The following is a 50788-nucleotide window of genomic DNA, read 5'->3' on the forward strand; positions in this document are numbered from 1 at the left end:
CCAGCTTGTATAAGTGTGGCTCCAGAACGTCGTCCACCAAGCATGGTTCAGCTCGTCCAGCGAACTGTACTTGTCCTTCAGCCAATTCCGGTAAGCCTCCTGGCAGTAATCGCAGTGGCAGTCTCCGCCGAACTCATTGGAGATATGCCAGCCGATAACCGCCGGATGATTCGCATAACGCTCGGCCAGCTTGGAGTTCATGATGCTCACCTTCTCCCGGTATACCGGGGAAGTGTAGCAGTGGTTGTGACGGAAGCCGTGCAGGTTGCGGACCCGGCGGTCATTCACCCGGAGCACCTCCGGATATTTCTCCGACATCCAGGCCGGACGCGCGCCGCTCGGCGTTGCCAGCAGGGCATAAATTCCGTTCGCAGCAAACCGGTCCAGCAGCTGGTCCAGCCATTCGAAAGTAAACACGCCTTCTTCAGGTTCAAGGGATACCCAGGAGAAAATGCCGACTGACATTACATTGCATTTCGCCAGCTTCATCAGCCGGATATCTTCTTCAAGTACATGCGGGTAGCGGAGCCACTGCTCCGGATTGTAGTCAGCGCCGTGCAGCATGTGCGGCACTTTGGAACTGATTGGCGGGAATTTGAGTTTAGAGGTCATTGCTATATACAGCTCCTTCTCTGGAATTTTCATTATTAATAATCATTGAAGTTAAAAAGAAGTTAAAAATCTTTGAACAACGTCAGTACGGACAACAGCCGCAGTTAACGCGGAAAACTTAAGCGCTGCGGCAGTTGTTCGAACACGATTATTCTTTTACAGAACCAAGCGTCATGCCTTTTACAAAATATTTCTGCAGGAACGGATACACAATCAGCACCGGAGCAGCGCCGATAAAGATTTGGGCTGCGTTAACGGTAGTCTGGGACAGCAGCTCCATTTCTTTCGGACTCATACTCATCGAGCTCATGTCCTGTTGAATGATGACCGTCTGCAGGAAGGTCGCCAGCGGGAACTGGTTGGAATTGTTCAAATACAGCAGGCCGTCGAACCAGGAGTTCCAGTGGTACACCATGCTGAACAAAGCGATTGTGGCAATGGACGGCAGGGATACCGGCAGATAAATGCTGAACAGCGTCCGGAAATGTCCTGCTCCGTCGATCAGCGCCGCCTCTTCCAGCTCTTTAGGAATACTGCGGAAGAAGTTCAGCATCAGAATGACCAGGAAGGTGTTCACTGCACTTGGCAGGACGAGTACCCAGAAGTTATTGATGAGGCCGAGTTTTTGAATGACGATATAGAAAGGAACAAGACCACCGTTAAACACCATGCTGAACACAAACAGCCAGGAATAGAAAGTGCGGCTGCGGAATACGCTGCTTTCCTTGGACAGCGGGTAAGCTGCCAGGAACGTGATGAGCAGCGTCAGCGCTGTACCCAGTACCGTTCTCAGCACCGAGACCCACATGGAGTGCAGGAACAGCGGATTTTTCATTGTCTTCTGATAAGCAATTGTTGAAAAATCTACCGGCCAAAGTCCGACCAGATTCGCATCGGCCGCCGATTTGGCACTGAACGAAACCGCCAGTACGTGGATCAGCGGAACAACGCACAGGATAGAAAGCGCGATCAGGAATACCGTATTGATTACGTTGAAGATGCGGTAAGGCACCGTTTTATGATACATGTCTCTCCCTCTTTTCCTTCTCTTAGAATATGCGGTACCCGGCCCACTTGTAGGCCAAGCGGTACGAGATCAGGATCAGAATCATGCTGATAGCGGATTTGAACAGGCCGATCGCGGTGCCAAAGCCCATCTCGCCATTCAGTATCGCTGTGCGGTATACGAAGGTATCGATAATGTCGCCTTTTTGGTAAACCAGCGGGTTGTACAGGTTGAAGATTTGGTCAAAGCCGGCGTTCAGGACGTTGCCCAGTGCCAGTGTTCCTACCACGATGGTGATTGGAATCAGGGATGGCATCGTAATGTGCAGCGTTTGTCTCCAGCGGTTCGCGCCGTCCATTTCAGCGGCTTCATACAGCGATGGGTTGATGCCCGCAAGCGCTGCCAGGAAGATAATCGTGTTGTACCCGAATTCCTTCCAGACGTCCGACACAATGACCGTGAACCGGAACCAGTTATTGTCCCCGAGGAAGAAGATCGGGTTAATGCCGAAGAATCCGAGCACGCGGTTGGCAAAGCCGTCCACAGCCAGCAGGTCGATCAGAATCCCGCCGAGGATAACCCAGGACAGGAAGTGCGGCAGATAAACCAGCGTCTGAATGGACCGCTGCAGCCCGACCTTGCGGATCTCATTCAGCAGTATCGCGAAGATGAACGGAACAACAAGGTTAAAAATCATTTTTAGTACGGCAATGATGAGTGTATTCCAAATGACCTGCATACTGTCCTGACGTTCGAACAGGTAGCGGAAATTGTCCAGCCCTACCCACGCCGAGCCGCTAAGGCCGAGCCACGGCTTATAGTCCTGAAACGCCATTACGATGCCGCCCATCGGCACGTAGCTGAACACGATCAGGAAGATGAGAGCCGGCAGCAGCATAACGTGAAATGGCCAGGTCCGTTTTAAACTTTTCATATTTGTTCCCCCCGTTACTGATCTAAACAAGCGCGGATCGGGGCAGTTCCCCCAACCCCCACGCGTTAATTGCTCTATACTCAAATTATAAAAGCGCAGTCATTTAGCCAGTAGTCCACAAAACCAATATTCATGGCATAAAACAAACCAGTTTAAATTGCTTATGCATAACCACTCTGTTTGGCGGAGGGCTCCGGTCCGAAGGTTCCTTCCATCGCTGTTAATTTCCGGTTTCCTGATGGAATAAGGTAAGGGTGAAACCGGAATTTAAAGGCGAACGCTTCGCTTGTACGGAATCCTTTCGGCCCTGCGCCAGCAGCGCTGGAGCAAAGCCTGACTGCGCCTGCAAACGCCTGCAAGCGGTGCTGGAGCAGGCAAACAAAAGCCCCAGCAGGATGGGGCGGCTTAACGGCCGCTTTGCCTAGCAGGGGCTTCTTAGGGTCGGGGGAGCTTCTAGTCAATGGCGGCGGACGCATCGACGGATGCTTTCAGTATTTGTTTCATGGCGTCATCAATCGCCGGATACTGCACTTCATCCCGCAAAAAAACACCCGCCGCGCAATCTGCGTGGCGGGTGTTTCCGTTACAGCCGAACTATAGATGTTCTCCCCAAGTCCGTGTTATTCCTTAATCCTTTTACTATTATTTAACGCTGTCGTACCATTCGTTAACTTCTGTCGTGATTTGGTCGCCGCCGCCGGCTTTCCAAGTTTTCACGAAAGTATCGAAGGCATCGATCGGCTGTTTGCCGTAGATGATTTCGTTAAACGTTTGGTTCTCGATCTTCAGCAGGTAGTCCCATTTGGACTTCATAGTTTCCGTAGTTGGGCCAGTGAACATATCCTTGTAGGAAATGTCTTTCTGCTCCAGCAGGACTTTCGCTGCTGCAGGTGTATCTTTACCATAGTTTACAGCTACGTCTTTCTCAAGGCGGGTTGTAGGTGTTTTGCCGTCAGCCAGGTTCAGCAGAGCTTCCATTTGAGCGTCAGGAATCCGCGCGCCGTCGCGTACCAGCAGGTAACGTACAGCATTTACATATCCGCCAGCAATTTTGTCATTTGCTACCATGTTGCCGCTAGCATCCAGGTCATAGTCATAACCTTTGAACAAACCGTTTGCGAAATCCGTATTCGTTGTGTCTTGGTTAGCAAAGTTGTCGAACAGGTAGTTCTCATAAGTGAAGAATGCTTCCGGATGTTCCATGTCTTTCTTGATCAGAGTTACGCCGTTTGTATACTGTGTACCATGACGCATAGCCGTTCCGTTAGGACCTGTAGGGATCTTGATTGGTGTCCAGACCGCATTCGGAGAGTTCTTAACGGTATCCTGCAGCGGCCAGCCGCTCATCCAGTAAGGACCAGGAATAATACCGGCAGTTCCCGCTACAGCAGGCTCGGATGTTTTGTTCTCATCCCAAAGTGCCGCTTCTTGAGGAATGTAGCCTTTGGTCAGCCATTCGTTCAGCTTCTGAAGGCCCTGCTTCATGCCGCTGTTGATGGAGCCGTATTCCAGCTTGCCGTCAGCACCAACGTTCCATTGCTGCGGCAATGTGCCGTATGCGCCGAAGATCCAGGATGGGTCGCCCATCCAAGTGTTCATGGAAGTTTTGAAGCCGATGCTCAGCGGAATAACTTTGTCCGGGGACAAGCCGTCAGGATTGTTGTTCTTGAAGGCGTCCATAACTTTTTCCAGATCATCCATCGTTTCAGGAGCTTTCAAGCCCAGCTTGTCGAGCCAGTCTTGGCGGATCCAGAGCACATAGTCATGGTTATAAGCAAAGTCGAGTACCGGAATACCCATTTTCTGGCCGTCGCGAGTGTATTGGTTCCAAACGTTTGGATCCTGGTTCATCGCAGCTTTCCATGTATCGGATGCGTATTTATCAAAGAGGGTTCCTACTTCACCGTACATACCGGAGTCGATCAGGTCCTGCGCCAGTGTCGCATTCTCTGTACCCAGTGTCAGCACGTCAGGCATTTCCTGTCCGGAAGACATAGCCAGACGCAGCTTTGTTGCAAATGCGCCGTTGGTATCCGTTACGGACCACAGCGATTTGATGTTGATGCCGAACTTCTCTTGCGCCCATTTGGTCGCAACGTTATTCTCGATCGTTTCACCGTTCTTGAATTCCAGCGTAGGGTCTACGCCCCAAGCGGTCGTGATCGTAACTTCAGGATCATATTTTTCTTTGTAGACGTTTTCAGTGCTGGCCGACGCAGATGGCGCACTGCCTTCGTTTGAGTTATTACCGCCGCCGCAGCCTGCAAGAACGCCGGTCATTACTACCGTTAAAGCAAGCAGAGATATCCATCTTTTTTTCGTCTTGGATCTCATCTTGTTCCCCCCAAAAAGATTAAAGTGATTACGTTTTCATTATAGGGGGCTTTGCCTTGCCATCCTATGTCATTAAACGAAGATTTCTGCACCTTTGCAAACCTGTTGTTTGATTTCCGCCTTGGCTTTATACCCTATTGGTCCCGGAATTCGTTTGGTGTCATGCCGTAATGCTTGCGGAACATTTTGCTGAAATACTGCGGATTCTGGTAGCCCAGCTCGGAGGTAATCTCGTAAATCTTCTTGTTGGAGTTCTTGAGCAGGTACGCTGCTTTATCCATCCGCTTCCGGATCAGATAATCGCCCAGCCCCTCTCCTGTCTCGGCTTTGTAGACTTTGGACAGGTAGACGGGATGCAGGAAGACCTGGTCCGCGATCGTCTTCACCGACAGCTCATGGCCGTGATCGGCTTCGATCATGTCCTGCACCTGCTTGACAATGTGGCTGCGGGCTCCGGCTTCTCCGGCAGGCGTTTCATTCTGCAATTGATCCAGCATGCCCAGGGCCCACTCTCTAAGCTTCGGCACGGAATAGATGACTTTCGAGGCGGCCATGAGATCGGAGCCAAGTCCTGTCTGGTCGACATGGGAGATAAGCCGTCCCTGCTTATGCGCCATATACATAAAGGCATTGTTGACCGTCAGGAAAAATTCCACCAGGTGCTCGCGCGAATGCCGCTGTCCGGCCAGTTCCTCCAGAACGCTTTCGATCTTGGCCTGAGCCGCTTCCCACTGCTTGGATTCCAGCAGGTGCAGCACGGTCGGCGGCCGGTACAGGCTTTCAAGCGGCTTGACCGTCACGCCTTCGGCAGGAGACTGGTCTTCCAGAAACATCAAGTCCGCTCCATGGCCGATTCCTGCGCTGTACATGTAGCTGATTCCTCTGCGGTAAGCCTCAGCCGTCTCGTCAGGGAAAGAGAAGCTGTCCGTCACCACCATCGAGATGTGGCCGCTGAGATATTTGTGGACAAGCTGCTGCAGGTTCAGCAGGGCCCCCTCCAGCAGGTCTCTGGAAAGGGGCGCCGATGCTGGCGACGCCGGCTGTGCAGCCGCCTTAGTAAGGCCGGAAGCGTGTGATCGGTGCTGCAGCATCAGCAGCAGACAATCGTGCGGCGCTTTGCCGAACCAGGAACGGAACTCGTCATAGAGCGCTTCCTCCGCAATATTGCCGATCGCATATTCATTCAGCTCCAGCGAGCGCATATCCATAGCCGCAAAATGGCTGCCGGGCTGAATAAACACCATAACCGTCTCCTCATCCGGCTTGAGGCTGACGTCATATTCCGCAAGCCGCTCATACAGCCTCTGCTTCGGCAGGCCGCTGCCGAGCGCGAGCTCATGGAGCAGGTTCATCCGGAGCTGCTGCAGGTCGGAGCGTCTGCTGTACAGCAGCTGCTGATATTTGTTGGCAGCCTCCCACTCTTCTTTGAGGGAAGCTGCGGCCGACGCCACGCTTTTGACAAATTCCTCATCTTCAACTGGTTTCAAAATATAATCAACCGCCTGCAGCCTGACGGCCTGCTTCGCATATTCAAAATCGGAATAGCCGGTCAGCAGGATGCACTTGATGCCGGGCCAGCGTTCCGAGATCACCTTGATAAGTTCCAGACCCGTCATTTCCGGCATGCGGATGTCCGTGACGACGATATCAATATCATGCTCTTCGAGCAGATCGACCGCCTGAAGCGCGGAAGCCGCCTGATACACATTTCCAATATCCAGGCTTGCCCAATCTATGGTTTCTGCCAGACTTTCTGTCACGTAGCTTTCATCATCGACTAACAAAATCTGAATCATCGTTCTTCCTCCTTAATCGACCAGAACAAGACTGCTCTCACGCCGCCCAGCGGTGATTCCGCAAAGGTCAGCCCTGCTTCCTCGCCAAATCTCAGCTTCAGCCGCTGATGCACGTTCCAGGTGCCGCAGCCCATTTCCTCGCTCATCGGCCCCCGCAGGCTCTCCCGCATGGATTCCAGCTTGTCCTCGGTCACTTTGCCGCCGTTATCGTCAACTACGACCTGGATTTGACCGCCATGCTTCGAGACCATAATCTCTACCCGGTCAGCCTCCGCATGAGGCTCAATGCCGTGCAGAACCGCGTTCTCGACAAGCGGCTGAATGACGAGCGGCGGAATGCTTAACTTGCGCAGCTCTTCAGGAAGACGGATGTCGTAAGACAGCCGGCTCATCCTCATCTTCTGAATTTCCAAATAATTGGTTACGAAATCCAGTTCCTCCGCCAAGCTGACCAAATCGCGCTCCTGTCTTGTGGTATATCGGTAATATCGCGACAAGCTGTGAGACATGGCGATGACAGCGTCGTTTCTTTTCAGTTTAGCCATGCTGGTAATAAAGGAGAAGCAGTTATAGAAGAAATGCGGATTGATCTGGGACTGCAGCTGCTTGAGCCTGGCTTCGCGCACCCGGAGCTGCTCCATGAACACATTCTCAAACAGCTGCTGAATCTGCTCCACCATCGAGTTGAAGCGGAGCGACACATAACCGAATTCATTGTCGCCCTTTATATTCATTCTCACCGTATAATCGCCTGTCTTAAGCCGCTGAAAGCCTCTTACCAGCTGCTTCAGCGGGAGCTGAACCTGCGAGAAGAGAATGTAAGCGACCATTAAGCTCATGAGCAGCAGGGCGCCGACGGAAGTATAGAACAAGCGGTTGGAATCGCTGATCGGCTTCATAATTTCGGATAATGGCAGATAGTCGATCAAATACCAGCCGGTTGCCGCGGAACGGTCGATATATACCCGGTACTGCTGCCCTTCAATCCGGACGGTGCGGTTCTCGGCGCCCTGAAGCAGCTCAGACTGGTCTTCCAGATCCTTCACAAGCTGTGAGGTGAGCTTCTTGTCCGCCGAACGATTGAGAATCTCTCCGTACACAGGGTTGTAATAGAAAGGATCGCGCCGCCCGTCGCTCTTGAACCGGTCGAGAATATCCTGGATGTTGCTGCTGTCGAATTCCACTTTGACAATCAGGCTCGCTTCCCCGGGCGATGATAAGGAGGAGAACGGACTGACCGTATACCAGGAGAAGCGGAACCGCTTTTCTTCCCCGGATTGATAAGGCTCTACCTGCCAGCCGCTCCCGAGCAGAAGCTCAAGCGCCTTCTGGTCATAAGAAGAAGTGTCCGATTCGGTTACGAGCCGGTTTAGTGAAGGCGAGTAGACCGAGAGGGTGCTTTTCCAATTGGACGAGCTCTCCTGAAGACTCAGCTTGTTCTGAATCCGTTTGACGAGATTGATCTGATCCAGATTGAGGTAGTGATCCTGCAGATAGATATCCTGAAAGCTCTGCACATCCGGATCATGACTGAGCAGATTGGGCCAGGAAGCCACAATATCCAGATTCGTATCCACCTGGCTTTGGAAGAAGGCAAGCTGGTTGGCGTTCGATTTATTCAGCTCGCTTCCCAGCACATTTTTCGTGGTCCGGTTGGAGTAAAAATACAGCACGATGATGGGGATCAGCATCACTACGATCAGCAGTACGATTTTGGTAAAAAAGTTCAGTTTAAGCAGCTTGCGCATTTCTTCATGTCTCCTCCGGGCTTCGTTCTGGGACATATTATAGCCTAGAAAAATACAGCTGCAACAGAAAGATTATGTAAGCACGGCCGGAAGATTAGGCTAAAGCCGGCAACTTGAGAGCAAACAGAGTACGGCCCTGCTGAAAAAAAGCCAGGCCGGGACGCATCTGTCCCGGCCTGACAAGCCGAGGATCTGCGGCGAAGGGGCGTTAGGCGCCTTTGCTGCAGATCCTCTTCTTTTAATCAAAACAAATCACCATGCTCCCGGCGGATATGCCCTAGAAGCGCCTTGCACCCCAGAGTTACCAGCTCGTAGGTCTCATCAAAATTCCCCGTGTAGTAAGGGTCCGGCACTTCCTTGCTCTCCGCCTCCGGAACGAGATCAAGCAGCCTGATCACCTCAGTCTCCCTGCCCTTCATCAGCTTCCGCAGGTTGCTTACGTTGGAGTCATCCATCGCAATGATATAGTCGAACTCCGCAAAATCATCCGCCGCCACCTGTCTGGCGAACATGCCTTCAAAGGAAATGCTGTACTGCTTCAGAATGTTCTGCGTCCCGTGATGCGGCGGTTTCCCCGTATGCCAGTCACCGGTGCCGGCCGAATCAATGCGGAATTTCTCCGCCAGCCCCTCCTGATTGACCATATGCCGAAATACGGCTTCCGCCATCGGAGAGCGGCAGATATTGCCCAGACATACAAATAATACGCCGATAGGCTGCTTAGTCGTCATTTATACGCTCACCTCAACCCGATAGTACATGAGAGCCTCTATTCTGACAAGCCGCCGGCAGACCGCAGACAATAAAACCTCCCCCTGCTGGCCATGCAGACCGCAAGAGGAGGCAACATTTCTTTCAAGCCCGTTCAGCCAATTATGCTGCAAAAAGCCGCTGCTGAGCCGTTATTAATGGTTAATATCGCATTTGTTCATAATAAAGTTAATCTGGTTCTCGAGCCGGTTGATCGTCTCCTGGGTCTTCTTGTCCTTGGCCCCCTGTGCCTGCAGGGCTTCCAGCTCCTGCTTCAGCTTGGGCAGATCTCCGCCCGCATTGGCACAGTCATAGCTGCTTTCCAAATTTTCAATCATGAAAAATCCTCCTTCTCTCGGGTGTACCCTCCTATTATGGAGAATTCGCTTCCGGTTCATTCAGCCGGGCAGCACCGTTTGCATCGTCCTGCCGGGTGAAATACACTAAAGAATACCAGGACAAGAATGACGAATGCGCCTGCGAACCCACTCTTTTTTAGAAGGAAAGGATGGAGAACTCAGATGCAATATGTAAGACTCGGCAACACCGGCATGCAGGTATCCCGCCTTGCGCTTGGCTGCATGAGCTATGGAGACCCTGACCGCGGCAATCATGCCTGGACGCTGAATGAGGAGCAGAGCCGGCCGTTTATCAAGCGGGCGCTCGAGCTCGGCATTAACTTCTTCGATACTGCCAATGTTTATTCTGACGGCACCAGCGAGGAGATTGTCGGCAGGGCTTTGAAGGATTTTGCCAATCGCGACGAGGTCGTCATTGCCACCAAGGTGCACGGCGTAATGCGTCCGGGTCCGAACGGCGGGGGCTTGTCCCGCAAAGCGATTTTGTCCGAAATTGACCACAGCCTGAAGCGGCTGGGCACCGATTATGTGGACCTGTACCAGATTCACCGCTGGGATTACAGCACTCCGATCGAGGAGACGATGGAAGCCCTGCACGACGTGGTAAAAGCAGGCAAAGCCCGCTACATCGGCGCTTCCTCCATGTACGCCTGGCAGTTCCAGAAGGCGCTGTTCACCGCAGAGCGCCACGGCTGGACCCGGTTTGTCAGCATGCAGAATTATCTGAACCTGCTGTACCGGGAGGAGGAGCGCGAAATGCTGCCGCTGTGCCAGGCCGAAAATATCGGCGTCATCCCGTGGAGCCCGCTCGCCCGCGGCCGCTTGACCCGGGACTGGGAGGAATCCAGCCTCCGTTCGGAAAATGACAACTTCGCCCGGACATTATACACGGCGACGGAAGAGGCCGACCGCAAGGTAGCGGCCGTGGTGAAGGAGATCGCGGAGGCCCGCGGCGTGCCGCGCGCGCAGATCGCGCTCGCGTGGGTGCTGCAGAAGCAGCCGGTGACCGCGCCGATCATCGGCGCCACCAAGCCGCATCATCTGGAGGATGCCGTGGCTGCGCTGGATGTGGTCCTGACTCCGGAGGAGATCAAGCGGCTCGAGGAGCCTTATGTGCCGCATCAGGTAACGGGGTTTGCGTGATTGACTCTGATTGACTGTGATTGACTGTGATTGACTGCAATTGATTCCGATTAAGGGAGCTGAACTTATGCCTGATCTGTTTAATTCACCTGGCGGCAATTCAAATGATCCCTATGCCCACAAGGCCAATCATGATGTGAACCAGCAGAAGCTGCAAGAGGAAGGCCCCCGGGGATTTTGGCGGCAGATTACGAATCAGCTCATCGTCTGGGGCATTCTCGCCGCCGTTGCGGCGGTTATGATTTTATTAGCCCGAGTATTTTAAAAAGAGCAGAGTTAACGCGTATAGCGGACAACCCGCCCGGCAATTCCCGAAACATCCGGCTGCCCGGCAATTTCATAAACCCGGCTGTCCGCCGCCTTCGACCAAAGGAATCCTTCCTTTGGTCTTTTTTTTTGCGTTCCGCCGACGCTGGAAACCAGCTGCATTTTTAAAATAATCCTTGCCTCAGCCTGAAAAATGTCATTATGATGATATAGGCCTGCTGGCTCATCTGATATAGATAAACAATAAAAGTGGAGTCTACCTACTGGACAGAAAGGTTGAAGATCATGGCCCTCACTCAGCCACAGCCGTTAACGGCGAAGCAGGTCAGGAAAGAGCCTTTCCCGGTTTCGATCCTATCCCTGACGGTCGGCGCATTTGCGATTGGCATGACGGAGTTTGTCATCATGGGCATTCTGCCCAATGTCGCACAGGACTTGAAGGTCAGCATCCCGACAGCCGGGCAGCTGATCACGATGTATGCGCTTGGCGTAGCGGTCGGCGCGCCGATCATGACCATCCTGACCCATCGTATCCCGCAGAAGCTGCTGCTCTGCCTGCTGATGGGCATTTTTATTCTCGGCAACGGCATTGCGGTTATCGCGCCGAATTACGCCTTTCTGATGGGCGCGCGGCTGCTGACTGCCTTGACGCACGGGACCTTTTTCGGAGTGGGAGCCGTTATTGCCTCCAATCTGGTCAGGCCCGATAAGAGGGCCGGAGCCGTGTCCCTGATGATGTCCGGGCTGACGGTCGCCAATATTATCGGGGTCCCGGTCGGCACGTTTATCGGCCAGCATCTGGGCTGGCGGGCTTCTTTTGCCACGATTGCCCTGATGGGCGTTATTGCTCTGCTTGGGGTGCTGATCTTTATTCCAAAAATCAAACCGGACGACACCGGCAGCATGCTGCAGCAGGTCGCCGCCCTGATTAAACCCAAGCTGCTGCTCTTTCTGCTGATTGGAGCGCTCGGCAATGCCGGACTGTTCGCGGTGTTCACTTATATTACGCCTTTGTTAACGCAGATTACCGGCCTTACCGAGGGCAATGTCACCTGGATTCTGGTGCTCTTCGGCTTCGGCGTTACGATCGGCAATTTGATCGGCGGCAAGCTGGCCGACTGGAAGCTGATGCCCTCCGTTCTCGGCATCTACCTGGCTGCCGGCGTGCTGCTCGCCATCCTCACCTTCACGATTCACAGCCAGTTCGCGGCCGTGCTGACCGTGTTCCTGTGGGGAGCCGCTTCCTTCGCGGTGATGCCGGGCATGCAGATCCGCACCATGAGCCTTGCCCGGAGCGCGCCCGCGCTCGCTTCCACCTCCAGCCACTCCGCCGGCAACCTCGGCAACGCAGCCGGGGCCTTTATCGGCGGCTGGGTCATCAACCAGCTTTCGATTGCGGCCCTGCCCTGGGTCGGCGCCCTGCTGGTCGGCTCAGGCTTTGCGCTGGCGGCGGTCTGCTATTGGGCAGAGCGGAATAAGGCAGCGGCCGGGGCTTAGGCGGCCTTTTCTCAGACCGCCGCTCCGTGCTCCCAGTCACGGGCCCGCAGAAATAAGGACCAAAGGAGCCGCGCTCCCTTGGTCCTTGTTCTCTTTTTCCCGGCCGGCGTTCTGGGTTAGCTCTGCTCGTCTTCCGTTCCGTCCAGCGGCTCCGGTCCCTTCACGATGACAGCTCCCTCAAACACCGGGTCCTCCGGTGTGTAATAGCTGGCCGCCAGCCACTGATAATGAGGCAGCCCTACCGTTTCCGCGAACAGGTAAGCCGGCGGCTCCTCAAAGGCAAACGGCTCTTCATGTTCATTCTCTTCGTCCAGGATTCTCTTCAGCTCACCGGCGTCACGCCCCTGCTCTTCAGCAAGCTGCTGAATCACTTTCAGATCATACAGCTTCTTGTGGACGATCATGTCCTCTTCCCATTCGCATTCGTAATCAAATACAAGCTCGGCTTGATTAAAGACCTGCGCGCCCCAGCCATGATCCTCGGCATAGAAATAATAGACCAGCAGCCCGGGGTTTAAAGACACAATAGCTTCATCTGCGATAAACTCCGCGTCCTCCACAACAAACGTAACCCAGCCGCTCCTGGCCGGAAAAACGATCCCGCCTTTACCCGCTTGCTCCAGCAGCTGTACGGCAGCCGCAGAGTCACTCGACTTCAAATGATAGCTTTGGCTGAATTCGCTCATCTTGTTCTCCTCCAAATAATCTGATTCCAAAGAGTATTGTGAACAGCGCAGCGGCATACAACACGGCTACATCTTGATCAAGCCCTGCTCGATGGCGGTGGCCACCGCCTGGGACCTGCTGTCCACGCCAAGCTTGTTGTAAATGCTGGTTAAGTGCGATTTTACCGTCCGTTCGGAAACTTCCAGCTCATAAGCGATTTCTTTGCTCTTGAACCCCTTGGCAGCGCACTGCAGGATATAGGCTTCCCTGTCGGTTAACAGCCCCGGCTTTGCTGCTGGGGGAGGCGCTGCCTTCCCTTCTCTAGCCGCAATCACTTTCTCCATCATTTCGGCAGACAGCAGGGTTTCTCCTCTCATTGCTGCTTCTATGTTCCGAAATAAATTTTCCCGGCTGGTATCCTTAAGCAGATAGCCTTTGGCCCCCAACGCCAGGCCGTTGATCATCAGCTCATCCTCATTGTAGGTGGTCAAGATAATAACGGGGATGGAGCTTTGCTTCTCCTTAAGTGCCTTCATCGTTTCGAGCCCGCTCATCACCGGCATGTTCAAATCCATCAGAATGACATCCGGCTGCAGCTCTTCTATCAGACGTAAAGCTTCTTCTCCGTTCCCGGCTTCCCCGGCCACCTGAAACTGCGGTCCTGTCTCCAGAATCAGCTTGAGTCCGTCGCGGACGAGAAAATGATCATCGACGATCAGAATTTTTATCCTATTCATAAAGCTTCTCCCTCTGCCTCAATTAATGGGATCTTAACCGCAATGGCCGTCCCTTCCGGACCGCTGAGTACCTTCAGTTCTCCGCCAAGCAGCCTAACCCGCTCCTGAATACCAAGCAGCCCGTAATGTCCGGCATCTTTGCCGATGCTGTCTGTTCTGAATCCGACTCCGTTATCTGCAATCTTAATCCAAAGCTGCCGCTCCTCGTTAAACAGCGCGAACGAGACGTGGCCGGCCTTGGCATGTTTGGCGACATTGGTGAGGCATTCTTTAATCATATGAAGACTATGCTCCATCACCAGCCTGGATAGGCGCTTCGTCAAGCGGAGATCCGCAGTGACCTGGATGCCGGTAGCGTCTTTGAAATGCCGTATTTCATCCTCTAACGCCTCTCTAAAATCCATGTCAGACGAAGACTTCATCCTAAGATTGTCGATGGCCCTTCGAGCCTCAGCCAGCGTTCTCCTGGCCTGGGACATTGACTGCTGAACAATGCTGCGGGCCCGCTCCGTGTTCCCCTGCCCCAAATGAGCGTCTGTAGCTTCAAGCTGCATAATCAGCCCTGCCACCCCCTGGGCCAGCGTATCGTGCAGATCCCGGGCCATCCGCTGCCTTTCATTGGCGAGTGTTAATTCTTCTACCTTCTTATGCGCCTCCTGCAGGTCCCGCAGGAAATTCTGTATCCGTATCCGCTCCTGAACCTGCCGGTAGAATAAGACCGCGTAAGCCAGCACGATACTTAACATTAATAGAAAGAGAGGCAGAAACAGAATAAGCTCTTTCCTCTCCCCAATGGTAAGCGCCGAATCAAAGAAAATAACTGCATTAATAAGCGTAACCAGAACTGCCCTTTTAATCCGGAAGGAGAAACCCAGGCTTTGGGCAATCAAAATAGGGAGAAGGCCAATCAGCACCGGCTGGTAGGCGTCCTTCATCAGTATGGCACATAAATAAATCAAAGCCTCCTGAAGGGAAATATAGATCCAGAAATAACGTTCTCCAAACCGGTCAGCGTTCCAGTGCAGGAGCCCGTGAGCCGTAAACAAGACAGCAAATCCGATGCTCGGAATAATTAGCGGAGCCGTCAGAAACTGCATCAATACCGCTGCCACAAACACAAGCGACATCCATATGATAATGGGCACTCTGGAAGCAGACAGCTGGCCTGCCTGTTCCCTTTCTGTATCTGTCTCTCTCAAGCTGTCCCCCTCCTCATTTCTTAAATATGTCCTTCTTCTAGTAAAAAGATTGTATGGGATAAAAAGATTGTATGGCAAAAAGCCCTCTCTCACATCGTCCAATGGTACATCGGCATCTGCCCTTTCGGGCAGATGCCGATTTTACTATACCCCAATTTGCCCGAATGGGCATGCCCGATTGGACGTTATCGGGATTTCCCTTCCAAGGTAACATGAGATTCATGATTCAGAAACAGAAAGTGGAGGGAAATCTACAGATGGCAAAGTGGTTATATCAAATTGGAAAATGGTCGTTTCGCAGCAAAAAAACCGTTATAATCGGGGCCATTTGCTTACTGGTTCTAGCGCTTGCTGGCGGAGTAAGCCTGGGCTCCGCGTTCAGCGGAGGATTAAGCATTCCCGGCACCAAATCCGAGAAGGCCATGCAGGTCATGGGTGAAGCGTTCGGTGACCAGACCGGCGGAGGAGGCACGATCCGGCTGATCTTTAAAGCTCCGGAGAATCAGACGCTGCAGTCGGATACCGTCAAGCAGATCATTCAAGCAACGGAACAAGAAGTCAAGAAAGATCCGGAAGTAGCCTCCGTTCAATCGGTCTACGAGGCCAAAACCATAGGGAAGAACGAAATCGGCTACTCTACCGTGACCTATAAGGAAGCTGCCGGAGATGTTACGCAGAAATCCATAGATCACGTACTCCAGACTATTGAGACTCCCAACGCGAAAGGACTTCAAACGGAGCTGGGCGGTACAGTTACCATTACAAAGGTAGAAGCCGGCGGGCCTGCCGAAGCTGTCGGCATCGTTGCTGCCTTCGTCATTCTGCTTATCACCTTTGGTTCCTTTATCGCCGCTGGCCTACCCATTCTGACAGCCGTTATTTCCTTAGCGATCGGCATTATGCTGATCTTCTTAGGCTCCCATTATATGGAGACTCCCTCCTTCTCGCTGTCGCTGGCAGGTATGCTGGGGCTGGCTGTAGGGATTGATTATGGGCTCTTTATCATCTCCCGGTACCGGCAAAATCTGCAGCAGGGGATGGAACGTGAGGAGGCCGCCGGCTTGGCTAACGCTACAGCGGGCAGCGCCGTTGTGTTTGCCGGCCTGACGGTCATCATTGCCCTCTCCGGTTTAACGGTCACGGGCATTCCTTTCCTGGGATCAATGGGCATCGCAGCTGCTTTGACCGTATTCCTGGCCGTCATCTTTACTTTGTTCTGCATTCCCGCTTTTCTGGGGTGTTCCAAGAAACTGTTTGTCCCGAAAAATCCGGCAAGGAACAATTCCAGTCCATACGCCAGTCAGCAGCCTCAGGCGCCGGAGTCCAACTGGTGGGGCCGTTTTGTCACCAAAAATCCTGTTCCGATTCTTCTGGCAGCCGTTCTGCTGCTTGGGGCAGTAAGCCTTCCGGCCCTGCATATGCATACCGGCCTTCCGGATAACGGCTCGAAATCCGCTGATACAACGGAGCGCCGCGGATATGATCTGTTAGCTGAAGGATTTGGCCCTGGCTTCAATGGTCCTTTGGTTGTAATCGCCAAAGCTGAACCGTCGGCAGGTGACAAGAAAGCCGCCATTACAGAGGCAGTCAAGGGGTTAAGCGGTTTAGCTAATATCGCTGCTGTTACTCCTGCGCAAATGAACAAAGCCGGCGATACGGCCATACTTACCGTTCTGCCGAAGACAGGACCTCAGGACACCATGACAGCCACGCTGGTGAAAACGATCCGGCAGCAGGCCGAATCCGTCCTGGAGCAGGAGCACGTTGAGTTAATGGTCACAGGCTCTACAGCCGTTAATATCGACATGTCGGATAAACTTAATCGAGCTTTACCGGAATTTGCCGGTCTCATCGTCGGCTTGGCCTTTATCCTGCTGGCTATCGTCTTCCGGTCCCTGCTGATTCCAATCAAAGCCGTGCTGGGTTACCTGCTGACCCTTACAGCAACCCTGGGATTCGTCGTATTTGTCGTGCAGGACGGACATCTTATTGATTTCTTCGGCATTCCGGAACCTGCTCCTGTCCTCAACTTCCTGCCTGTACTGGTAGCCGGCATCCTGTTCGGGCTTGCGATGGACTACGAAGTATTCCTGGTCAGCGGAATGCGTGAGAAATACGTGCATGAGCGCCACGCGAAGAAGGCCGTCCTGTTCGGCATGAAGACAAGCGGCACAATCGTTCTGGCGGCCGGCCTGATCATGGTCTCCGTGTTTGCCAGCTTTATCTTCGGCGATGACACGATGGTCAAATCCATGGGTCTTGCACTTGCCTTCGGCATCGTGTTCGATGCCTTCATCGTCCGGTTGACCATCGTCCCTGCCGTCATGACGCTGCTCGGCAAGTCCGCCTGGTATTTCCCGAAATGGCTGGACCGTATCCTGCCGAAGCTGGACATTGAGGGCGAGTCGTTCCAGAAGAAAGCGGAACATGCCGATGAACTTCCGCTAACCCTGAAGCAAATGGAACATGAATAATGCCATAAAGAGAGACCCCCGGCTCACAGCTGTCTGTGGCCGGGGGTCTTTATGGTGTTGAAAGAACTGCTGGCAAGGAGCAGCAGCGGTCGCAGGAACCTTATGCGTACTTCTCTTAGTTAGAATTCTTAGTTAGAATTCTTAGTTAGAATCCGGCAGCTGCTCCAAATAACTGTTGGACATGAGCAGCAATTGCTGGGCCGCATTGAACTCGGCCTCTGTGGAGCCATTTTTGATGATGCTGTTGTCGGTCTGGCTGTAGTTGCTGCCGTCGGTATAGCCGTCGCCGGGCACGAAGATGCTCTTGTCGTTAATGAAAGAGCCCGTCGGCAGGAAGTGCCGGACCGGAAGCAGGTTGTGCGTCTGGTTGAACAGATCCTCGCCAAAATGCAGCTGCTGATCAACGGACACCCCGAGCAGATTAGCGACGGTCGGCAGAATGTCGACCTGGCCGCCTGTGCCGCTCATAACAGCCGGGAGCTGGCCGCTTGGCGAATGGACGATAAACGGAATATTGAACATGTCCGTATAGCCGTATTCATGTCCGATCAGGGAAGCGATCTGATCCTTCTCACCGCTGGACAGCGTGTACATCGGCAGGCCCTGGTGATCGCCGTAGAACACAATCAGGCTGTCGTCCCACAGCCCGCTTGCCTTCAGCTTATCAATGAACTGTCCCATCGCGTAGTCGGCATAGTTCTGGGCTTGAATGTAGTCGCCGAGCAGCGTCCCCTGGTATTCCTCAGGGAGCTTCATTTTATATTTTTCCTCCGGAATGCGGAACGGGTGATGCGCGCTCATTGAAATAACCATCGAGTAAAAAGGCTGCGACTGGGCGTCAAGCTTGGACAGCTCCGGCACGGTTTTGGCAAACAGCACCTCGTCGGACGAGCCAAAAGCGATATGATCGTCATCCCCGAAGAAGCTCTGGTCATAGAACTTGTCAAAGCCTACCGCTTTGTACAGGTCCTTCCGGTTCCAGAAGTCTACACTGTTGGTATGGAACGTAGCAGTGAAATAACCGTTGTTCTCCATCAGCTTCGGAAGGCTCGGCAGAGACTTCTTCATATAATTGGAGGAAGTCGCCGGCTCATTCTTGGGCGCAAAGAACGAGGTGTTCACGACAAACTCGGCGTCCGAGGTCGTTCCCGAGCCCGCATTGGTATAGAAGTTGTTGAAATACGTCGTTTCCTTAACCAGCTTATTGATGTTCGGCGTAACTTCCTGGCCGTCAATCTTAAGGCCGATCAGGAAGTTTTGGAACGACTCCATCTGCACCACGATCAGATTCTTGCCTTTATCTGCACCGAAATACTTTGGTGAAGCCGGTTCAGTGACACCTTTTACCTGATCGATGGACTTCTGAGTAATGCTGCTGGCATCAATAATCTCCTCCGGTTCGGTAGAGTCGGCCAGGATGGAATACACTTCATAGTTCAGGATCCCCATGCTCTCCGCTTTCTTGAGCTCATTCATGCTGGAGTGATTAGGCCAGATATTGAACACGCAGAGCGCAACCGATACAGCGGTAATGATCATCAGGGCGGTCGTGCTCATTCGCTTCATCCCTTTGATCTTCCACTGGCGGATGTACTTCGGCCGGAACATGAAGAGAATGAAGAAGATCAAGTCAACAAAGATAAACAAATAGTAAGGGGCAATCAGCGAATACGTGCTTTCTCCTACGTGCGTGATCTTGTCTGCCTGCTGCAGCGTATGATAGGTAGGAATTACGCCGTAGTATTTGTAATACATCAGCACCGCAAAATAGATGAGCGAAATCAGAAGATTCGCCAGCATATAGTACAGAATCTTTCGTTTGGCGGCCAGCCACTCGATTAAACTGAACACGATCAGGAAGAAGGGAATCTCCGTCAGAATCATGCTCCAATTCGGCCCGTCGCTGAAGACGACAAACCAGGCTACTGCGCTTTTTATCAGCAGAATAATGCTGAAGATAATCAGGTATTTCCCTTTGGCGAGCGATAATTTTTTCATTGTTCTCATTTCCCCAATATTTTCTATTATCTGATTCTTGCTAGTCTATTTTGAATCAAATGCTTCCTATTTACAAGTTTCTATTACCCTAAGTTTAAAAAATAAACCCTCCACGGCATCCAGCCGCTTCTAATTAAGCCTTGCAGCGCGGGATTTCAGGTTCGCCAGGCCATTCCCTTCTTCTTCATAAAATGATTTCTTTGGCCGATATAGAACTACGGATGTTCGGCAAAATAGTAGGATATTCGACATAATTCAAATTCATGGTAGTAGGATCTGAACAAACGGACATTGATACCCTTTAGGCATTGGCACACAGTCTTGATTAATCCCGGCATACAAATAGAACAAAGGGGCGCCCGAGGGCAGCCCCTTTGTTCTATCCCAAAATCTGATCCATCCAGGCAAACAGCTCATCCAGATCATAATCCCCGCCATGTCCTTGTCCCCAAGGCAGCGCAAAGTCAACGTCAAACCCCTGATTCTGCAAGCAGGTGGCCAGAATGACCGGAACGGCCAGAGACGTATCGCGGTCAACAGCTCCGTGCCGGATCCGCCAATGCTGCGCGGTTACATTCTCCTCATTTCCGATATAGTTCATAGGATTCATCATTTTTACTATCTGCGGTTCTGCAAGCTCGCCGCCTGCGGTGCTGTGATCGGCGCCAAATGCAGTGAAATGCCGGGCTTTGATCAAAGCGGTTCCAAACAGCTCGTTCTCCGGGGTGCTCAAATCCACCTGATCGAAAGCCAGGGCTGGCTTCATTCTGGCCGCATACTGCACGTATTCATCAAAGTCGATGTCCGTGACAGTTCCATTCTCCATGGTGATCCAGGTTAAGCCGGACAGGTCTGCTCCCGTCTCCAGAGCTTTCTGAGCCGAGGACACTACATAGGCTTTCACCAAGTCCTTGAAACTCCCCTCACCGTCTGCATCCAGCCCAAGCGCAGTATTGCCGGTGCCCTTTAACCCTAATCCATTCAGATAAGCAGGAAATAAGGCTTTCACTTTACCGGACAGCTCCGCCTGCTCTGCGGTCATTCTGCCGCTGACCGGCTTAAATTCCATCTGCTCGCCATTTCTGACCCTCATCATTCTGTGGAATTCAAGGAGACCGTTATACATCCACTCATAGGCGGCATCCGCATGTTCCAGGTTGGTGATTGGACAGTAGCAGGAGGCGGCTAAGATATCATCCCGCTCTTCGGCTGCTCCAAGCTCCTTCAAATAAGGCTCATAGTCCTTATGGTTGCCGGAAGCTCCCAGCAGCGAGGACAAAGCGCCTCCCGCACTCGTGCCGTTCGAAATGATTCGGTCCGTATCTCCGGGAACAAGCTGCCTGTTATGCCGCAGATACCGGACTGCAGCCTTCAGATCGACGATGCAGGCAGGCGCTGTTCCGGTGTACCGGCCCTTATCGTCCTGCAATGTGCGCCCCCGGGCTCCAGGAGCCGCCACCACATATCCCCTGGCTAAAGCTGCGAATGCGGCGTTAGTATGGCCGCTGAATTTGTTTCCCCCCGGGATCTCAGGCATCCCCGGCATATAGCCGCCAACCGTATTAGGCATAAAGATCGGGGCATTATCGGCATTAAACCTTCCGATTGATTTCCCCTCATAATACGCTTCAGGCACATAAAGATTCAGGATTTGATGGGCAGTGTCGACTGGATTCTTCACATAAACGATATTCTCAAATGCCCGGAAGGTAATGGTCCGCCCTTCCAGGGTTACCGTCTTGACCGTATAGCTGCCGGTGTCGAATGCTAAGCTGTATTCCAAAATGGATCACCCTTTACAAGTTTGTGGTTTCGCCGGTAAGAGATTAAGCGGCCGGTATAAGACGCTGGCTTCCGCTTAGATCAGCTTATATCAGCTTAGATCAGCTTAGATCAGCTTAGATCAGCTTGGTTAAGCTTAATTCCGCTTGGTTCAGCCAAACTCCTCTATCCTTCGGAAGAACGTCTCGTTTCACCTTCATCTTAAATAACCCGTTCGCCCTTTTCCCGTCCTTTTATGACCATTTTAAGGTCAATATCTGATCAGCCGGCCAAGGTCAACCCCGGCTCCGGCAGAGCCGGCAAACTCGTCAGAAATTGACCGTAAACAAGATAGAAAATGACGGGCTAAGACGGCAACGGTTCTCTACAATAGGCTTTGTAAACGTTTACTAACAGATGGACGGGAGGAACACTGATGAATAAACCAAAGAAATTTTGGAGCTACGAAAACAGCCTGCTTTTAATGCTGTCCTTTGGTTACGGAATGATTTTTATGGATCGGTTCAGTATCACTTACTTGTTTCCCAACATTGCTTCCGAGTTTCATTTAAACAACGCCCAGCTGGGCTTGACGATGTCCGTGGTCGGATTTGCCTGGGGAGTCTCAGCGATCATCTTCTCCTATATCTCCGATATTATTAAGAAGAAGAAGTTCATGCTCATTCTGTTCTTAATGATCTTCTCTTTGAGCACGCTGTTCAGCGGGTTGGCTACCGGCTTTGTCGGATTAATCTTATCCCGGGCAATTCTGGGGATTGCCGAGGGCCCATCCGCTCCGCTGATTCAAACCTCTATGATGACTGAATCGACCCCGTCAAGACGAGGTTTAAACACCGGGATCATCATCTCCTGCTCTTCGATTCTGGGGAGCTTAAGCCCGCTTCTTATGGTGGCCATTGCGAACTCCATGGGCTGGCGTTATGCATTCTATATTATTACGATCCCTGGAATCATCGTCTCTCTTCTGCTCATGAAATTTATGCGCGAGCCTAAAACGACAGCAGAAACAGAGGGACCGTCCAAAATCCGTTTGTCCGATGTAAAGATCGTATTAAAGAGCCGGAATATCTGGATTTCTATCGTGGCAGCTATTTTTAATGTCGGATTTATGATTACCGGATTCAGCAGCTTTGCGCCAACCTTCCTTATGGATGTCGGTCATTTCAGCCAAAGCCAGTCTGCACAGATTATGAGCGTGTACGGTCTTGTCGCTTTTATCTGGAATATCTCCATTCCTTGGCTGTCTGATCGGATCGGCCGTAAACCTACTGTTCTGATCGCTGGCATTATGGGAATTTTGACACCGCTTTCCTTTATCTTCTTTCATTCCAACTACACGATGCTTATTGTCTGCATCACACTCTTCGGTGCTGGCCAGGCGCTCGGATCGCTGTTATTCTTCGTCATTCCCGGCGAATCCGTGCCGATTGCACTAATGGCGACAGCGACGGCCATTATCAATTTTGTGGGTGAAGTTGTTGGAGGGACGATTGGGCCGGCATTGGACGGCGCGCTCGCCGATCAATACAGCCTGTACTGGACGATGATCTTGACCACGGGCGCAGCCGTCATCGTATTCCTGGTGAGTCTGGGGTATAAAGAAACCGCACCCCGGCAGCGGCAGCCAGTGAAGAATAACCAGGCAGCCCTTAGAAATGAGCTCATCGGATAACGATAGTAAAAATACGAAAGCCCGCTTGAACCGGCGCTTTACAAAAGAAACACCTTCACCGCATGCATGCCTATCGCAGATAGGACGGCAGCTTTGAAGGTGTTTTTACTTGTGTGCAAAGATTGGGCAAAGCTCCGACAGAGTCCTGGCAGAGATCCGGCTCAGGCAGGGAGCTTATCCTTTATATTTTTTCCTGTATTCATTTGGGGTTAATTGATAGGCGGCTTTAAACACCCGGCAGAAGGATTTTTCGTTGGGAAACCCATGTTTAAGCGCAATATGCGTAATGGCCAGATCGGTATTCATGAGGTCCCGGTATGACTTCTCCAGGCGGACAGCATTGATGTAGTTTAACACGGTCATCCCGATATGCCTTTGAAAGAAGCGGGAAAAATATTCCGAAGAGAAGCCGAATGCCTTTGCCATCTCGTGGATCGTAACGTTCTGGTCATAGTGCTGTTTAATATAGTCGGTAATCTGCGTTAACCGGTCCAGATATTTATTGGATTTGATGTGCGCCGGACTGTTCGTCTCTGCCTTAAAATACTTGAGCAGCAGATAGATCAGCTGGTACGAAAGCGCCTTGATCTGAATGTTCGCGAGCGGATCCTGGTCCATATTCAAGTGAGCCTCCAGCATCCTGTTAAAAAGAGCCCGCAGCTCCGCAAAACGGTCCTTCCTGCCTTCATCCTGTTCCTCAGCTGACAGGCATATAAATGCCAGCCTGCCGGTCTGGGGATAGTTGGACGTTATAAATTCAACCGGGATTAACAGGGTCATCGCCCGCTGGTCTTTCCCTGTATGGACCGATACCGAATGAATATGATTTGAATTGATCAGTACAATATCTCCCTGTTCAGAAACATAGTGGGCGCCCTCGATATAAATATCGTCGATCTTCCCGCTGAGCACATAGGAGATTTCAATGCACTCATGCCAATGTCTCGGCACATAATCCGTATCGTCGGAGTCATGGTAAATAATTTTGACAGGCAAATCACTACTGGTCGTTACAACTTCATATTTATAGTCCATATCGCACCCTCTAAGAATATCATCCAGCCTTTATTAGAAAAAAAAGAGGAGCCTTCAGCATGACAGGCCCCTCCTGATCTCTTTTACCCCTTACCCTTCACAGGCCCCTTAGCTGCCCGATGTGCTGATAGCGACTGTATTTGACCCGCTGTCCACCTGCACCTCAAGGTTAAGAAGCGCTGCAGCATCGCTCAGCTTCACATAGTTGTTCCCGGCGATCGTGTATGCGGAGAGCTGAACCTCCTGCCCGTCGAGATAAAGCTTTGCATTGCTTAATGCAGCCTGCTTGGACGCCGAAGCCGCTAATGCACCGGACAATTCGCCGCCTTTAGGCGTGTAGGCCTTGCCGGAAACGAGCTTCACGGCTTTCTCGGCCGCGTCCCAGGTCACTTCAAACTGACGGTCCGTTCCGGACACAGCCATGGCCAGGTCTCTCAGCTTCACATATACTTCGCCATTCAACGTATAGGCTGCGGCTGCTGTGTCCTTGTCGTTTACTTTCACCGCCGGATTAGCGGAAACAGCGGAAGTTGAAGTGGAACCGGAGGTCTGCGAATCCGTAGAACCGGCCGCAACGACCTGGTCCGCCCAGGCGAACAGCTCATCCAAATCGTAGTCGCCGCTGTGCGGAATATCCCAAGGCATCGAGAAGTCTACGTTGTAACCTTTGTTCTGCAGCGTTGTCGCGAGAATCGTCGAGACCGCCAGGGAAGTGTCGCTGTCCTTGGTGCCGATGCGAATCCGCCAGTATTGGGAGGTGCTTGCGCCATCGGCATCAATGTAATTCAGCGGGTTCATCATTTTGATAATCTGCGCGTCGGCCATCGTGCCGCCTGCCGTATCATTTTCCAGGCTGTACTGGGTAAAATGCTGCGCGTCAACCGTCTCCGTACCGAAGAGCTGGTTCTCGCCGTTGCTCAAATCCAGGCCGTCAAAGGCCGGAGGCGTCTTCATCCGGGTCAGGTATTGGATATATTGGTCATAATCAATGTCGGTAACTTTGCCGTCTTTAATCGTAATCCACGTCTTGTCAGACAGGTCTGTGCCGCTGTCCAGCGCCTTCTGCGCCGAAGCCACTACGAAGGATTTAATGTAATCCTTGAAGGTGCCGCTGCCGTCCGCGTTCAGTGTCAGTGCGGTTCCGTCCGGAGCTGTCAGCCCCAGGCCGTTTAGATATGACGGGAACATGGCGCTCAGATCGTTTGAGACCTTAATCTGGTCATCCGTCAAAGGAGTCGGCGTGCTTTGGGCTTGTCCGCCGTCCATTAAGCCGCCTAAGCCGCCTGCCATTGCGCCTTCCGGCAGTTGTCCGGCTGGCAGCTGTCCATCCGCGCTTTGCCCGTCTGCTGTCTGCCCGGCAGCCGCTTCTGCGTCAGCTGCTTGTACGTCAGTCGCCTGGGCATCAGCCGCCTGTTCAGTCGTCTGGCCGTCCGCTGCTTGTCCGCCAGTCGGACCGCCCTGTCCTGCGGCAAGCCCGAAGGATCTCGGCGTTACCGTGTTCACCCCGTTAAACTGCCACTCATAGGCCATATCGGCATTTTCCAGGTCTGTAATCGGCGTGTACACGGCTGCGGCATAAACATCGTCCCGCTCATCCGCTGCGCCCAGTTCTTCCAAATAAGGCTCATAATCCGCGCTGTTGCCAGTAGCGCCCAGCAGTGCGGACATGGCGCCGCCCGCGCTCGTTCCGTCGGAGATAATCTTCTCGGCGTCGCCCGGCATAACTTCGTCGTTATAACGCAGGTAGCGGACAGCTGCTTTCAAGTCCACAATATCGGCCGGCGCTTTGCCGGTGTAGGTGCCGTCTTCGTCCTGGGTTGTGCGGCCGCGCGCGCCCGGTTCAGCTACAACATACCCTTTGGACAGCGCAACGACAGCGTTCTCCCCTCCGCCCATGCCTGCGCCCGGGCTTCCAGGTTCACCAGGCAGGTAGCCGGCGACCGTATTCGGGAAGTAGATCGGCGCATTCTCTGCCGTGTAATTGTTGATCGTGCCGCCTTCGAAGTATTCTTCAGGGATATAAATGTTCATGATTTCATACTTCGTGTCTACCGGATGCTGCACGTATACTACTTTTTCATAAGCCCGGTATTTAATCGTTTGACCGTTATAGGTCACGCTCTTCTCCGTGTAATTCGCTGTGTCAAAGTCCAGACTGTACGTTGTTGTCTCTGTGCTTGCAGCCGCGCTTACTGCGCCGGCCAGCGGCATGCTCATAAGGGACGCTGCCAGCAGGGAGGCAGCCCATTTGTTAGTCTTCATGCTCAGTCTCCTTTAAGTTGATTAATAAATAAAGCTATTAAAAACTTATCCGGTGACTATTCTAGCAAAACAATGTGGCGGAAAATGAACGAAACCAGCCGCAAACCGGACTTTTTTTATACAAATGCAGAATGAAGAAGGCTTTATGTTTCGGCTGTTCTTGTTCCGGCTGTCCTGCTTAAAGTGAAGAAGAAGCGGGTCTCCCCATTTTCAGAGGCGGCCTCGATCGACTCCCCCAGCTGGGTCATAATTTGTCTGGCAATAGAAAGCCCCAATCCCGTGCCTGAACCGGACCTGGACTTGTCACTCTTATAGAAACGGTCAAACAAATACGGCAGATCCTCCTCCGGTATTCCGGCCCCTTCGTTGATCACCGAAACTGTCACTTTCTCCGCATCCCATGAGGCATCGACGTATACCCTGCCCTCCTCACGGGTGAATTTGAAGGCATTATCCAGCAAAATAATCAGCACCTGCTCGGTACGGTCGCGGTTCCCGTAGAAATCCGGCATCTTCAGGGCGCTGTCTGTAATCTGAAAAGAAATGTCCAAATCCTCGGCGATGATTTCGAACCGGTCTTGAATGGCACGGATGAGCGGGGCGGCTTCTACCTGAGACTTGAGGATCGAAGCGGAGCCGGACTGCAGGCGGGAGAGCTCCAGCATGTCGTTTATCAGGCGCTGCAGGCGGACCGATTCATGCTGGATCAGATGGTAGAAGCGCTGCTGCTCCTGCTCATCGCCAAGCATCCCGTCGCACAGCGTCTCGCTCATCGCCCGGATTGCCGCAATTGGCGTGCGCAGCTCATGAGACACATTCGCCACATAATCACGCCGCGTCTGCTCCAGCCTGGCTGCCGCTTCTTCGTTGCTCTCCAGCCTGGACGCCAAAGTGTTCATCGAGGCGGCCAGCAGGCCAAGCTCCGCGTACCCGTCCTCGGGGACACGAAACTGATAATTCCCCGCCGCCATCGCGTTGGAAGACACTGTCATGGCATAAAGCGACCGGCTCATGCGCTGCAGCACTTTATAAATAACCGTTAGAATCAGAAGCAGGGAGAGGGTCGAGGCCAGCAGAAAAGTCAGATAAAAGCCTCTCTGCGCGCTGTTATAATCACTGGCCAGCTTCAGGATAAATACCGCGCCAATCTCATTTCCGTCCCGCTTCAGCGGCCGGCCGATCAGAACGGTTTCGCCTCTGAGGGCTGTCAGTCTCCCAATCTTTGTTACAGATTCACCTGCCAGAACCCTGGAAATATAGGGATTCAGCGCCGTCCGGATATCCTCTTCTGTAATGGGAACCCTGCCTTGAACAGTGGGCGGAAGCTCCTCATGGGTAAACACACTCATCTCTTGATTATTCAGATCGTAAGCTTTCAAAATAAAGCCAAGATCCGTTAACCGCGTTGAGGTATGCCCAGTCTTGCTGATATCCTCTGCGATCGAGTCCAGCTGAGGGGCCAGCTCCAGCAGGCTGTTTCTTAGAAAATAAGCATCCAGCGCCCATTTACCAAGTAATGCCGCCAGGATGTATGCCCCGACCAGGATCGCTGAGATGGTCAGGAACAATTTACGGAACATCCCGGTTCTCAGCAGACCGGTCCTCACCAGGCGGGTTCTAAGGCCGGTTCTAAGGCCGGCTTTCATAAAATGACCTCGAATTTATAGCCCACGCCATAGACCGATTTGAGGCTCCAGCCTGAGCCTTCTTCGGCAAGCTTTTTCCGCAGCCGCTTGATATGGGTATCCACAGCCCGTGTATCCCCGTAATAATCGTAGCCCCATACGGTCGATAGGATCTGCTCCCGGCTCAGCACTTTGTTGCAGTTCGCGGCCAGCAGATACAGAATTTCAATCTCCTTCGGGGTAGCGGGCAGGATTTCGCCGGCAATTGAAATTTCGTACCGCCCCAGATCAATCTTCAGCTGGTCATAGACGATCACCTTCTTCGGCTCCTCCGCCTTATCCGGACCGGTTACCCGGCGCAGCACCGTTTTGATTCTGGCTACCACTTCCCTTGGAGAGAACGGCTTGACGATATAGTCATCCGCTCCGATCTCCAGACCGAGAATCCGGTCCAGCTCTTCCCCCTTGGCCGTAAGCATTATAATCGGAACCTGGCTCTGCTTCCTGATCTCCTTGCATACTTCCGTACCGAATAGTCCGGGCATCATCAGGTCCAGAAGAATCAAATCCGGGTTCATTTCGTCAGCCAGCCTGAGCGCCTCGTGGCCGTTATAAGCCGAGGAATAAGTCATGTTCTCTGCCTTCAGATAAGGGCCTATTGTATCGTGAACAGCCGAGCTGTCATCACAAATCAAGATATGTACAGGTTTATCCAATTCCATAGGGTGCGGCCTCCTTAACATAAACACTGTGAATAAGAACTGCACACATTATAGCAGACTTGCCCCGCCGCATTCAGTCAAAAAGCCGGCTCCAGCAAGGAAAGCATGACCCTGCCCGGACCGCCGGATCTGCCGCTGCCGGGTCTGACGGATCTGCCGGAAACGGAACGGAATGCCCTGAATAAGAGCAGCCCCAAACTGGAATTCTAGCCAGTAGCTAACACCCTAATTCCGGATAGAAGGAGACCATCATGGCTTATAAAGACTTTCGTGAATTTCTGGACAGGCTGCGGCAGGAAGGGCAGCTCCTGACCCTTACCGATAAGGTAAATCTCGAGCCGGATGTCGCAGCCGCAACGAGAGCCGTCAATAATCTGGGCGGCAGCACCCCGGCACTTCTGTTTAACAATATCCATGGCTGCACGAATGCACAGATTGCGATGAACGTAATCGGTTCCTGGCCCAACCATGCGCTGATGATGAAGATGCCGGCCAACACGCCGCTGAAGGATCAATTCTTTGAATTTGCACGCCGCTATGCGCAGTTTCCGGTTCCTGTCCAAAGGGAGGAAACGGCTCCTTTTCATGAAGTAGAAATAACCAGTGACATCAATTTATTTGATATTCTGCCGCTGTTTCGCCTGAATCAGGGGGATGGCGGATTTTATTTGGACAAAGCGTGCGTAATCACCCGCGATCTCGAAGATCCGGAGAATTTCGGCAAGCAGAATGTCGGGATTTACCGGATGCAGGTCAAGGGCAAAGACCGCCTCGGCATCCAGCCTGTCCCGCAGCACGATATTGCCATTCATCTTCGCCAGGCCGAGGAGCGCGGCATTAATCTTCCGGTTGTCATCGCTCTTGGCAACGAACCGGTCATTACAACCGCTGCTGCAACGCCGCTGCTCTATGATCAGTCCGAGTACGAAATGGCAGGAGCGCTTCAGGGCGAGCCTTACCGTGTCGTGAAGGCCAAAACGGCAGATCTGGATATTCCCTGGGGAGCCGAGGTGGTTCTGGAGGGAGAGCTGCTGACCGGAGTCCGCGAGTTTGAAGGTCCTTTCGGGGAATTTACCGGGCATTACTCGGGCGGCCGCAGTATGCCGGTCATTCAGATCAACCGCGTCTACCACCGCAAGAATCCAATCTTCGAGCATCTCTATATCGGCATGCCATGGACGGAGACCGATTATATGATCGGGATCAATACAAGCGTGCCGCTGTATCAGCAGCTGAAGGATTCTTTTCCCAATGAAATTGTAGCTGTTAATGCCATGTACACCCACGGCCTCGTCGCGATCATTTCAACCAGGCGCCGCTATGGGGGATTCGCCAAGGCTGTCGGCATGCGGGCCCTGACCACTCCGCACGGGCTCGGCTACTGCAAGCTCATTATCGTTGTGGATGAGGATGTCGATCCCTTTAATCTGCCGCAGGTGATGTGGGCGCTGTCTACGAAGATGCACCCCAAACACGATGCCCTGATCATCCCGGATCTCTCCGTGCTTCCGCTGGACCCGGGATCGGAGCCGGCCGGTATCACCCACAAGATGATCCTGGACGCTACTACTCCGCTGGCACCGGAAACCCGGGGACACTATTCCCAGCCGCTGGATTCCCCGCTGGATGTCGAGAAGTGGCAGGCCATTATTCAAGACATGCTATTAAAAAAATAGGAGAGTGAGCCATGCATACCTGTCCCCGCTGTGAATCCAAGACCGCTTCTGTCGTTGCCGTGTCACCCGTTAAAGGGGTTTGGGAGGTTTATCTCTGCCCGGTGTGTATTTTTACCTGGAGGTCCACGGAGCCTGAAACGATCACGAATCCGGAAAAATATAACCCTGCCTTCAAGGTCAACCCGGAGGAGATTCCCTTTGCGGCACATGTTCCTCCAATCGCCCGGCGGCTGCATTAAAACAGTGTTCTGCTGTCCCGGTTTTATTTTTGCAGCCGATAGGAAGATGGATCAGAGCCGAAGCCGTTACACGATATGGGATTCAAAACAGAATATCCAGAATGAACAGGAAACGTTCGGCTTCACGAAAGACATGGTCGGCAAGCAAAGGATGAATGATGCTTTTGATTCGGCACTCTTCTATTAAATCCCGCGCCGTTTTCTTAAAATCACGCAGTGATTATACCGAAACCCGATTCTCATCAACAAATTGGCTTAACAGCGGGTGGGTGTAATATCATGCTTCCCGAGCTTATGGAATCGGCTTGTTTCAATATGACACCGGCCTAATAATTGTGCCGTTAACGTTTATATCCCCTTTTATTGGCAAGCATGAATGATAAAACCTTTGAAGGGGCGTTTGGGCACTATGGATTATAAAGGGATTGCTCCCCTGATCTGGAATTCCTTCTTCTGATCGGTGTTCTTTCTCTCGTATTCAGCGGCCCTGGCATGTTCTCCATCACCAAAGGCCGTAATCCGCTTCCGGCAAACCGGGAGCGTGTGTAGTTAACAAAGTAACCAATCCGGTAACCGCAGGAGTGTTGCCAGCAGCCTCATAAGTTCCGGGGTTATCGGCATACTCCTCTCCTCCATCAATCTTTTCCACAATTACAAAAGTCTGGCCCGGATTTATGGTCATGTCTCCCAAGTCAATAGAGCCGCTGCCGGCGGAAGGTTCAGCTCGGTTCCATTTACCTCTACCTCTACGGTCACCACACCTTCATCCGTTGTGGCCCCCGATCCTCCAGTCTGACTACAACTTTCAGGGATTCGGATATCCAACCATCCTAAAAATTCCTATATACTATATAGACTGAACTATAGAAAGAAATGCCGAGGGAACAATCAGGAGGAGATAAGATGGATAACAGCAGATGGACATCCGGGCAAATTCCAAGACTAGATGGGAAAATCATTTTAATTACAGGCGCAAGCAGCGGACTTGGACTTGAAGCCTCGACGATTTTGAGTGCAAAAGGCGCAAAAGTGATCATGGCAGTCCGTAATCTTGAAAAGGGAAAAACCGCGGCTGCAGCTATAACAAGTAAAATTAAAAATGCAGATATCGAATTGATGCAGCTGGACTTATCTGATTTCAGTTCCATTCATAAGTTCTCAGAAGAATTTCACGGTAAATATGCAAATTTAAATATTTTGATCAATAATGCGGGTGTTATGTACCCTAGAACCCGAGAAATAACCAAGCAAGGATTCGAAACTCATTTTGGGACGAATCATTTGGGCCATTTTTTATTGACCGGCTTGGTTCTGGATGTCCTTAAGAATACACCTCAATCCAGAGTGGTTACTCAAAGCAGTGCGCTTCATAAATATGGCGGCGATATTCATTTTGATGACCTGAACATGGAGAAGACGTACAGCAAAGCCAAGGCGTATGCGCAAAGTAAATTAGCAAACCTGTTATTCGCTTATGAATTAGACCGGCGCTTCAAAACTCAGAAACAAGACAGCATTTCCACAGCGTCACACCCTGGCTATACAGCTACCGCTCTCCAACGGTCACAAGGGCTGCTGGTGGCAGCTGCCAACAAATTCATTGCTCAAAGGATTGAAATCGGAACCCTGCCCGTTCTAAGAGCGGCAACAGAAGAAAACTTAGCCGGGTCTGAATATTTTGGGCCAACGAAATGGCTGGAGACCCGCGGCTATCCTCAAATAGTGAATTCAAGTGACAAATCCTACGACGCCGGGTTGGCTAAGGAACTCTGGGAAGTATCTGAGAAATTAACGGGGTTTAGTTACAATTTTTGATTATGGCTGCCCCCAGATCCTGGGGACAACCATCGAATATCACATCTTATAAGCCCGCATCGCCTTGCCAAGCTCCTTCAGCGATGGGCGTTTGCCGTACAGGAGCACGCCGGTCCGGTAGATTTTGGCCGACAGCCAGCCGAATAACAAGGTAGCCGCCAGCAGAATAGCGAGGGACACCGCGATCTCCCAAGGCGCCACCTCGCTTACGCCAATTCTCACCAGCATCGAAATCGGCGCAGTGAACGGAATATAGGAGGCAATTTTGATGAGCATGGCGTCAGGCGTTGCAATGCTGAAGATCCCGATATAGAAGGACACCATCAGCATGAGGGTAATCGGCATGATCGCCTGCCCCAGCTCTTCCGTCCGGCTGACGAGGGAGCCGATGGCTGCAAACAGCGTGGCATACAGGAAGTAGCCCAGGATGTAGAACACCAAGCCATACAGGAACACATCCAGGCTCAGCTGCGTGATGTCCACGCCAAGTCCTTTGATTGCGTCAATATTATGCGGCATGGAGAGGTTGATTCCCACGACGGCAGCAAAGAACGCAATCTGCAGCAGACCCAGCAGGAACATTGCGATGATCTTGCCGAACATCTGCACCAAAGGAGACACGCTCGTAATCAGAATCTCCATGATCCGGGAGCTCTTCTCCGCCGTTACCTCGGACGCGATCATGCTGCCGGTTGTGGTATTGATCATCAGGAACAGAATAATCAATACGTACACGTAAATGTAATTCGCTGCTTCTGAAGCTTCATTGGATTTAGCGCCCGCTTCCCCGTCCGCACTTCCTGCCTTCTCCGCATTCAGCGCCACAGGGGTCGCCAGCTCCGCCAGCTGGCTGTCGCTCAGCGAGCCTCCGGCGATGGTCTGCATCTTGACCGTTTGCAGCACATTTTGCAGGGCAGCCGCCACGTCCTGGTCCGGATCGTCTCCGGATTTGGACACATAGGTCACCTCGGGAAATCCGCCCGCGGCCTCCTTGCTGAACTTCAGATAAGCATCCAGCTTCTTGGATTTGAGGTCCTGCTGCAGCTGGGAATCGGAGGTCTGCTCCTTATAATCAACAAAGTGATAGCCCGGGCTCTTCAGCTGATCCGACACCAGGCGGAGCTTCTCCGCAACCTGCGGCTGCGGCTCATACACCAGTCCGATGTTCAGCGGCTGGTCGTCTTTGTTCATATACTTGTCGAGCAGGTAGGGAACATTAGCGAGGACCGTAATGAGGACGGCAAGCACAATCATGGTGACCACAAAGGATCTCTTCCGGATCTTGCTCATAAAGGAAAAGCGGATTACCGTACCCAGCTTATTCATTGGATTCCCCCACTTCTTTAATAAAGATTTGGTTCAGCGTCGGCTCCTGAATCTCAAAATGCTCGACTTCGCTCTGCTCCACTGCTGCCGACAAAATCGCCTTGGCCGCCGAGATCTCGGAAATGGCCAGCTGATATCCCCGCTCCCTGCGCTCTACGGCTGTTACGCCCTTGATCCGCTCCAATCCCTCTACCGGGCCGGTTGTCCGCAGAAGGACGGATTCCCGCGGATACCGCTTCTTGATCTCCTTCAAATCCCCCTGCAGCACAGGGTTCGACCGGTGCAGAATCGTAATATTCCGGCACAGCTCCTCCACATGCTCCATGCGGTGCGTGGAAAATAAAATGCTCGTTCCTTCGTCTCGCAGCATCTTGACGTTCGTCTTCAGCAGCTCTACGTTGACCGGATCGAGTCCGCTGAAGGCCTCGTCCAGAATCAGAATTTTGGGCTTATGCACAACAGCCGCGATAAATCCCATCTTCTGCTGGTTGCCCTTGGACAGCTCTTCAACCCGCTTGTCGTAATACTCCGGGACCTCGAACCGCTCGAGCCAGTATTTCAGGCTTTGGTCGGCCTCCTTCGCAGACATGCCGCGCAGCTGGGCCAGATAGGTAATCTGTTCACTGACCTTGATCTTGGGATACAACCCGCGCTCCTCCGGCAGATAACCCATTTCATGCCGCTGAGCCGGGCCGTAGGGCTTGCCGAAATAAGAGATCGTTCCGCCATCCGGAAAAATAACGCCAAGCACCATCCGCATCGTCGTTGTTTTTCCGGCGCCGTTAGCGCCGAGCAGTCCGTAAATCTCCCCCTGCTCAACCTGAAGTGAAATGCCGTTAACTGCCGTTTTGTCCCCAAACTGTTTGAATACATGGCTCAATTCAAGCGGTTGTCCCATTACAGCGTCCCCCTATTCCATTTTAGGCCTTCAGGCAAATGCCCCTTGATCCACAGCTCCAGCGCTTCTTCCATCTCAATGCTCCTTCTCCGGAGCACCTCAATCCGTGCTGCTTCGGCCAGCTTCTCAGCCTGGACCGGGTTGACAAGCACTTTGACCATGCCCAGGCCCGGCTCCGTCTCCAAGGCCCCCAGCCGGCGCGCTTCCTCCTGACCGCCGCGGATCCACCATTCCTGAAAGCAGGCCAGCAGAGCATCCTTCTCCACCATGCCGTAGTTCCGGCCGTCCCGCATCAGTATGACGTAATCGGCCAGCTTCCTGATTTCATCCACAATGTGGGTGCAGAGCACAATCGTAATCTCCTCCTCCGCCAGAAGCGTCCGGAGCGCTCCAATCATCTCCCTCCAGGCGAAAGGGTCAAGACCGGAGGACGGCTCATCCAGCAGAAGCAGCTTTGGGCGGCATGCCAGCGCCGCGGAGATCTCAAACTTGCGCCGCTCTCCCTTGGACATCTTGGACAGCCGGATCCCGCGCGGAACGCCGAAACGGTTAAGCAGCTCCTCAAAATGCGCGGTATCCCACTTCGGATACCAGTAGCCCCGAAAGGCGCCGGCCTCTTCGGCGGTCATGCTGTTTTCCTCATAGATAGAAATCTCCGGCACATAGCCGATATGCTGCTGCAGTTCAACGGGAAGACTGCGGTCATGGTGCTGGCCGAACCACTCCAGGGTTCCGCCGTCAGGATGGATGGTCTTCATCATAAGGTGAAGCAGCGTGCTTTTTCCGGAGCCGTTAGGCCCGACTACCGCTGTCACATGGCCCGCCGGAATTTCAAGATCGATCGGCCCGATTATTTTTCGCCGTCCGGATTTCATAACACCGCTGAGCTTAACTGCCAAATCTGTCATTTCGCATTCCCGCCCTTCCCTGCAGCCTTATATTTCTTCTCTATCATTTCGAGGAATAACGCCTGCAGCTCCTCCTTGCTGTATTGAACCGCTATCGCACTGTCAATGGCTGCCTCCAGCGCTTCCTGTACCAGCGTCTGTTTGTACGTTCCGCGCTGCTCCTCCTCTACTTTGGATACAAAGGTGCCGGTTCCCTGCTTGGTCCGCAGCAGCCCTTCGTTCTCCAAATCCTGATAAACTCTCCGCACCGTAATTGCACTGCAGTTCAGGCTGCCTGCTAATTCACGTATAGACGGTAAAAGGGTGCCTTCGCCAAGCTGACCGCTGACGATCATCGAACGCAGCTGTGTTTCAATCTGGTGATAAAGCGGCTCTGCGCTGGACTCATTGATTTGTATGGGAATCCACACTCCCGGCACCTCCTGTCTCCTGCCAATTCCATCACTAATTCGTTAAACCATATCTCTGGCTGCAATCTTTCGGGTAACGAGCCGGCCGGTCAGAACCAGCACCAGACCTCCAAGCAATAAGCTGCCCCACATTAGCGGGGACAGAAAGCCGAAGCGCTCCGAAGCCTCAATCGTATACAGCAGCACGTTCCCGTGGTACAAGGCGACGACTGCCGTGATCACCGCACAGCCGCCCATATGCACAAAGGACATCCATAAATAAACTTTTCCGCTGCTCAGAAATTCAAAATAAATGTAATAAGCGTTTATGATCAGCCCGTATCCGGCCCAGGTAAGGATAAAAGGGAGATAAACCGCCAAACCGACAGCGCCATTCAGACCATCTGTAAAAATATAAATCAGCGTATATAGAATCACGCCATTGATCAGCAGGGCGCACAGTCCCTGGATGATCCGCGACAGCACTACCGAGCCGAGCGGGATGGGAAGGATCTTGAAGTAGAACAGCTTCTGGGTATAGGAATCCTCCTTCAAATAGCGGAGTGAGCTTCGGCAGAACCAGATTCCTGACAGCGGGGTCATCACCAGAAACATAAAGTCAAGCACGGCCCCCATCGACCGCTCCGCCTCGCTGTCATTCATCGAATACACCAGCAGGCTGATACATCCTGCCGTATAAGCCATAAAGAACAGATTCCAGAACCAGTACTTCCAGTCCGTGTGCATCTCCTTCTTCAGCAGAAACACACTGTCCCTCCAAACGCCGCCCATTATCCACTCATCCTTTCCTGTCAGGGTTCGCAAACACTGTTATACTGTGTATATCTTTATACACAGTATATGAGCACTGTGCCGGATTGTCAACTATTGGAAACCCAGCTATGGAAAATATTATTAGAATATATTATTAAAGGCATCAAAAAAAGCCGGCTGAACGCCGGCTTGCTTGCAGAGCTGCTGCTCTTCAATTGCCTTTGCCTCCCGGCACACTCCGCCAGGCTAATCCGCAGTCCTCGATTTGCGCTACTGCGCAGTCAGCAGCTCCGCTCCCCGGTCGGTTATCGCCAGCGTATGCTCAAACTGCGCTCCCGGCGTTCCGTCCGCCGACCGGATCGTCCAGCCGTCGTCCTCCCACAGGACCGCTCCGCTCTCGCCGAGGGTAAAGACCGGCTCAATGGTAATCACCATGCCTTTGCGCAGCTTCAGGCCTGTTCCCGGCCGGCCGTAATTCGGCACATCCGGCGGCTCATGCATGTGCTGGCCGATTCCGTGTCCGACCAGCGGCTTCACGATGCCGATGCCCGCATCATTGGCCGTCTTCTGGATCGCGTAGCTGATATCCCCGATCCGGCTGCCCGGCACGGCTGCGGCAATGCCGCGTGCCAGAGCCTGCTTCGTTATTTCGTATAAGCGCCTTACCTCCGGCGACGGCTCGCCTACGAGATAAGTCCAGCCGGAATCGGCCATCCAGCCGTCCTTCTCGACTACGATATCAATGGTTACAATGTCACCGCTGCGCAGAAGATTTGCAGTAGGAAATCCGTGGCAGACCACATCGTTGACCGAGGCGCAGGTCGCGTAGGGAAATCCGCGGTATCCCTTCTGCGCCGCTGTTCCGCCCCTCCGGGTGATAAACTGCTCCACAAACTGGTCAATCTGCATGGTGGAGATCCCGGGAACAATCGCCTTCTTCAAAGCCTGATGGCATTCCGCCAGTATGCGTCCCGCTGTCCGGATAAGCTCGATCTGCTGGGCGTTCTTAGTTACGACTTTCGGCATGGGCAACGCCTCCTTTATTTTTCGACAACCGCCCTCTCCGGACCTGTCCTTTCTACGCTGCCGGCTTCCGGTGTTCTAATATATGCCGGTATAAGGATGAAAAAAACCGCCCTCCGCACAAATCGCGGGAAGACGGTTAGAAAGAGTCCTATATCGAATATGATAGCGGCCGGCCGTCAGAGGTTACATCAAGAAACAGAAGAATTCAGCTTACCCATTTCCATTTCAACAAGATGGGTCAATTCTTCTTCATAACCGCCCATGATGCGGTACTTGCGAACATATTCCCTGACAAACTTCTTGGGATCCTTCGGCCTGAAAATCCTTGTCATCTCCCGCAAACTTTCCTTTACTTCGTTATGACCTTTCGTTGCCATATGATTCCCTCCCAGAACGCTTATGGTACTGCTTCCGTTATTGAGAAACGCCGAAAAGATCCTGCAAGTAATTCATCTAGAAGTGGTTAGTTTGTCCCGCTGGCTCAGCAGGTTCTGACATTATACATACCCGGCAAGGTTTGCCCTGAATCAATGCTTGCTGTGTCAGCAATGGCAATGTCAGTCACCCGTAGCAGTATATGTATGTCCGGATATGAATGGAACGGCCTCCTATCTCTCTATATTGTAGCATATTCAGCCGCCCGTTTCAGCTTTCACCTTTTTTGGATATAGATTTGCTTCTTTAGATATATTTATCGGATATTGAAAGGGTTAAAATAAGAGGGAAGGAATTCTTTCCTCCGCCGGCAAATTCTTCTATAGGGCAATCCGACATATATACTTATCAGAGAACAGATCTATTGATCAGCAGATCGAAGAATTCACGCCGAACGGACACCATTCCAACAGGCCAACCAGGAGGAGGCTGCAGATGCGAAACCCGAAGATCATGATCGTCTATGCCAGCTATGGAGAAGGCCATTACCAGGTCTCTAAAGCGATGGAAGCTTCCTTCCATGAGCGGGGCATTACCAATGTGGTTCTGCTCGACCTGATGGCGGAGGCGCATCCCCTGATTAATGAATTGACCAAATTTGTATACATGCAGAGCTTCAAGACAATCCCGTACCTGTATGGCTGGGTGTACAATTCGACGCGTCGGATGCAGCCGGGCCGGCCGCTGTACAGTCTGCTCCACTCCTTCGGGCTCAGGAAGCTTGCGAAGATTGTCGCCGACATCAATCCCGATCTTGTGATTCATACTTTTCCGCAGCTTGTCATGCCCAAACTGCTCAGACGCACCGGTCAGACGATTCCGCTGGCCAACGTGATCACCGATTTCGACATTCACGGCCGCTGGGTCCATCCGTCGGTTAACCGCTATTATGTGGCCACACAGGACTTGAAGAATGAAATGGTGGCCAGAGGCGTGCCGGAAGAGAGGGTGATGGTCAGCGGCATTCCGCTGCGGCCGGGCTTTGCCGCTGCCGCTGCCGTACAGGCGAAAGCCGGAGATTTAACCGGCAGGCCGGACTCCGATCCGGGTTCACGTCCGGATCCGGGCTCGAACCAGGGGCCGGCCTATTCGCTCCCGCAGGACGGCAAGCCGGCTATTCTGCTGATGGCCGGAGCCTACGGGGTGATGCAGAACATCGCCGATATCTGCCGCCGCCTTACGGCTTCCGGGGAACGCCGGGTCATCGCGGTCTGCGGCAAAAATAAAGAGCTGCTTGCGCAGCTCCAGGAACAGTTCAAAGGGCACCGTGACGTGCAGGTTTGCGGTTTTGTCCAGAATATCGCCGAATTAATGGCAGCGAGCGACTGCATTATTACCAAACCCGGCGGCATTACGTTATCCGAAGCGCTGGCCAGCCGCCTGCCCATGTTCCTCTTCCGTCCTGTCCCCGGCCAGGAGCTGAATAACGCCTTGTATTTGAATAAGAAAGGCATCGCCTTCATCTCGAACCGTCCGCGCGAGCTGGTGCGGCAGATCGAGCAGTTCTTCAGCAGCAGGCAGCCGGGCGGCGAGCTCTACCAGGAGCTGGACAGCCTGCGGCGCCCGGACGCCGCAAATGAAATCGCCGAAGATCTCCTCCGCCTGTTTATCTGGCCGGCAGAAGAAGCAGGCCGCGTTACCGCAGCCGGGCCCTACTAGCCTGAGCCGTATGATTGGAGCCGTACAGCATGCAGCCGTACTGACTGCAGCTTCACTGGCCGAGCCGTCCTGCCCCGGGCGTACCGGCCGCAGCCTTACTCCCCGGGCTCGTTCTCACCCCGGCCGGCTTGTCATACATTAGAAGGGAGGAGGGGCTTCCCCTTCATCCTTAGGCTCAAGAAGGTGCATGTCCGTGTCTCCATTCCGTTCTTCCACAGGCCTTCCGGAACATCTGGCCGCATTTTTGTGCCATCTGATCCCCTTTGCGGGGGGCATAGCTTTTCTGTTTATTGAAAAAAGAAGCCGGTTTGTGCTGTTCCACGCCCTGCAATCCGTTCTGCTGTTCGGCGGGCTCATCGTGGGACATACCGCAGCCGGATTCATCCCGGTGCTCGGGCTTCTGCTGGCTCCCCTGCTCAGCCTCTTAGGCGTAGTGCTGTGGATCGCGCTTATTGCCGCTTCCCTGCAGCGGAAGTGGCTCAAGCTTCCGTGGATCGGCGATTTTGCTGAACGGCAGATCCGCAGCTGGTAAAGGCTACACGCTTGATCCCGGGAGAAGGCCTGCGGCCAGCCAGTGCTTCCGCACAGGGCGAGCGGTCTCTCCCGCTCCGGCTCCGGATTCAGCTTCGGCCCGAGCTTCCGCACCAGCTTCCGCACCAGCTTCGGCTTCGGCTCCTGTCCCGGCATCAGCCACGGCCACGGCTTCGGCCCCGCCGCCTTCAATCTGCTCCAGAATTAAATCTACTGCCCTTTCGCCCATTTCTTTATACGGAACCGCCATCACCGACAGCCGGGGAACCAGCTGGTCGCTGACCCGGTACGTATTGTCGGCAGACATCACCTTCACTTCCCGGCCGACCTTCAAATCCAGCCGGGCTGCGGCTCTGTACATCTCCAGCGCGCCATCCATCCAGTTGGAGAGATACACCGCCGGCTGTCCGTTGGCCAGATCATACTCCAGAATCGCCTGAACGTGCTCCGGCTCCAGCTTGTCCACTTTCTCTACTCTGGGCGTCCAGCCGCGCTCCGCGCAGAAATGCTCATACGCATCCCTGCGGGCCGTCTCCGCCCAGTTCTCGGGCCAGCGGCGGTCCTCCATCTGCAGGTAGGCCGCTCCCCGCACCCCGGACTGCTCCAGGTATTCCATCGCCGTCCGGACGCTGCCGTAATAATCGGCCATTACCGAATAAATGTCCTCCGCTCCCGCGTAGCCTTCAACGGATACGTACGGAACTTTATGCTCCCGCACCTGCGCCGCCCAGTCGGGGTCCTCGAATCCCAGATAATCCAGGCTGATAATGCCATCGACCCTCCGCTGGAAATACAAGGAAATCAGCTCCTCCCAGCCGGTCATCCCATCACCACGGCCGACCAGCAGCACATGGTAGCCCTGTCTCAGACAGGCCTGCTGCAGCCCCTCCAGCAGCTGCAGAAACAGCGCATTCGACGTATCCCCGAAGGCGGCGACACAGTAGCTGCGCCCCGTCTTCATCGCGCGCGCCCCCGCATCAACATGATAATTCAGCTCCCGCATGGCTTTCAGAACCGCTTCCCGTTTGGCACGGCTGACCCCGATGCCCTGCGTCCCGTTAATTACAGCCGATACCACGCTGCGGGACACCCCGGCCAGACGCGCCACATCCATACTCGTTACTCTTTTTCCCGTCATCATTCCCACCTACACCAGTTCGATTGTGCCGTTTGCAAGCGAGGCTACGCGGACCAGCGATTCTACGCGGTATCCGGCATCCGCAAGCAGGCGTCCGCCGGGCTGGAACGCTTTTTCAATGACGATCCCGATTCCCGCAACTTCCGCGCCAGCCTGCTCCACAATCCGCGCCAGCCCAAACGCCGCTTCCCCGTTCGCCAGAAAATCATCGACGATCAGCACCCGGTCGCCCGGCTCCAGAAACTTCCTGGATACCGTGATCTCGCTGCTCTCCTGCTTCGTATATGAATAAACCTTTTCGACAAAAATATCCTCAGTAAGCGTTAAAGACTTGCGCTTGCGGGCAAAGATCAGACGCACATTCAGGGCAAGCGCCGTCATAATTCCGGGGGCTATGCCGGAAGATTCAATAGTCAGCACCTTTGTAATGCTCTCTCCGGCGAACAGCCGGGCAAACTCGCGGCCGATCTCCAGCATCAGTTCCGGGTCCATCTGGTGATTCAGAAACGAATCGACTTTCAGCACCTGATCGCTGAGGACTATACCTTCCTGCAGAACCTTCTCAACCAGCAGCTTCATCAGTTCTCCTCCAAACAAGTTCATGAATTTATACAAATATTATTGCAGCAAGAATTCAAATCTGTCTTCTATTCTAACGCAAAAAGCCCGTATCCCGATACGGGATAACAGGCTTCTTTACAGCTGAGCCGCCGGAGGTGCTTTACCAATGGCTAAAAAAGAACGGGGCCGCAGGCGGTCCCCCGGGGCGGCAGGATTTTTCTCAAATAGATTCAGGCTTGCCGGGCAGAAGATTGCCCACCAGGTTCTTCAAATGCTGGTCCTCAAAATGCTCCTCTTCATTCCCGTTATCCAGCTTGCGGATAATAATCTCCTTGAAACCGGCTCCGCCGCCCGCCGGGGCGAAGGTCAGCGGCTCCTGCTTCTCCAGGCGAAGATTGGTGTAGCCCATGTCCGCAAACATATTCAAATATTCCTGCTCCGCAGGCTTGCGGTCCTCATTCAAAATAATCAGCCCGCGCAGCTCTTTCGTTTCGTTCTCATGCACAACGTCAAAGTGAACGATGCATTCCATCCCTCTTCACACTCCAATACCAGTATCGTATTCTCAGCATTTCCATCCGGGACTCCAAACATCCGGAAGAAGCCTGCAGCAGGGGGCGTGTACGCACATTTGCCAAAGCTTAAGCCGGTTCAGGATTTACGCCCACTCCATAGTTATACGGAAAATAAGCGGTCAGGAGTCTGCCTAAATAAGGCAGTTTCATGAATTTGAAGAGGATTTAAGCCCTGCTTGAATTCTTAGTAGAGCCTGATAGAGCCTAACGTCAGAGCTGCTCGGCTCCGCAGTTCGGACACCATTTCGTTCCCTTCACAAGCGGCTCGGCGCAAATTTGGCATTTGCCCGCTGCATCTCCGTAGGCTGCCGGTTTCTCGTAAGAGGAAGGTTTAGACTCCATGTTCTCCTTCCAGGTCCGGATTCTCCGGTCCAGCTCCTCCTGCCGCTCCCGCTCCCTCTCCAGCTGAAGCTGATGGCGCTTCTCTTCTTCCCGGGAAGGGGATTCGCCATATTCGTCAGGCACCTCTTTCACCAGCGGGCCGCGGTAAATCACAGTCTCTGACGATGCTCCGGCTTCATGGTAAGCCTGTTCGTCCTCGGCTTCCGGCTCTCTCTGCACAGCTGTCTCCGTCTGGGGGCCGCTGCCCTGTTCACTGCGGGACTTGAGCTTACGGCCGCAGAAAGGACAGAAGACCGCATCCTGGGGAACGACCTTTCCGCATTCGCACAGCCGCTCGTTCTTCAGCGCAGCGATCTTGGTTCTCACCTCATCCCGCTCTTCTGCAAGCAGGTCGCAGGTCTTCGCCAGCTCCATCATTTCCTTCTCCGCCTGGGACATGTCTTTGGCACGGTAGCCCTCGTAGAACACCTGACCCATCCGCTGGTAATAAATGTTCATTTCACGTTCGATATTTGAAATCTGCCCGTTGAGCTTATTGATTTCGACAACATTCTGAGCGCGCTCGCTCGCTTTATTGGCTCCGTTCTTAATTCGGTCCAAGAAACTCATAATCTTCATCCTCCGATCAAAGCAGCATCTTCTTCGTTCTTCATCAAGTTATGATGCCATCTTCTGTTTTAGACGATTGGCACAATGCCTTTATAGCAAGGTATTGCGCTGATGTTAACTATCATACCAGATTTCAAGCGTTCTGTGAAAACCTAACATGAGCAGGCCCCGGACCTGACAAAACTTTTTGATTTGAGGGGGTAATCGGAGTAAAATAGAAGAGCTTACGGCGTTATTTTTATCATTAGGAGTAGATATTTTGAGCCTATCGAATGAAACCGGCAATGGACTGCAGCTTGGCCCTATGGAACTCAAGCAGCTGTGGGAATCAGGCGGCGACCAGCTCGCCGGACTGGAGACCTGGAGACAGCTTCCCATGATGTATCAAATGGCTTTGGATGAGCTCCAGAACAAGATCAAGCTGATTCAGACGGAATGGAAACACCGACAGGGATATAATCCGATTGAACATATTAAGACAAGAATCAAGGAACCCGCCAGCATCCTCGCCAAAATGCAGCGCAAAGGATTGGCCATGACGCCCGACAATCTGGTAGGCGGCATTCATGACATTGCGGGAATGCGGATTGTATGCGCTTTTGTGAAAGATATTTACAGTCTTGTAGGTCATTTGCAGACCCGTGATGACCTCAACATTCTTGAGATCAAGGATTATATCGCGGAGCCCAAGCCCAACGGCTACCAAAGTCTTCATCTGATTGTCTCCGTCCCGCTGATCCTGATGGAAGGACCGGAGTGGATCAAGGTCGAAATTCAGCTTCGCACCTTGGCCATGGATTTCTGGGCGAGCATGGAGCATATATTGTTCTATAAATACGACAAGCAGGTGCCTGCCCATGTCATTAAAGAGCTGACAGAAGCCGCCCGCGCAGCCGATGAGCTGGATAAGAAAATGCTCGGGCTGCGCAAGGAGATCATTGCGCTGTCGGAGGGGACGGCCGGCTCCGGTAAATAAACACACCGCCGCATTCCTCCTCACAAAAAAGAGATGAACCGCCGAGGTTCATCTCTTTTTTATACAAATTTTTACAAGGGGGCTTCACGAGGCTTCTGGAAGAATCCGCCCGTCAGGCAATCGGCTGTTTGAAATGTCCGGGAGCCGGGCGTTTGAGGCCGAGATGCTCCCGCAGCGTGCTGCCTTCATATTCCTCGCGGAATAAGCCGCGGCGCTGAAGCACCGGCACAACATGATCGACAAATTCATTAAGATCACCGGGCAGAACAGGCGGCATAATGTTAAACCCGTCGCAGCCGTAACCCTCATACCATTCCTGCATCAGGTCTGCCAGCTGCTCCGGTGTACCTACGAACTGCATGTGGCCCCGTGCGCCGAGCAGCCTTCTGCCCAGCTCGATAATGGACAAGCCGTCTTTCCGGGCCAGATCCATAACCAGCTGCACTCGGCTCTTCATCCCGTTGCTTGCCTTAACCGGGTTCGGAATGTCAGGCAAAGGCCCGTCTGCCGGATAGCCGCTCAGGTCGTATTGAAGCATACCGGAGACCATCATCACTGCCTCATCCGGGTCGATCAAGTCGAGAAGCTCCCGCTCGCGCCGGAGCGCCTCTTCTTCCGTTCCGCCCAGAATCGGGGACAGACCCGGCATAATCTTCAGGCTGTCCGGCTCCCTCCCTTCAGCAGCTACCTTGTTCTTCAGCGTCCGGTAAAAGGACTGCGCGGCCGCCAGCGACTGCTGGGCGGTGAAGATGATTTCCCCATACTGCGCGGCAAAGGCCTGGCCCGGCTCGGAGGAACCGGCTTGAATCAGGACCGGATACCCCTGCGGCGGACGCGGCGTAATTAACGGGCCCTTGGAATTGTACCATCTGCCTTGATAGTCCACCGTGTGCAGCTTGGAGACATCCGCAAAGACGCCGGCCTGGCGGTCCATGACAAGAGTGTCATCTTCCCAGCTGTCCCATAAACGGGTCACGACTTCCACGAATTCGGCCGCCATCTCGTACCGCAGGGCGTGCTCCGGATGCTTCTCCCTGCCAAAATTGTTCGCTTCCGCATCAACCTGTGAGGTCACGATATTCCAGCCTGCGCGGCCGCCGCTGAGCAGATCCAGCGTGGCCATTCTACGGGCCACATGAAAAGGCTCGTTGTATGTAGTTGATATGGTTGCCGTAAGGCCGATCCGGCTGGTGGCCATCGACAAGGCAGAGAGCAGCGACACCGGGTCCAGCATGCCTGCCGCCGCCCGGCTTGGATAGATCAAGTGCAGAAGATCCGCAAAAAAGATCATATCCAGCTTGCCGCGTTCAGCCGTCGCCGCAAGCTGCTCATACAGCTTGATGTCAAACATCTTCTCCACGCCCGAATCCGGGTGCCTCCACCCCGCGTGATGATGCCCGGAAAAGTACAGAAATGCGCCAAGGTGAAGCTGTCCGTCCCTTTTGCTGCTCATATCATCCAACTCCTCTATTTAAGTTCTTCTGATTAAGTTCTTCTGCTTATGTGCTGCTGATCAGCCTTTATAAGCGCTGCTCCATCTCAGCCAGTGCCGTTCAAGAACCCGCACGCCCATATCCGACAGCTTGCCAACGGCGATGAACACAGCGAGACCCACAAACACAATGTCCGTATTGCTGAACACCCGGGCATCCTGAATCATATATCCAATGCCCGAGCTTGCCCCCATCATTTCCGCGATAGCCAGAATCAGCCATGAGGCGCTGACCGCGAGCCTGATGCCGAGCAGAATATTAGGCAGTGCAGCCGGAAGGATAAGGGAAACCAGCTTCTGAACAGCGGAATACTGCAGCACGCGGGTCACCTCATGCAGCTTGCGGTCTGCCGTCCGGACGCCTAAGAACGTGTGAAAATACACAGGAAAGAAAGAGCCCAGGGCTATAATCAGAATTTTGGAAAATTCTCCGACACCGAACCAAAGGATGAACAGAGGAATCAAAGCCATCAGCGGCACAGTCCTCAGCATCTGCAGCGAAGGATCAAGCGTCCGCTCAGCCCATTTGCCAAGCCCCGTAAACAAGCCGAGGAGCAGACCTGCTGCGCTTCCGAGAAGGAAGCCCGTGACGGCGCGGACCGCGCTGGCACCCAAATGCCGGGGGAGTTCACCCGAAACGCACAGCCGGACAAACGTCTGGACGATCCGGGACGGCGCCGGCAGCTGCGCTGCCGAAACAATTTCGAGCATGGCCACGGCCTGCCAAACGATCAGGATGACGAGCGGCACGATCCATCCCTGAAGCTTTGCCGCCCCGGCCGCCTTTAAGCTCCAGGATTTCAAACTCCAGGGTTTCAATCTTCTGCCCTGAATCTTCACCGGCCCGGAATGGCCGCCGATTGGCGGCGTATTTTCCATCAGCTTGTTCATTAGAGGACTTCCTTTCTATGATCCTGCCACCGGAGAAGCCGGAATTCTGCCAGCTTCACGATCGAATCGGTCAGCTTGCCGACAACGGCAAACACAATGATTCCTACAAAAATGACGGCTGTAAGCGAGAAGGATCTTGCATCATTGATGATGTAGCCGATTCCGGAGCTGGAGCCCATTAATTCTGCTACGATCAGCGCCAGCCAGCTGACACCGATTGAAAGCCGGGCCCCCAGGAAGATGGAAGGCAGCGATGCCGGTAATATTAGCTTGAAGATAGTCTGCAGCTTCGAAAACTGCAGTACACGGGCAACATCAAACAGTTCGTTATTCACTGAACGGACACCGAGAAAAGCGTTAACATAGAGCGGAAAGAAAGCCGCTTTGGCAATCAGGAGAATCTTCGAGGCTTCCCCGAATCCGAACCAGAGAATAAACAGGGGCGCTACCGCCAGATGGGGAAGCGTGCGAAGCAGCTGAATCGAAGGATCAAACAGCTTCTCCGCCTTAAGGGAGAAGCCGACCCAGAGGCCTGCAGCGAGCCCAAGCCCTCCGCCCAGCAGAAATCCCAGGGTGGCGCGCCTGCCCGAGATCAGCAGATTGCTCCACAGCTCACCGGAATTGACCATATCAATGAACGCTTCCCAGATCTCCTTTGGAGGCGGGATCAGGACTGCATTCACCATCCCGTGCGAGGTGGCGTACTGCCAGACGACCAGGAGGACCAATGGCAGCAGCAGCCCTAAGAGCCCGTTCACGATTCGGATCGACAGCTTGCTTTTGGATAAGGACATGAACGATCACGCTCCTTTGAAAGCACGAATTAGGATTTATTTTCCTCGGCATATTCTTTTAGGGCCTGCTCAATAAAGCTGTTGTCGAACACTTTGGAGACGTCTACCTGCTTGCGGATTGTTCCCAGCTTATACTGGAAGTCCGCAGTGGCTTGCTGCTGAGCAATTGTTTCGGGACTGACAGGCGTATTGATGTAGGTTGAGCGTTCCTGAAACCCCTTCATCATTTCAACAGGAATCTTGTTCTCATCAGCATACCGCTGCAGGGCTTCGTCATTGTTGGCCGTCTGCCAGTCAAGCGCCTTTTGAATAACCTTGAGATAAGCCACGACAAGTTCAGGATATTTATCCGCAAATTCGGTCCGCACTAACTGGAAGGAGGGGGACAGGATGCCTGCGCTTTCTCCGTCCGCGATAATTCTGGCCTTGCCCGTCGCTGTATTCAGCGTGATACTCGGGTCCCAGACCGACCATGCGTCTACCTTGCCTGCTTCAAAGGCCGCCTGCGTTTCATCCGGCTGAAGTTGGATAATCTGCAGATCGGATTCCTTGATTCCTTCTTTCTCAAGCAGCTGGTACAGGAAATTGAACGCATTGCTTCCCTTCGTTACCGCCACCTTCTTGCCCTTCAGATCGGCCACCGTCTTAATCGGGCTGTCTTTGGACACGAGGAGCGCCACATTGTTCTTGCCGCTGAGCGTCTGCGCTACAATCTTGAAATCTATTCCGGCCGCTTGGGCTGCGATAGGCGGCAGGTTCCCCATACCGGCGAAGTCCAGATGGCTGGAAGCCATCGCTTCAACCATTGGAGGCCCGCTCTGGAATTCAGAGAACTCGACCTTGGCGCCGTATTCGCCAAAGGCTTCCTCAAACCACTTCGCCTCCTGGATTTTGCCGAACAATCCGCCTTTGCCCTGATAGCCTATACGAACTGTAACGCCTTCATAGGAAGGCTTGGAAGAGTCTCCCGTCTGAGCTTTTGAATCTTCTGAAGCACTGGCCGCCTGGTTTTGGTCCGCAGCGGCAGCTGTGGATGACGCTGATTTATTGGAATTTCCGCACCCTGTAACAGCCAGAAGAAACGTAATAACCGCCAGGAAAGTTAATGCTTTCATTCTCATAATTTCATTCCCCTTTGAAATTTTATTATGGGTATTAAATACCGGCTCCCTCGTCAATCAAAGGACTCTCCACCTTCTCAAATTCATTTAGCACAAGGCTGCGGAATTCCTGGAAAGAAGGGGTATTCCGTTTGCGCGGGTAAGGAAGATCAATCCCGATTACATTCCGGATGTGCCCGGGCCGCGGGTTCATAATGACAACACGTTCACCAAGGAAGACCGCTTCGTCCAGATCGTGCGTAACGAAGAGCATTGTCGTACGGTTCCGTTCCCAGATCTCCAGCAGAACCTCCTGCATGTGTGTCCGGGTGAAGGCATCCAGCGCGCCAAACGGCTCGTCGAGAAGCAGGACATCGGGCTTTCGCAGCAGGGCTCTGGCAATGGCAACCCTTTGCGCCATACCGCCGGACAGCTCGCGGGGATAAGCGTGTTCAAATCCTTTAAGCCTTACCAGCTCAATCAGCTCAGCCACCCGCTTCCGGACCACCGGACTGCGGAGGGACAGGTTGGCCGCAATGTTCTTCTCCACCGTAAACCAGGGAAAAAGGCGGGGCTCCTGAAAAATAACTCCTTTATCAATTCCGGGTCCAATAATCGGTTTTCCGTTCAGCTCCACTTTGCCCTCATAATGGGAATCCAGGCCGGCAATGATCTTTAAGAGCGTGCTTTTACCGCAGCCGCTGGGCCCGATGAAGGTGACAAACTGCCCTTTTTGAACCTGCAGCACGATGTCGTGAAGGGCAGAAACCTTGCCCGAAGGGGTTGAAAAAGTTCTGTACAAATTCTCAATGGTAATCAAATATATTCCTCCTTTGTCCACTAATCTTATGTATTTACTTGGTTTTAATTTTAATAAAAAGGGCATTTCTCCAGTAGACTGGAAAAGCTGCCTCTCACAAACCGAATATTCAATCGGTTTGTTATTACGTATTATTGCCTGATAGAAAGGGGATGTCAAGAAGATTTTTCCAACCTCAAAACCCTCACCTTACGCCCTGTTCCTTTTGTCCAGCAGTTTCAAGACTCCTTCGGCGCGGATCGGCGCCTGAACCTCGGCACCCGGCACTCTTTGCAGGGTCAGTCCCTGAATCAGGCTGACAAAATAGAATGCAAGCTCTAACGGATCACCGTCAATAATGGTGCCTTCCCGTTGACCCTGCTCCATTATTTTTCGAATAGGATCCAGGTTTCGCGTAAAACGCTCCGTTACCTGGCTGCGGGTGCTCGGAAGCGTGGTTTCGGCTAATCTTGCACTATGTATGAGAATGGTATGGGCCCAGTGGTTGCGTACAGACAGCCAGCTTGAACAAATCAAATGCAGCTTGTCTAATGCCGGCAGGCTCATGGCCTCCGTCTGGGATACGAACCCGCCGTAGGCGGTCTGCCCCCGTTTCAGGATTTCATCAAAAATCTCGTCTTTCGACTTGAAGTAATGGTAAACGTTGCCCACGCTGACCTTGGCAGCGGCGGCTATATCGCTGATGCTCACTGCTCCGATTCCCTTCAAAGCAATGACCTCCAGGGCACAATCCAGAATGTGATTGAGGCGTTTCTCCCGTAAAATCTGGTCTTTCTCTACATTTCTTGCCACTTTGGTTCTTCCCCTCCTGAAATGCAAATTGTTCCTGCAGGCAGACCAAACACCCGGGAATTATTTGTTCCCGGGTGTTTGTACCGTTTCGTGCAGGCCGGACTCGCGCTGCGCCGTCCGCCGCACGATCAGGTCCAGGCCGTCCGGCGCTGCCGGGACGTCCGGAAGCAGTGCGGCCAGCCAGCTGCGCACGCTGACCGCGGCCCCGCCGCCCGCGTCTGCCGCCGGAGCAGGCAGACTGCAGGCCTCGGCGAAGCCGGGGCCCGGCTCGTGCAGCGCGCCTCTGGCGGCGGCTGCGCTGAGCCACTCGGCGATGCCGGGCCCCGCACCCGCCGGGCGGGGGGCCGCCGCTGCGCCCGCGCGCTGCACCGCGGGCGGCTCCAAAGGCGCGTCCGGGCCGCCGG

47 protein-coding genes and 2 pseudogenes (1 of these 49 running past the window's edge) are annotated in these 50788 nt (G+C 53.2%); 11 read left to right on the forward strand and 38 right to left on the reverse strand.

The genetic code is table 11. The features are described 5' to 3' along the window. From FCN15_RS10760 to FCN15_RS10795, 8 genes are all read right to left on the reverse strand, one after another. A protein-coding gene (locus FCN15_RS10760; protein ID WP_138495010.1) for a beta-galactosidase crosses the window boundary here: on the reverse strand, positions 1-612 show its 5' portion. The gene continues 1464 nt to the left of window position 1, outside the view; 612 of the gene's 2076 nt are visible here — the first part of the coding sequence; the start codon lies at positions 610-612; the stop codon falls past the left edge of the window. Positions 613-760: 148 nt separating this feature from the next. Beyond that, complete coding sequence (locus tag FCN15_RS10765) at positions 761-1639, reverse strand: carbohydrate ABC transporter permease (protein WP_138495011.1); 879 nt, start codon at positions 1637-1639, stop codon at positions 761-763. Between the two features lie 22 nt (positions 1640-1661). After that, positions 1662-2552 (reverse strand): ABC transporter permease, encoded by an 891-nt coding sequence (locus FCN15_RS10770; protein WP_138495012.1) that lies wholly within the window; start codon positions 2550-2552, stop codon positions 1662-1664. A gap of 642 nt (positions 2553-3194) precedes the next feature. Further along, complete coding sequence (locus tag FCN15_RS10775; RefSeq protein ID WP_138495013.1) at positions 3195-4886, reverse strand: type 2 periplasmic-binding domain-containing protein; 1692 nt, start codon at positions 4884-4886, stop codon at positions 3195-3197. Between the two features lie 134 nt (positions 4887-5020). After that, positions 5021-6682, reverse strand: a complete 1662-nt coding sequence (locus tag FCN15_RS10780) for a response regulator (RefSeq protein WP_138495014.1) — start codon at positions 6680-6682, stop codon at positions 5021-5023. Further along, a complete protein-coding gene (locus FCN15_RS10785; protein ID WP_238996621.1) occupies positions 6679-8430 on the reverse strand; it encodes a sensor histidine kinase in 1752 nt (583 codons plus the stop codon). The genes FCN15_RS10780 and FCN15_RS10785 overlap by 4 nt, the downstream gene beginning before the upstream one ends. Positions 8431-8672: 242 nt before the next feature. Further along, positions 8673-9161 (reverse strand): low molecular weight protein-tyrosine-phosphatase, encoded by a 489-nt coding sequence (locus tag FCN15_RS10790; RefSeq protein ID WP_138495015.1) that lies wholly within the window; start codon positions 9159-9161, stop codon positions 8673-8675. A gap of 174 nt (positions 9162-9335) precedes the next feature. Continuing rightward, positions 9336-9518 (reverse strand): DUF2524 domain-containing protein, encoded by a 183-nt coding sequence (locus tag FCN15_RS10795; RefSeq protein ID WP_138495016.1) that lies wholly within the window; start codon positions 9516-9518, stop codon positions 9336-9338. Between the two features lie 183 nt (positions 9519-9701). Here FCN15_RS10795 and FCN15_RS10800 point away from each other — a divergent pair, with 183 nt between their 5' ends. Next, entirely contained in the window at positions 9702-10682 is a 981-nt protein-coding gene (locus tag FCN15_RS10800; protein WP_138495017.1) for an aldo/keto reductase, read from the forward strand. Positions 10683-10749: 67 nt separating this feature from the next. After that, positions 10750-10947: a hypothetical protein gene (locus FCN15_RS10805; protein ID WP_138495018.1), complete on the forward strand. Its 198-nt coding sequence runs from the start codon at positions 10750-10752 to the stop codon at positions 10945-10947. Positions 10948-10958: 11 nt separating this feature from the next. Here the strand turns inward: FCN15_RS10805 and FCN15_RS19185 are convergent, their stop codons facing one another. Next, entirely contained in the window at positions 10959-11111 is a 153-nt protein-coding gene (locus tag FCN15_RS19185; RefSeq protein WP_162515345.1) for a hypothetical protein, read from the reverse strand. A 123-nt stretch (positions 11112-11234) separates the two neighbouring features. On the opposite strand from FCN15_RS19185, the gene FCN15_RS10810 reads away from it, so the two are divergent. Further along, positions 11235-12446: an MFS transporter gene (locus FCN15_RS10810; RefSeq protein WP_138495019.1), complete on the forward strand. Its 1212-nt coding sequence runs from the start codon at positions 11235-11237 to the stop codon at positions 12444-12446. Positions 12447-12562: 116 nt separating this feature from the next. Here FCN15_RS10810 and FCN15_RS10815 read toward each other — a convergent pair whose 3' ends face one another. The 3 genes from FCN15_RS10815 to FCN15_RS10825 all read right to left on the reverse strand — a co-directional run bounded on the left by FCN15_RS10815 (position 12563) and on the right by FCN15_RS10825 (position 15048). Beyond that, complete coding sequence (locus FCN15_RS10815; protein ID WP_138495020.1) at positions 12563-13132, reverse strand: hypothetical protein; 570 nt, start codon at positions 13130-13132, stop codon at positions 12563-12565. 66 nt (positions 13133-13198) lie between these two features. Beyond that, positions 13199-13849 carry a response regulator gene (locus tag FCN15_RS10820; protein WP_138495021.1) on the reverse strand — a complete coding sequence of 217 codons (651 nt, stop codon included), beginning with the start codon at positions 13847-13849 and terminating at the stop codon, positions 13199-13201. After that, positions 13846-15048 (reverse strand): sensor histidine kinase, encoded by a 1203-nt coding sequence (locus FCN15_RS10825; protein WP_138495022.1) that lies wholly within the window; start codon positions 15046-15048, stop codon positions 13846-13848. Before FCN15_RS10825 ends, FCN15_RS10820 begins: the two co-directional genes overlap by 4 nt. Positions 15049-15305: 257 nt before the next feature. On the opposite strand from FCN15_RS10825, the gene FCN15_RS10830 reads away from it, so the two are divergent. Continuing rightward, the gene (locus FCN15_RS10830) at positions 15306-17522 is read left to right on the forward strand and encodes an MMPL family transporter (RefSeq protein ID WP_138495023.1); all 2217 of its coding nucleotides are present in this window, start codon (positions 15306-15308) and stop codon (positions 17520-17522) included. Between the two features lie 141 nt (positions 17523-17663). Here FCN15_RS10830 and FCN15_RS10835 read toward each other — a convergent pair whose 3' ends face one another. After that, positions 17664-19520, reverse strand: a complete 1857-nt coding sequence (locus FCN15_RS10835) for an LTA synthase family protein (RefSeq protein WP_338044370.1) — start codon at positions 19518-19520, stop codon at positions 17664-17666. 379 nt (positions 19521-19899) lie between these two features. Further along, positions 19900-21303, reverse strand: a complete 1404-nt coding sequence (locus FCN15_RS10840) for a subtype B tannase (protein ID WP_138495025.1) — start codon at positions 21301-21303, stop codon at positions 19900-19902. Between the two features lie 414 nt (positions 21304-21717). Here FCN15_RS10840 and FCN15_RS10845 point away from each other — a divergent pair, with 414 nt between their 5' ends. Beyond that, positions 21718-22974 carry an MFS transporter gene (locus FCN15_RS10845; protein WP_138495026.1) on the forward strand — a complete coding sequence of 419 codons (1257 nt, stop codon included), beginning with the start codon at positions 21718-21720 and terminating at the stop codon, positions 22972-22974. A 174-nt stretch (positions 22975-23148) separates the two neighbouring features. On the opposite strand, the gene FCN15_RS10850 is transcribed toward FCN15_RS10845, so the two are convergent. The 4 genes from FCN15_RS10850 to FCN15_RS10865 form a co-directional block, all read right to left on the reverse strand. Continuing rightward, complete coding sequence (locus tag FCN15_RS10850) at positions 23149-24009, reverse strand: AraC family transcriptional regulator (RefSeq protein ID WP_138495027.1); 861 nt, start codon at positions 24007-24009, stop codon at positions 23149-23151. 108 nt (positions 24010-24117) lie between these two features. After that, entirely contained in the window at positions 24118-26271 is a 2154-nt protein-coding gene (locus FCN15_RS10855) for a subtype B tannase (protein WP_138495028.1), read from the reverse strand. A 143-nt stretch (positions 26272-26414) separates the two neighbouring features. Beyond that, positions 26415-27917 carry a sensor histidine kinase gene (locus FCN15_RS10860; protein ID WP_138495029.1) on the reverse strand — a complete coding sequence of 501 codons (1503 nt, stop codon included), beginning with the start codon at positions 27915-27917 and terminating at the stop codon, positions 26415-26417. Then, positions 27914-28618 (reverse strand): response regulator transcription factor, encoded by a 705-nt coding sequence (locus FCN15_RS10865; RefSeq protein WP_138495030.1) that lies wholly within the window; start codon positions 28616-28618, stop codon positions 27914-27916. Before FCN15_RS10865 ends, FCN15_RS10860 begins: the two co-directional genes overlap by 4 nt. 251 nt (positions 28619-28869) lie before the next feature. Between FCN15_RS10865 and FCN15_RS10870 the strand changes: the two genes are divergently transcribed. Beyond that, positions 28870-30294: a non-oxidative hydroxyarylic acid decarboxylases subunit C gene (locus FCN15_RS10870; RefSeq protein WP_138495031.1), complete on the forward strand. Its 1425-nt coding sequence runs from the start codon at positions 28870-28872 to the stop codon at positions 30292-30294. 11 nt (positions 30295-30305) lie between these two features. Next, a complete protein-coding gene (locus tag FCN15_RS10875) occupies positions 30306-30533 on the forward strand; it encodes a non-oxidative hydroxyarylic acid decarboxylases subunit D (RefSeq protein ID WP_138495032.1) in 228 nt (75 codons plus the stop codon). 82 nt (positions 30534-30615) lie between these two features. On the opposite strand, the pseudogene FCN15_RS10880 reads toward FCN15_RS10875, so the two are convergent. Further along, positions 30616-30804, reverse strand: a pseudogene (locus FCN15_RS10880) (DUF2935 domain-containing protein); the annotation flags it as partial. 231 nt (positions 30805-31035) lie between these two features. Beyond that, on the reverse strand, positions 31036-31215 hold the full coding sequence (locus FCN15_RS10885) for a hypothetical protein (RefSeq protein ID WP_138495033.1): 180 nt from the start codon (positions 31213-31215) through the stop codon (positions 31036-31038). A 221-nt stretch (positions 31216-31436) separates the two neighbouring features. Between FCN15_RS10885 and FCN15_RS10890 the strand changes: the two genes are divergently transcribed. Continuing rightward, entirely contained in the window at positions 31437-32348 is a 912-nt protein-coding gene (locus FCN15_RS10890; RefSeq protein WP_138495034.1) for an oxidoreductase, read from the forward strand. A gap of 39 nt (positions 32349-32387) precedes the next feature. On the opposite strand, the gene FCN15_RS10895 is transcribed toward FCN15_RS10890, so the two are convergent. From FCN15_RS10895 to FCN15_RS10925, 7 genes are all read right to left on the reverse strand, one after another. Next, positions 32388-33674, reverse strand: a complete 1287-nt coding sequence (locus FCN15_RS10895; protein ID WP_138495035.1) for an ABC transporter permease — start codon at positions 33672-33674, stop codon at positions 32388-32390. Then, complete coding sequence (locus FCN15_RS10900; protein ID WP_138495036.1) at positions 33667-34572, reverse strand: ABC transporter ATP-binding protein; 906 nt, start codon at positions 34570-34572, stop codon at positions 33667-33669. The genes FCN15_RS10895 and FCN15_RS10900 overlap by 8 nt, the downstream gene beginning before the upstream one ends. Continuing rightward, a complete protein-coding gene (locus FCN15_RS10905) occupies positions 34572-35480 on the reverse strand; it encodes an ATP-binding cassette domain-containing protein (protein WP_138495037.1) in 909 nt (302 codons plus the stop codon). The genes FCN15_RS10900 and FCN15_RS10905 overlap by 1 nt, the downstream gene beginning before the upstream one ends. Then, a complete protein-coding gene (locus tag FCN15_RS10910; protein ID WP_138495038.1) occupies positions 35477-35890 on the reverse strand; it encodes a GntR family transcriptional regulator in 414 nt (137 codons plus the stop codon). Before FCN15_RS10910 ends, FCN15_RS10905 begins: the two co-directional genes overlap by 4 nt. A 42-nt stretch (positions 35891-35932) precedes the next feature. Next, positions 35933-36661 (reverse strand): hypothetical protein, encoded by a 729-nt coding sequence (locus FCN15_RS10915; protein ID WP_138495039.1) that lies wholly within the window; start codon positions 36659-36661, stop codon positions 35933-35935. Positions 36662-36913: 252 nt separating this feature from the next. Further along, the gene (gene map / locus FCN15_RS10920) at positions 36914-37669 is read right to left on the reverse strand and encodes a type I methionyl aminopeptidase (RefSeq protein ID WP_138495040.1); all 756 of its coding nucleotides are present in this window, start codon (positions 37667-37669) and stop codon (positions 36914-36916) included. Between the two features lie 188 nt (positions 37670-37857). Beyond that, positions 37858-38046, reverse strand: a complete 189-nt coding sequence (locus FCN15_RS10925; RefSeq protein ID WP_138495041.1) for a hypothetical protein — start codon at positions 38044-38046, stop codon at positions 37858-37860. A gap of 493 nt (positions 38047-38539) precedes the next feature. Between FCN15_RS10925 and FCN15_RS10930 the strand changes: the two genes are divergently transcribed. Both FCN15_RS10930 and FCN15_RS10935 read left to right on the forward strand, forming a co-directional pair. Continuing rightward, complete coding sequence (locus FCN15_RS10930) at positions 38540-39763, forward strand: MGDG synthase family glycosyltransferase (RefSeq protein WP_338044371.1); 1224 nt, start codon at positions 38540-38542, stop codon at positions 39761-39763. Between the two features lie 193 nt (positions 39764-39956). Beyond that, a complete protein-coding gene (locus tag FCN15_RS10935; protein WP_138495043.1) occupies positions 39957-40295 on the forward strand; it encodes a DUF4870 domain-containing protein in 339 nt (112 codons plus the stop codon). 3 nt (positions 40296-40298) lie between these two features. On the opposite strand, the gene FCN15_RS10940 is transcribed toward FCN15_RS10935, so the two are convergent. The 4 genes from FCN15_RS10940 to FCN15_RS10955 all read right to left on the reverse strand — a co-directional run bounded on the left by FCN15_RS10940 (position 40299) and on the right by FCN15_RS10955 (position 43519). After that, complete coding sequence (locus tag FCN15_RS10940; protein ID WP_138495044.1) at positions 40299-41432, reverse strand: LacI family DNA-binding transcriptional regulator; 1134 nt, start codon at positions 41430-41432, stop codon at positions 40299-40301. Between the two features lie 9 nt (positions 41433-41441). Further along, positions 41442-42011 carry a xanthine phosphoribosyltransferase gene (locus FCN15_RS10945; protein ID WP_138495045.1) on the reverse strand — a complete coding sequence of 190 codons (570 nt, stop codon included), beginning with the start codon at positions 42009-42011 and terminating at the stop codon, positions 41442-41444. Positions 42012-42213: 202 nt separating this feature from the next. Next, positions 42214-42525: a hypothetical protein gene (locus FCN15_RS10950; protein ID WP_138495046.1), complete on the reverse strand. Its 312-nt coding sequence runs from the start codon at positions 42523-42525 to the stop codon at positions 42214-42216. Positions 42526-42778: 253 nt separating this feature from the next. Then, positions 42779-43519, reverse strand: a complete 741-nt coding sequence (locus FCN15_RS10955) for a zinc ribbon domain-containing protein (RefSeq protein WP_138495047.1) — start codon at positions 43517-43519, stop codon at positions 42779-42781. A 304-nt stretch (positions 43520-43823) separates the two neighbouring features. Between FCN15_RS10955 and FCN15_RS10960 the strand changes: the two genes are divergently transcribed. Then, positions 43824-44495, forward strand: a complete 672-nt coding sequence (locus tag FCN15_RS10960) for a GTP pyrophosphokinase (protein WP_138495061.1) — start codon at positions 43824-43826, stop codon at positions 44493-44495. Between the two features lie 112 nt (positions 44496-44607). On the opposite strand, the gene FCN15_RS10965 is transcribed toward FCN15_RS10960, so the two are convergent. From FCN15_RS10965 to FCN15_RS19310, 7 genes and pseudogenes are all read right to left on the reverse strand, one after another. Beyond that, positions 44608-45948 carry an LLM class flavin-dependent oxidoreductase gene (locus FCN15_RS10965; RefSeq protein ID WP_138495048.1) on the reverse strand — a complete coding sequence of 447 codons (1341 nt, stop codon included), beginning with the start codon at positions 45946-45948 and terminating at the stop codon, positions 44608-44610. Between the two features lie 60 nt (positions 45949-46008). Then, positions 46009-46878: an ABC transporter permease gene (locus FCN15_RS10970; RefSeq protein ID WP_238996622.1), complete on the reverse strand. Its 870-nt coding sequence runs from the start codon at positions 46876-46878 to the stop codon at positions 46009-46011. Beyond that, the gene (locus FCN15_RS10975) at positions 46878-47672 is read right to left on the reverse strand and encodes an ABC transporter permease (RefSeq protein WP_138495049.1); all 795 of its coding nucleotides are present in this window, start codon (positions 47670-47672) and stop codon (positions 46878-46880) included. The genes FCN15_RS10970 and FCN15_RS10975 overlap by 1 nt, the downstream gene beginning before the upstream one ends. 29 nt (positions 47673-47701) lie before the next feature. Next, a complete protein-coding gene (locus FCN15_RS10980) occupies positions 47702-48793 on the reverse strand; it encodes an aliphatic sulfonate ABC transporter substrate-binding protein (RefSeq protein WP_238996623.1) in 1092 nt (363 codons plus the stop codon). 34 nt (positions 48794-48827) lie between these two features. Next, complete coding sequence (locus tag FCN15_RS10985; RefSeq protein ID WP_238996625.1) at positions 48828-49592, reverse strand: ABC transporter ATP-binding protein; 765 nt, start codon at positions 49590-49592, stop codon at positions 48828-48830. A 189-nt stretch (positions 49593-49781) separates the two neighbouring features. Beyond that, the gene (locus tag FCN15_RS10990) at positions 49782-50384 is read right to left on the reverse strand and encodes a TetR/AcrR family transcriptional regulator (protein ID WP_238996626.1); all 603 of its coding nucleotides are present in this window, start codon (positions 50382-50384) and stop codon (positions 49782-49784) included. Between the two features lie 60 nt (positions 50385-50444). Next, positions 50445-50788, reverse strand: a pseudogene (locus tag FCN15_RS19310) (hypothetical protein); the annotation flags it as partial.

It is taken from the genome of Paenibacillus pinistramenti, from assembly GCF_005869875.1.
In the GTDB taxonomy this organism is placed as follows: Bacteria; Bacillota; Bacilli; order Paenibacillales; family Paenibacillaceae; genus Fontibacillus; species Fontibacillus pinistramenti.

Excerpts from the sequence above, each read along its gene's own strand:
- FCN15_RS10765 (WP_138495011.1), bottom strand. The coding sequence starts at position 1,639 with ATGTATCATAAAACGGTGCCTTACCGCATCTTCAACGTAATCAATACG.
- FCN15_RS10770 (WP_138495012.1), bottom strand. The coding sequence starts at position 2,552 with ATGAAAAGTTTAAAACGGACCTGGCCATTTCACGTTATGCTGCTGCCG.
- FCN15_RS10775 (WP_138495013.1), bottom strand. The coding sequence starts at position 4,886 with ATGAGATCCAAGACGAAAAAAAGATGGATATCTCTGCTTGCTTTAACG.
- FCN15_RS10780 (WP_138495014.1), bottom strand. The coding sequence starts at position 6,682 with ATGATTCAGATTTTGTTAGTCGATGATGAAAGCTACGTGACAGAAAGT.
- FCN15_RS10785 (WP_238996621.1), bottom strand. The coding sequence starts at position 8,430 with ATGCGCAAGCTGCTTAAACTGAACTTTTTTACCAAAATCGTACTGCTG.
- FCN15_RS10790 (WP_138495015.1), bottom strand. The coding sequence starts at position 9,161 with ATGACGACTAAGCAGCCTATCGGCGTATTATTTGTATGTCTGGGCAAT.
- FCN15_RS10795 (WP_138495016.1), bottom strand. The coding sequence starts at position 9,518 with ATGATTGAAAATTTGGAAAGCAGCTATGACTGTGCCAATGCGGGCGGA.
- FCN15_RS10800 (WP_138495017.1), top strand. The coding sequence starts at position 9,702 with ATGCAATATGTAAGACTCGGCAACACCGGCATGCAGGTATCCCGCCTT.
- FCN15_RS10805 (WP_138495018.1), top strand. The coding sequence starts at position 10,750 with ATGCCTGATCTGTTTAATTCACCTGGCGGCAATTCAAATGATCCCTAT.
- FCN15_RS19185 (WP_162515345.1), bottom strand. The coding sequence starts at position 11,111 with ATGCAGCTGGTTTCCAGCGTCGGCGGAACGCAAAAAAAAAGACCAAAG.
- FCN15_RS10810 (WP_138495019.1), top strand. The coding sequence starts at position 11,235 with ATGGCCCTCACTCAGCCACAGCCGTTAACGGCGAAGCAGGTCAGGAAA.
- FCN15_RS10815 (WP_138495020.1), bottom strand. The coding sequence starts at position 13,132 with ATGAGCGAATTCAGCCAAAGCTATCATTTGAAGTCGAGTGACTCTGCG.
- FCN15_RS10820 (WP_138495021.1), bottom strand. The coding sequence starts at position 13,849 with ATGAATAGGATAAAAATTCTGATCGTCGATGATCATTTTCTCGTCCGC.
- FCN15_RS10830 (WP_138495023.1), top strand. The coding sequence starts at position 15,306 with ATGGCAAAGTGGTTATATCAAATTGGAAAATGGTCGTTTCGCAGCAAA.
- FCN15_RS10835 (WP_338044370.1), bottom strand. The coding sequence starts at position 19,520 with ATGAAAAAATTATCGCTCGCCAAAGGGAAATACCTGATTATCTTCAGC.
- FCN15_RS10845 (WP_138495026.1), top strand. The coding sequence starts at position 21,718 with ATGAATAAACCAAAGAAATTTTGGAGCTACGAAAACAGCCTGCTTTTA.
- FCN15_RS10850 (WP_138495027.1), bottom strand. The coding sequence starts at position 24,009 with ATGGACTATAAATATGAAGTTGTAACGACCAGTAGTGATTTGCCTGTC.
- FCN15_RS10855 (WP_138495028.1), bottom strand. The coding sequence starts at position 26,271 with ATGAAGACTAACAAATGGGCTGCCTCCCTGCTGGCAGCGTCCCTTATG.
- FCN15_RS10860 (WP_138495029.1), bottom strand. The coding sequence starts at position 27,917 with ATGAAAGCCGGCCTTAGAACCGGCCTTAGAACCCGCCTGGTGAGGACC.
- FCN15_RS10865 (WP_138495030.1), bottom strand. The coding sequence starts at position 28,618 with ATGGAATTGGATAAACCTGTACATATCTTGATTTGTGATGACAGCTCG.
- FCN15_RS10870 (WP_138495031.1), top strand. The coding sequence starts at position 28,870 with ATGGCTTATAAAGACTTTCGTGAATTTCTGGACAGGCTGCGGCAGGAA.
- FCN15_RS10875 (WP_138495032.1), top strand. The coding sequence starts at position 30,306 with ATGCATACCTGTCCCCGCTGTGAATCCAAGACCGCTTCTGTCGTTGCC.
- FCN15_RS10885 (WP_138495033.1), bottom strand. The coding sequence starts at position 31,215 with ATGACCATAAATCCGGGCCAGACTTTTGTAATTGTGGAAAAGATTGAT.
- FCN15_RS10890 (WP_138495034.1), top strand. The coding sequence starts at position 31,437 with ATGGATAACAGCAGATGGACATCCGGGCAAATTCCAAGACTAGATGGG.
- FCN15_RS10895 (WP_138495035.1), bottom strand. The coding sequence starts at position 33,674 with ATGAATAAGCTGGGTACGGTAATCCGCTTTTCCTTTATGAGCAAGATC.
- FCN15_RS10900 (WP_138495036.1), bottom strand. The coding sequence starts at position 34,572 with ATGGGACAACCGCTTGAATTGAGCCATGTATTCAAACAGTTTGGGGAC.
- FCN15_RS10905 (WP_138495037.1), bottom strand. The coding sequence starts at position 35,480 with ATGACAGATTTGGCAGTTAAGCTCAGCGGTGTTATGAAATCCGGACGG.
- FCN15_RS10915 (WP_138495039.1), bottom strand. The coding sequence starts at position 36,661 with ATGGGCGGCGTTTGGAGGGACAGTGTGTTTCTGCTGAAGAAGGAGATG.
- map (WP_138495040.1), bottom strand. The coding sequence starts at position 37,669 with ATGCCGAAAGTCGTAACTAAGAACGCCCAGCAGATCGAGCTTATCCGG.
- FCN15_RS10925 (WP_138495041.1), bottom strand. The coding sequence starts at position 38,046 with ATGGCAACGAAAGGTCATAACGAAGTAAAGGAAAGTTTGCGGGAGATG.
- FCN15_RS10930 (WP_338044371.1), top strand. The coding sequence starts at position 38,540 with ATGCGAAACCCGAAGATCATGATCGTCTATGCCAGCTATGGAGAAGGC.
- FCN15_RS10940 (WP_138495044.1), bottom strand. The coding sequence starts at position 41,432 with ATGACGGGAAAAAGAGTAACGAGTATGGATGTGGCGCGTCTGGCCGGG.
- FCN15_RS10945 (WP_138495045.1), bottom strand. The coding sequence starts at position 42,011 with ATGAAGCTGCTGGTTGAGAAGGTTCTGCAGGAAGGTATAGTCCTCAGC.
- FCN15_RS10950 (WP_138495046.1), bottom strand. The coding sequence starts at position 42,525 with ATGGAATGCATCGTTCACTTTGACGTTGTGCATGAGAACGAAACGAAA.
- FCN15_RS10955 (WP_138495047.1), bottom strand. The coding sequence starts at position 43,519 with ATGAGTTTCTTGGACCGAATTAAGAACGGAGCCAATAAAGCGAGCGAG.
- FCN15_RS10960 (WP_138495061.1), top strand. The coding sequence starts at position 43,824 with ATGGAACTCAAGCAGCTGTGGGAATCAGGCGGCGACCAGCTCGCCGGA.
- FCN15_RS10965 (WP_138495048.1), bottom strand. The coding sequence starts at position 45,948 with ATGAGCAGCAAAAGGGACGGACAGCTTCACCTTGGCGCATTTCTGTAC.
- FCN15_RS10970 (WP_238996622.1), bottom strand. The coding sequence starts at position 46,878 with ATGAACAAGCTGATGGAAAATACGCCGCCAATCGGCGGCCATTCCGGG.
- FCN15_RS10975 (WP_138495049.1), bottom strand. The coding sequence starts at position 47,672 with ATGTCCTTATCCAAAAGCAAGCTGTCGATCCGAATCGTGAACGGGCTC.
- FCN15_RS10980 (WP_238996623.1), bottom strand. The coding sequence starts at position 48,793 with ATGAGAATGAAAGCATTAACTTTCCTGGCGGTTATTACGTTTCTTCTG.